Annotated in this window: 52 protein-coding genes (2 of these 52 cut by a window edge); 14 read left to right on the top strand and 38 right to left on the bottom strand. The window is 28.6% G+C overall.

The features are described 5' to 3' along the window. The 6 genes from saoD to nadA form a co-directional block, all read right to left on the bottom strand. Window positions 1-182: the 5' portion of a DsrE-related protein SaoD gene (saoD, locus tag Q3223_RS02540; protein WP_054270968.1), read on the bottom strand. The gene continues 151 nt to the left of window position 1, outside the view; only the first 182 of its 333 coding nucleotides appear in the window; it begins with the start codon at window positions 180-182; the stop codon falls past the left edge of the window. Between the two features lie 758 nt (window positions 183-940). Further along, window positions 941-2230 carry an MFS transporter gene (locus Q3223_RS02535; protein ID WP_407811542.1) on the bottom strand — a complete coding sequence of 430 codons (1290 nt, stop codon included), beginning with the start codon at window positions 2228-2230 and terminating at the stop codon, window positions 941-943. Window positions 2231-2246: 16 nt separating this feature from the next. Continuing rightward, a complete protein-coding gene (locus Q3223_RS02530; protein ID WP_407811541.1) occupies window positions 2247-2882 on the bottom strand; it encodes a TetR/AcrR family transcriptional regulator in 636 nt (211 codons plus the stop codon). A gap of 669 nt (window positions 2883-3551) precedes the next feature. Then, complete coding sequence (gene nadC / locus Q3223_RS02525; RefSeq protein ID WP_167640586.1) at window positions 3552-4388, bottom strand: carboxylating nicotinate-nucleotide diphosphorylase; 837 nt, start codon at window positions 4386-4388, stop codon at window positions 3552-3554. Beyond that, window positions 4369-5670, bottom strand: a complete 1302-nt coding sequence (locus Q3223_RS02520; RefSeq protein WP_074178395.1) for an L-aspartate oxidase — start codon at window positions 5668-5670, stop codon at window positions 4369-4371. The genes nadC and Q3223_RS02520 overlap by 20 nt, the downstream gene beginning before the upstream one ends. A gap of 12 nt (window positions 5671-5682) precedes the next feature. Then, window positions 5683-6597, bottom strand: a complete 915-nt coding sequence (gene nadA / locus Q3223_RS02515) for a quinolinate synthase NadA (RefSeq protein ID WP_054270971.1) — start codon at window positions 6595-6597, stop codon at window positions 5683-5685. A 382-nt stretch (window positions 6598-6979) separates the two neighbouring features. On the opposite strand from nadA, the gene Q3223_RS02510 reads away from it, so the two are divergent. The 3 genes from Q3223_RS02510 (at window position 6980) to Q3223_RS02500 (ending at window position 9454) form a co-directional block, all read left to right on the top strand. After that, window positions 6980-8437, top strand: a complete 1458-nt coding sequence (locus tag Q3223_RS02510) for a carbon starvation protein A (protein WP_074178396.1) — start codon at window positions 6980-6982, stop codon at window positions 8435-8437. A 219-nt stretch (window positions 8438-8656) separates the two neighbouring features. After that, complete coding sequence (locus Q3223_RS02505) at window positions 8657-9085, top strand: hypothetical protein (RefSeq protein ID WP_407811540.1); 429 nt, start codon at window positions 8657-8659, stop codon at window positions 9083-9085. A 60-nt stretch (window positions 9086-9145) separates the two neighbouring features. Next, window positions 9146-9454, top strand: coding sequence for a DUF1540 domain-containing protein (locus Q3223_RS02500; protein WP_021385244.1), 309 nt, complete (start codon window positions 9146-9148; stop codon window positions 9452-9454). A gap of 147 nt (window positions 9455-9601) precedes the next feature. Here the strand turns inward: Q3223_RS02500 and Q3223_RS02495 are convergent, their stop codons facing one another. The 11 genes from Q3223_RS02495 to Q3223_RS02445 all read right to left on the bottom strand — a co-directional run bounded on the left by Q3223_RS02495 (window position 9602) and on the right by Q3223_RS02445 (window position 23663). After that, window positions 9602-10624 carry an AI-2E family transporter gene (locus tag Q3223_RS02495; protein WP_074178397.1) on the bottom strand — a complete coding sequence of 341 codons (1023 nt, stop codon included), beginning with the start codon at window positions 10622-10624 and terminating at the stop codon, window positions 9602-9604. A gap of 172 nt (window positions 10625-10796) precedes the next feature. Next, entirely contained in the window at window positions 10797-11303 is a 507-nt protein-coding gene (locus Q3223_RS02490) for an NUDIX domain-containing protein (RefSeq protein ID WP_054270974.1), read from the bottom strand. Between the two features lie 58 nt (window positions 11304-11361). After that, on the bottom strand, window positions 11362-12063 hold the full coding sequence (locus Q3223_RS02485; protein WP_054270975.1) for a YitT family protein: 702 nt from the start codon (window positions 12061-12063) through the stop codon (window positions 11362-11364). 217 nt (window positions 12064-12280) lie between these two features. Continuing rightward, on the bottom strand, window positions 12281-13351 hold the full coding sequence (gene buk, locus Q3223_RS02480) for a butyrate kinase (protein ID WP_054270976.1): 1071 nt from the start codon (window positions 13349-13351) through the stop codon (window positions 12281-12283). Window positions 13352-13403: 52 nt separating this feature from the next. Further along, window positions 13404-13979: an indolepyruvate oxidoreductase subunit beta gene (locus Q3223_RS02475; RefSeq protein ID WP_054270977.1), complete on the bottom strand. Its 576-nt coding sequence runs from the start codon at window positions 13977-13979 to the stop codon at window positions 13404-13406. Between the two features lies 1 nt (window position 13980). Further along, on the bottom strand, window positions 13981-15768 hold the full coding sequence (gene iorA / locus Q3223_RS02470) for an indolepyruvate ferredoxin oxidoreductase subunit alpha (RefSeq protein WP_054270978.1): 1788 nt from the start codon (window positions 15766-15768) through the stop codon (window positions 13981-13983). Window positions 15769-15828: 60 nt separating this feature from the next. Next, window positions 15829-17088 carry a pyridoxal phosphate-dependent aminotransferase gene (locus Q3223_RS02465; protein ID WP_054277143.1) on the bottom strand — a complete coding sequence of 420 codons (1260 nt, stop codon included), beginning with the start codon at window positions 17086-17088 and terminating at the stop codon, window positions 15829-15831. Between the two features lie 262 nt (window positions 17089-17350). Then, window positions 17351-19351: a sigma 54-interacting transcriptional regulator gene (locus tag Q3223_RS02460; protein ID WP_176702452.1), complete on the bottom strand. Its 2001-nt coding sequence runs from the start codon at window positions 19349-19351 to the stop codon at window positions 17351-17353. Between the two features lie 7 nt (window positions 19352-19358). Further along, window positions 19359-21188 carry a diguanylate cyclase gene (locus Q3223_RS02455; protein ID WP_407811672.1) on the bottom strand — a complete coding sequence of 610 codons (1830 nt, stop codon included), beginning with the start codon at window positions 21186-21188 and terminating at the stop codon, window positions 19359-19361. Between the two features lie 83 nt (window positions 21189-21271). Next, window positions 21272-23050 carry a GGDEF domain-containing protein gene (locus tag Q3223_RS02450; RefSeq protein WP_236733281.1) on the bottom strand — a complete coding sequence of 593 codons (1779 nt, stop codon included), beginning with the start codon at window positions 23048-23050 and terminating at the stop codon, window positions 21272-21274. A 193-nt stretch (window positions 23051-23243) separates the two neighbouring features. Further along, window positions 23244-23663, bottom strand: a complete 420-nt coding sequence (locus Q3223_RS02445; RefSeq protein WP_054270983.1) for a DUF3785 domain-containing protein — start codon at window positions 23661-23663, stop codon at window positions 23244-23246. A 317-nt stretch (window positions 23664-23980) separates the two neighbouring features. On the opposite strand from Q3223_RS02445, the gene Q3223_RS02440 reads away from it, so the two are divergent. Both Q3223_RS02440 and Q3223_RS02435 read left to right on the top strand, forming a co-directional pair. Continuing rightward, window positions 23981-24163: a hypothetical protein gene (locus Q3223_RS02440; RefSeq protein ID WP_021385205.1), complete on the top strand. Its 183-nt coding sequence runs from the start codon at window positions 23981-23983 to the stop codon at window positions 24161-24163. Between the two features lie 335 nt (window positions 24164-24498). Continuing rightward, window positions 24499-25515 carry an alpha-hydroxy-acid oxidizing protein gene (locus Q3223_RS02435; RefSeq protein ID WP_074178404.1) on the top strand — a complete coding sequence of 339 codons (1017 nt, stop codon included), beginning with the start codon at window positions 24499-24501 and terminating at the stop codon, window positions 25513-25515. Window positions 25516-25621: 106 nt separating this feature from the next. Here Q3223_RS02435 and Q3223_RS02430 read toward each other — a convergent pair whose 3' ends face one another. The 3 genes from Q3223_RS02430 to Q3223_RS02420 all read right to left on the bottom strand — a co-directional run bounded on the left by Q3223_RS02430 (window position 25622) and on the right by Q3223_RS02420 (window position 27654). Continuing rightward, window positions 25622-26194 (bottom strand): peptidoglycan-binding protein, encoded by a 573-nt coding sequence (locus Q3223_RS02430; RefSeq protein ID WP_074178405.1) that lies wholly within the window; start codon window positions 26192-26194, stop codon window positions 25622-25624. 64 nt (window positions 26195-26258) lie between these two features. After that, entirely contained in the window at window positions 26259-27287 is a 1029-nt protein-coding gene (locus Q3223_RS02425) for a M56 family metallopeptidase (RefSeq protein ID WP_074178406.1), read from the bottom strand. Continuing rightward, window positions 27280-27654, bottom strand: coding sequence for a BlaI/MecI/CopY family transcriptional regulator (locus Q3223_RS02420; RefSeq protein WP_079770229.1), 375 nt, complete (start codon window positions 27652-27654; stop codon window positions 27280-27282). The genes Q3223_RS02425 and Q3223_RS02420 overlap by 8 nt, the downstream gene beginning before the upstream one ends. 528 nt (window positions 27655-28182) lie before the next feature. Between Q3223_RS02420 and Q3223_RS02415 the strand changes: the two genes are divergently transcribed. After that, the gene (locus tag Q3223_RS02415; RefSeq protein WP_243192675.1) at window positions 28183-28482 is read left to right on the top strand and encodes a hypothetical protein; all 300 of its coding nucleotides are present in this window, start codon (window positions 28183-28185) and stop codon (window positions 28480-28482) included. Between the two features lie 552 nt (window positions 28483-29034). On the opposite strand, the gene Q3223_RS02410 is transcribed toward Q3223_RS02415, so the two are convergent. From Q3223_RS02410 to Q3223_RS02385, 6 genes are all read right to left on the bottom strand, one after another. Next, complete coding sequence (locus tag Q3223_RS02410; protein ID WP_054270989.1) at window positions 29035-30051, bottom strand: biosynthetic peptidoglycan transglycosylase; 1017 nt, start codon at window positions 30049-30051, stop codon at window positions 29035-29037. A 128-nt stretch (window positions 30052-30179) separates the two neighbouring features. After that, window positions 30180-30686 carry a PolC-type DNA polymerase III gene (locus Q3223_RS02405; RefSeq protein WP_074178409.1) on the bottom strand — a complete coding sequence of 169 codons (507 nt, stop codon included), beginning with the start codon at window positions 30684-30686 and terminating at the stop codon, window positions 30180-30182. 157 nt (window positions 30687-30843) lie between these two features. Next, window positions 30844-31518 (bottom strand): hypothetical protein, encoded by a 675-nt coding sequence (locus tag Q3223_RS02400; protein ID WP_284182116.1) that lies wholly within the window; start codon window positions 31516-31518, stop codon window positions 30844-30846. A gap of 287 nt (window positions 31519-31805) precedes the next feature. Beyond that, window positions 31806-32312, bottom strand: a complete 507-nt coding sequence (locus tag Q3223_RS02395; protein ID WP_054277156.1) for a flavin reductase — start codon at window positions 32310-32312, stop codon at window positions 31806-31808. Between the two features lie 353 nt (window positions 32313-32665). Next, entirely contained in the window at window positions 32666-33694 is a 1029-nt protein-coding gene (locus Q3223_RS02390; protein ID WP_054270992.1) for a 3'-5' exonuclease, read from the bottom strand. 47 nt (window positions 33695-33741) lie between these two features. Beyond that, window positions 33742-34602, bottom strand: coding sequence for an ATP-binding protein (locus Q3223_RS02385; RefSeq protein ID WP_021385277.1), 861 nt, complete (start codon window positions 34600-34602; stop codon window positions 33742-33744). Window positions 34603-34870: 268 nt separating this feature from the next. On the opposite strand from Q3223_RS02385, the gene Q3223_RS02380 reads away from it, so the two are divergent. Genes Q3223_RS02380 through Q3223_RS02370 form a run of 3 tightly spaced genes read left to right on the top strand, consistent with a single transcriptional unit; the run spans window position 34871 to window position 35947 of the window. After that, entirely contained in the window at window positions 34871-35080 is a 210-nt protein-coding gene (locus Q3223_RS02380) for a spore coat associated protein CotJA (protein ID WP_054270993.1), read from the top strand. After that, window positions 35080-35346 (top strand): spore coat protein CotJB, encoded by a 267-nt coding sequence (locus tag Q3223_RS02375; protein ID WP_003416729.1) that lies wholly within the window; start codon window positions 35080-35082, stop codon window positions 35344-35346. The genes Q3223_RS02380 and Q3223_RS02375 overlap by 1 nt, the downstream gene beginning before the upstream one ends. A gap of 28 nt (window positions 35347-35374) precedes the next feature. Then, the gene (locus tag Q3223_RS02370; RefSeq protein ID WP_054277158.1) at window positions 35375-35947 is read left to right on the top strand and encodes a manganese catalase family protein; all 573 of its coding nucleotides are present in this window, start codon (window positions 35375-35377) and stop codon (window positions 35945-35947) included. A gap of 240 nt (window positions 35948-36187) precedes the next feature. Here the strand turns inward: Q3223_RS02370 and Q3223_RS02365 are convergent, their stop codons facing one another. Continuing rightward, a complete protein-coding gene (locus Q3223_RS02365; protein WP_054271008.1) occupies window positions 36188-37378 on the bottom strand; it encodes an SH3 domain-containing protein in 1191 nt (396 codons plus the stop codon). Between the two features lie 261 nt (window positions 37379-37639). Continuing rightward, window positions 37640-38071: a dUTP diphosphatase gene (gene dut, locus Q3223_RS02360; RefSeq protein WP_054271009.1), complete on the bottom strand. Its 432-nt coding sequence runs from the start codon at window positions 38069-38071 to the stop codon at window positions 37640-37642. A 112-nt stretch (window positions 38072-38183) separates the two neighbouring features. Here dut and Q3223_RS02355 point away from each other — a divergent pair, with 112 nt between their 5' ends. Then, window positions 38184-40412, top strand: coding sequence for a type IA DNA topoisomerase (locus Q3223_RS02355; RefSeq protein ID WP_231300801.1), 2229 nt, complete (start codon window positions 38184-38186; stop codon window positions 40410-40412). A gap of 111 nt (window positions 40413-40523) precedes the next feature. On the opposite strand, the gene Q3223_RS02350 is transcribed toward Q3223_RS02355, so the two are convergent. Then, window positions 40524-41009, bottom strand: a complete 486-nt coding sequence (locus Q3223_RS02350; RefSeq protein ID WP_054271011.1) for a MarR family winged helix-turn-helix transcriptional regulator — start codon at window positions 41007-41009, stop codon at window positions 40524-40526. Between the two features lie 249 nt (window positions 41010-41258). Here Q3223_RS02350 and Q3223_RS02345 point away from each other — a divergent pair, with 249 nt between their 5' ends. Genes Q3223_RS02345 through Q3223_RS02335 form a run of 3 tightly spaced genes read left to right on the top strand, consistent with a single transcriptional unit; the run spans window position 41259 to window position 46965 of the window. Then, complete coding sequence (locus Q3223_RS02345) at window positions 41259-42482, top strand: efflux RND transporter periplasmic adaptor subunit (protein ID WP_407811539.1); 1224 nt, start codon at window positions 41259-41261, stop codon at window positions 42480-42482. A gap of 4 nt (window positions 42483-42486) precedes the next feature. Beyond that, on the top strand, window positions 42487-45621 hold the full coding sequence (locus Q3223_RS02340; RefSeq protein ID WP_223152825.1) for an efflux RND transporter permease subunit: 3135 nt from the start codon (window positions 42487-42489) through the stop codon (window positions 45619-45621). Window positions 45622-45642: 21 nt separating this feature from the next. Then, window positions 45643-46965: a TolC family protein gene (locus tag Q3223_RS02335; RefSeq protein WP_407811538.1), complete on the top strand. Its 1323-nt coding sequence runs from the start codon at window positions 45643-45645 to the stop codon at window positions 46963-46965. Window positions 46966-47280: 315 nt separating this feature from the next. Here the strand turns inward: Q3223_RS02335 and Q3223_RS02330 are convergent, their stop codons facing one another. Continuing rightward, entirely contained in the window at window positions 47281-48312 is a 1032-nt protein-coding gene (locus Q3223_RS02330) for a proline racemase family protein (RefSeq protein ID WP_407811537.1), read from the bottom strand. Between the two features lie 167 nt (window positions 48313-48479). Between Q3223_RS02330 and Q3223_RS02325 the strand changes: the two genes are divergently transcribed. Beyond that, window positions 48480-49745, top strand: a complete 1266-nt coding sequence (locus Q3223_RS02325; RefSeq protein ID WP_074178414.1) for an ROK family transcriptional regulator — start codon at window positions 48480-48482, stop codon at window positions 49743-49745. A gap of 66 nt (window positions 49746-49811) precedes the next feature. On the opposite strand, the gene Q3223_RS02320 is transcribed toward Q3223_RS02325, so the two are convergent. The 8 genes from Q3223_RS02320 to Q3223_RS02285 all read right to left on the bottom strand — a co-directional run. After that, window positions 49812-50057 (bottom strand): hypothetical protein, encoded by a 246-nt coding sequence (locus Q3223_RS02320; protein ID WP_054271017.1) that lies wholly within the window; start codon window positions 50055-50057, stop codon window positions 49812-49814. 215 nt (window positions 50058-50272) lie between these two features. Beyond that, window positions 50273-52900: a pyruvate, phosphate dikinase gene (gene ppdK / locus Q3223_RS02315; protein WP_054271018.1), complete on the bottom strand. Its 2628-nt coding sequence runs from the start codon at window positions 52898-52900 to the stop codon at window positions 50273-50275. Between the two features lie 60 nt (window positions 52901-52960). Beyond that, a complete protein-coding gene (locus tag Q3223_RS02310; RefSeq protein WP_044213707.1) occupies window positions 52961-53803 on the bottom strand; it encodes a pyruvate, water dikinase regulatory protein in 843 nt (280 codons plus the stop codon). A 6-nt stretch (window positions 53804-53809) separates the two neighbouring features. Then, window positions 53810-54448, bottom strand: coding sequence for a helix-turn-helix transcriptional regulator (locus Q3223_RS02305; protein WP_054271019.1), 639 nt, complete (start codon window positions 54446-54448; stop codon window positions 53810-53812). A gap of 450 nt (window positions 54449-54898) precedes the next feature. Continuing rightward, on the bottom strand, window positions 54899-56191 hold the full coding sequence (locus tag Q3223_RS02300; protein WP_054271020.1) for an NAD(P)H-dependent oxidoreductase: 1293 nt from the start codon (window positions 56189-56191) through the stop codon (window positions 54899-54901). A 37-nt stretch (window positions 56192-56228) separates the two neighbouring features. Next, window positions 56229-56585 (bottom strand): PTS glucitol/sorbitol transporter subunit IIA, encoded by a 357-nt coding sequence (locus tag Q3223_RS02295; protein WP_054271021.1) that lies wholly within the window; start codon window positions 56583-56585, stop codon window positions 56229-56231. 34 nt (window positions 56586-56619) lie between these two features. Continuing rightward, window positions 56620-56979 carry a transcriptional regulator GutM gene (locus Q3223_RS02290; RefSeq protein WP_054277165.1) on the bottom strand — a complete coding sequence of 120 codons (360 nt, stop codon included), beginning with the start codon at window positions 56977-56979 and terminating at the stop codon, window positions 56620-56622. Between the two features lie 48 nt (window positions 56980-57027). Beyond that, window positions 57028-57671, bottom strand: partial view of a BglG family transcription antiterminator gene (locus Q3223_RS02285; protein WP_054271023.1) — the 3' end only. The gene runs 1330 nt beyond the window's last position; the window shows 644 of its 1974 coding nt (coding positions 1331-1974); its start codon lies beyond the right edge, outside the window — the gene reads right to left on this strand; its stop codon occupies window positions 57028-57030.

Genomic DNA, 57671 nt, shown 5'->3' with positions numbered 1-57671 from the left:
TTATGTAATTCACTTAGTTTTTCTCCTATTGGATTCCCTTTAGATAAGAATAATGTATTATCCATAAAGAAAAACATCCCTAGAACATCTACTCCATGAGTTCCTTGTTCTAATTGTGGTATTATCATTTTGTCTAAAATTTTATGTACATTAGTACTATTGAAGATATATGCTACTTTCATTTTTATTCCTCCATCCAATTCTTTCCTAAATTTTATACAAATTTTTACATATACAATTATATTATAAGTTCTTTTGTATTTATATGTAAAATAGATAATAACTATATCATTAAAAGTATATATAGCATTTATCTATATAAATTAAATTATTAATTAAACTTTTTTCTATTTTTATTAAATAAAAAAGCAAAAGTAAGATTGTCAGCTAAACATCAGTGTTTATCAGCAATTCAGTAAACTAAAAGAGCATATTTTACCACTGATTTACCACTTATGAAAGAACCTTGTTAGGACAAAGATTATAGTATAAAGCAACAAAACGAAAAGCATTTATCTACTATCTAGATGAGTGCTTCTCGTTTGTTATATCTTCTCCGTAAATTTATATCCTAATACACCAGATGGTAACAATGTATTGTGGGTTGTCTGGGTCGAGTTCAACTTTCTTTCGTAATTTATGGATAAATCCTATGATATTCTTTGATTCATAGATATGGTTATAAACCTATACATTCTTATAAATCTGTTCTGAATACCTGTACCTTGTTGGAGAACAGGAAGTAAAATAGGTCAAATTCTTTAGCGGTCAGATACAACTCTTGTCCTGTGTTATCTGTAAATGTTCTGGTAAATGAGTCTATGTAAAAATTATATTTCTGTTCTGTAATGCTAACTGGAACATATGATAACTTACGAGATAACCATTCATCTGTAAAATTTATTTTATTTATAACCTTTTAAGTAAGTATAGGTTAAAACTAAGCGATATCTTTGATATTTTTAAAACTGTATTTCGTTATGATAGTTATGATTATCATTATTCCACAAATAAATAATATTGGAATGTAGAAATTAGAGTTAAAAGTTTCTAGTAAATTTCCATATAAAATTTGCCCAACTGGTGTACTACATTGTGCTCCAGCAATGATAATGGACATAACTCTACCTAACATTTCATTTGGTGTTTTCTTTTGAACCTTACTAACTAGAAAGATTTGAAGTATTGATAGCATAGCAGATATTGGAATTGCCCCTAGCATAAAAATTGTGAATGCAGGAAAGTATCCAATTTTCAAGATTGATGGTAAAACTGATACTGCTATAAAAAGGAGCATTCCTCCCATGAACAATACCCAGCGATACACTGCATTAAACTTCAATTTCCTCGCAAATACACCAACCGTCAATGCGCCAACGACAGTAGCAAGATTGATTATCCCCATACCTAGACCATACATTGTTTCTGTACTGACCATCACTAAGCGAAGAATTGTAGGAGCTGCGATTACCAAAAGTGGTGTCACAATAAGATTCATTGCCATTGCAAAAATGACTGATTTAAAGATAAAAGGTTCTTTTATTACATACATAAAGCCACTTTTTAAATCGGATATCGTTGTATGGATGATATGTCCCTTTTTCCTTGTTTTTTCAAATGGAATATCAATAAAAATTTCCATAATTGCAGATAGTATAAATAAGATACTACATACTAATATTAGAATATTGAAATTGATAGTGCTATATAAAAGACTACCTAAAATTGGAGCAGAAACCATCGCCAATGATTGAACAGCAGTTACAATCCCATTACTGCTTTCAATCTTTTTATCTTCAACAAGTAACGGTACACTTGCCGAAACAGTTGGGTTGTACATTGAGCTGATCGCGGAAAGCAGTATCATTACGAAACCAATTACTACAATGGAAGTATTTCCATATAAAAGTAAAAGAAATAAACAAAATACTATCGTTCCACTACAAAAATCATAGATTACCATTAAATTTTTACGATTAAACCTATCTGCTATTGCTCCACCGAATGGTCCTAATAAAAGTGGGATATTAGAAATAGCAAATAAAGTTGCAAACACATCCGCACGACCTGTTATATCTAAAACAAACAATGATAACGCGAATCGTAAAAGAGAAGAACCTAGTATTGATATAATCTGACCTAAGACCATTAGTTTAAAGTTTTTTAATGGTGGAATAATTCTTTTTTCCATAGAATTGCATTGTATACTATCATCAATTATATAATTCATATTTTCCTCCCTCATATCAATAAGCCTGTTTAAATAAGTCTTTGGCTTTCTTTATTCCATCACTATCAATAATTGGTATCTCCATTTTCTTCAAAAGAAGAAATAAAAAGTCAAATCTACTGCATACTTCTGAATAACTACGTTTAAATAATGTTGGGTTTAGTAAAACATCAACAGCAAAGATAAGAATTTCAGCTAACTCTTGGGGATATTCGCATTCATATTCATGGTTTTTAACGCCTTGCTCTATTATTTTACCAAAATAGGGAGCACACACATTGTTAAGGTAGCGTACTTCTTCTAATAGCGCAAATGGTATTTTTTCATTCCAATAACAATCAACCATTTGTTTATGCGTATAATCATCTGCACTATGAGCAATAATTTTCATCATTTTTTCTTTTGATGTAAGCGTCGTATCTGCAACAAGTTTTTCTAAAAAGCTATTCATTTGTGAATAAAAGCCTTCCGTTATACTTCTTAATATGTCTTCTTTACTCTTAAAGTGATGATACATTGCCCCTCTAGATAGCCCAGACAGATTTATAATATCCTGTGTAGAAGTTGCATCATATCCTTTTGATAAAAATAAAGAAAATGCTGATTGAATAATTTTTTCTTTACTATTATTACTTTTTTCTTCTCTATTCATTTTAATCCTCCTCATAAAAACAGATTGTCTGTTTGTTTTATTGTATGCTTAAATTTTTCAAATGTCAAGACTTTGGATTTTAAGTAATAAATATGGCTTACTACTAAATGAATATAGAAGTAAGCATTTATGTTTTCTTATTTTATAACTTTCCAGTTATCACCTTTCTGCAAGGTCAATTCGTACTATGAAATCTGTACAGACTTTGTCTGCTGGTCGATTGATTGTCAAAGACTTGGACTTTGACCATCGGCTTATCAACATAGAGCATCAGTTTTTAAGAAACAAGGAAGTTGGCTACTACATTGAAATACTTAAGGCCAAAAGCGAAATATGTCAAGTGCTTATGAGTGATTAAGTTCGTGAATCATTTCAGAGAGTTCTAACAAATCACAGGAATATCCAGCTGATAGCGTAAGGGATTTACCACACTTCTACCACTTTTGAAAGATAAAACATGAGGATATATACAGAGAAATGTAAAGTATCAACTAATAGAAAAAGCGCTTATATAAGCGTAGAATAAGGTCATGAAGACATATGCGAATTTATAAAAGATAATCGAAATCTTATATTAAGTTTAGATTAATTTTAATATAAATAGACTCCTTAAACTTATCAAGTAAATTTATGGAGTCTATCTTAATTAAATTTATATCAATATCAAATTTATATATTTCTCAGATTTTTCATACTTATATCGAGAGCTTTGACAGAGTGTGTAAGTGCTCCTACAGAAACAACATCAACTCCAATTTTTCCTATAGATTCTATAGTATCTAAATTCACATTTCCAGAAAATTCTACAATTGCTCTTCCATTTATAATATCTATAGCTTGTTTTGCCATTTCTAAGCTCATATTATCCAACATTATTATATCTGCTTTTGCTTCTAAAGCTTCTTTTACCATATCTAAGGTTTCCACTTCTACTTCTATTTTTCTAACAAAAGAAGTGTTTTTTCTAGCTAGTTCAACTGCATTTTTGACACCACCAGCGGCTCCAATGTGATTGTCTTTAAGCAAAATTCCATCAGATAAATTAAATCTATGATTACATCCTCCACCTACTTTTACAGAATATTTATCTAATATTCTAAGATTAGGTATTGTTTTTCTACTATCTAACAACTTTGTATTTGTACCTTCAAGCTTTTCAACATATTTACTAGTAGTAGTGGCTATACCACTCATTCTTTGTAAATAATTTAATGCTACACGTTCTCCTACAAGTAAATTTCTAGTATTCCCAGTTAATACAGCTATCTTTTCACGATTTTCTACTTTATCACCATCATTTTTATATAACTCTACATCTACATTTCCAAGTATCTCAAAAACCCTCTTAAATACACCTAATCCAGCTATTATACCATCTTGCTTACAAATTAAATCTACAGTAGACTTAGAATTTTCATCCACAATAGAATTAGTTGTTATATCTTCACTTGGAACATCTTCTATTAAAGCATCCTGTATCATTCTATCAATAATCAAATAATTCATCGCCAAAATCCTCACTTGTTCTTTCAATTTCTTTTATGACTAATATTTTATTCTCTTTTTTTATCTTTTCTATATCTATGTCCATATCTGGTATATCTATAAATTCAACTTTTATCTCATCCATAACTGAGTTTATACTTTTGGCGGCTCTCTTTGAAAATACAAGCCCTTCAAGTAAAGAATTACTTGCCAGTCTATTTGCTCCATGAACACCTGTGCAACTAATCTCTCCAACTGCATATAAATTTTCCATAGATGTTTTTGAGTCCAAGTCGACATGTATCCCACCCATAAAATAATGTTGTGCAGGTGATACTTTTATATATTCCTTAGTTATATCTGTCCCTCTAGTCAAACATTCATTGTAAATGAAAGAAAATCTGTTAATTAAATATTCGCTACCTAAATGCGTTGCATCTAGATATACATAAGGTGAATTATCTTTTTCCATTTGCTCAAAAATAGCTTTTGAAACTACATCCCTAGGAAGAAGTTCATCGACAAATCTTTCTTTATTTTTATTTAAAAGTTTAGCTCCCTCTCCTCTTAGTGATTCAGATATAAGCATTCTCCTGCCTTCACTATTCTCTTCATAGAAAGCTGTTGGATGTATTTGAATATACTCTAAGTTCTCTATTTTTATATCATTTTTTAAAGCTATAGCAATTCCATCACCTGTAAGGTGTCTTTGGTTGGTAGAGTTTTTGAAAAGTCCACCTATTCCACCTGTAGCCAAAACTACCACTTTTGAAAAAACATGAATTTCTTTTTGAGATTTAAAAATTCTAGCTCCTATACACTTATTACCATCTTTTAATATGTCTAAAAGATACGCATCTTCTATAAGAGTTATATTTTCTCTAGTTTTAGCTTCTTTTAATAAAGTCTTAAAAACAACCTCTCCAGTATTATCTTTGCTATGAACTATTCTATTTACACTATGAGCACCTTCTCTAGTGTAATCTATTTCTCCATTTTCTCTATCTAAAGGCATACCATAATCTACTATTTGTCCTACATTTTCAATAGATTCATCTGCAAGAACTTGGACTGCTTCAACTCTATTTTTATACTGACCAGCTTTCATTGTATCTTCCACAAAAGACTCTATATCATCAATATTTCTAGCAGTTGAAATTCCACCTTGTGCAAGATATGTATTATTGTTTTCAATTGTAGATTTTGATACTACTAATACATTTAAATTTTTATCTAAATTTAATGCACAATATAACCCTGAAATACCACTTCCAACTATTAAAACATCTTGTTCTAAATTCATAAGTCTATCCCTCTATCCTTCTGCTAATCTGTGCATATTAAGCAGTGAATTTAAAGCCTTTTCCATGATTTCATCTTCTACAGTAACTTCATTTTCCATATTTTTAAGTGTACTGTATAAATTTTCTAATGTTGTCTTTTTCATATCAGTACATAGTATTCTTCCTCCAGGGATGTAAAAGTTTTTATTAGGATTCTTTTTCTTTAATTCATGTAATATTCCTTCTTCAGTTGCTATTATAAAATCTTTATTTTCACTATTAGTAGCATATTTTATTATTCCTGATGTACTGCCTACATAATCTCCTAAATCTCTTACTTCCTTTTTACATTCTGGATGTACCAACACTTCTGCATCTTTATACTTATCTTTTAATTCAATTATTTCTTCAGCCTTTATATTATTGTGGTATTTGCAATATCCGTCCCAAAATATAAAGTCTTTATCTGGAAATTTCTCTGCAATATATCCTCCTAAGTTTTTATCTGGAAGAAATATAATTTCTTTATTATCTATGTTTTCTAATATTTTAATTGCACTGGACGATGTAACGGAAACATCACAATGTGCCTTGACTTTAGCTGTAGAGTTTATATAACATACAACCAAAGCATTTGGATACTGTTGTTTTAGTTTTATCACGCCTTCTTCATCTACCATATCTGCCATAGCGCATCCAGCGTTACTTACTGGCATTAATACAGTTTTCTCAGGTGATAATATCTTAGCACTTTCTCCCATAAATCTTACTCCACAAAATACAACCACATCTTCGTTACAATCTCTAGCAATTTCACTTAAGTAATACGAATCACCAACTGCGTCTGCTAATTCTTGTATTTCTGGTGGTTGATAAAAATGGGCAAGTATTATTGCATTTTTTTCTTTCTTTAGCTCTTTGATTTGATATGTTAAATCTTTATCCATAATTGCACCGCTTTCTATATGTACTAGTGTATATACACCTGTAAACTCATTATATCACTTGACTATTCTTTCTTCAAGAATTTTAGACCTCTTAATATTGTTAAGATATAGACATTTACATTATCAATTGATTTATCTTTTTTACTTATATATTTAAACTATTTTTTATGTTTTTTAATTTTTTTGTAAAATATTATCAGAATTTTGTTTATATTCTTTATTGCTATAATATTGAAAATTTTACCAAACACATGTATACTAAGTACATGATTATGTGTATGTATTAATTTCTGAAATTATATTACTTTTAGTATTTTATAGAATTTGTAGGTTATTTCAATACGTATACAGAATCCAAAAATTTTATAAATGAGGTGATATTATGACAACGTTCTTAATTGGATTGGCTATATTACTAATAGGAGGTGCTTTATATGGTGCTTATTGTGAAAAAGTATTTAGCCCAGATGACAGAAAAACACCTGCTCTTGCTCAGAGTGATGGTGTAGACTATGTTCCAATGAAAAAATGGAAGAATAGTCTCATTGAATTGCTTAATATAGCTGGTACAGGACCAATTCTAGGACCTATCCAAGGTATATTGTTTGGCCCAATAGCATTTATACTAATCCCTATTGGTTGTGTATTTGGAGGAGCTTTACATGACTATATGAGTGGAATGATTAGTATAAGAGAAAAAGGAGCACAGATGCCTTCTCTTATCAGTAGATTTTTAGGTAATAAAGTATTTCAAGTCTATAATATATTCCTTTGTCTATTAATGCTTTTAGTTGGTGCAGTTTTTATTTACACACCTGGAGATTTGGTTGTTACACAAATCTTAAATATGAAGTCAACTATAAACAATCCAGTTGTATGGATAGTTTATGGAATTATTTTTGTATATTATTTATGTGCAACACTCTTCCCAATTGATAAGATTATAGGAAAAATATATCCAATATTTGGGGCAATACTACTTTTATCTGCTGCTGGTGTTGGAATCGGAATATTTACACAAGGTTATGATTTAGCTAATCTAAGTCTTGCAAATTGGAAAGGTATTCATCCTGATGGAATTCCTCTTATCCCTACATTCTTCGTTACAGTTGCTTGTGGTATAGTTTCTGGGTTCCACTCAACTCAAGCCACTCTTATAGCAAGATCAGTTTCAAATGAAAAAGAAGGAAAAACTACTTTTTATAATATGATGATTTTAGAAGGTTTAATTGCAATGATTTGGGCTGCAGCTGCTATGGGTATTTACAATAAAGGTATACCTAAGGAATTGATAGGCTCTCCTGATGTAATAGGCTTAGTTGCAAGAGATTTACTTGGTTCTATTGGTGGAATCATAGCTATAATAGGTGTTATCATTTTACCAATAACTTCTGGAGATACAGCTTTAAGATCTCTAAGATTAATGCTTGCTGATTATTTTCATTATGACCAAAAGGAAAAGAAACATCGTGTTATACTATCAATCTGTATATTTATCCCTGTCATAGCCATCCTCATATTTGCAAAACTCAGTGCTTCTGGATTTAATATATTATGGAGATATTTCTCATGGAGTAATCAAACCATCGCTATATTTGCATTTGCGATGATTACAGTCTATCTTATAATAAAAGAAAAAAATTATATTATAAGCTTAATTCCAGGTATGTTTTATTCTTTTATCATATTTAGCTATATATTCAATGCTCAAATTGGATTTAATCTAAGTATAAACATATCCTATATTTTAGCTGCTATATTTACTGTATTATACGCTGTTTTAACTGTATACTATGGTAGAAAGTTAAAAAACAAAGCAGATGTGAAACTAGCTGACTAAAATCAACCAGAGTTACACTTAATTAAACTTTTAATATAAAAATCATAAAAAGAGGCTATCTCAAATTAGAGATTGTCTCTTTTTTATTTAACACATAAATAACTAGGTATTTACTCTTTATTGGAATATTTATCCTGAATTTCTAATATAAATAAATAAAAGTTTTAAAACAATCTACACATTTATATACTTAAAATAAATTTTTTTGGAGGAATACTTATGAATAATAAATTACATGAACTTGAAAAAAATCTACCAGAGACATCTTGTTCTTTTTGTACACATCTTTTATTCAAGGGGCCCAGCCTAGACTATAGATATGATATTAGATGTGTTATTTCGGATACTAAACCTGACTTTAGAGGATGTTGTGAATATTTTGAACCAGAATATACAGAATTAGATACAGGAGATTTAGATAATCTATACATAAACTTTCTTGAAACATGCCTCAAGGTGAACTACAGTGATTACATCAATTCTATGTACTGGAAGTTATTTAGAGAAAGGACTTTACTAGAAAATAATTTCAAATGTTCTATATGTGGTTCAACTGAAAATACAGATGTATATCATGTCAATAGAAATTTAGGAAGAGAAACTTCAAAAGATGTAATTGTTAAATGTGATAAATGTAATTGTAAATAGGTGTATAAAATTTAAATAACTTCACATAATAAGTTTAAATAAAACTTAGGAGGTTATTTTATGAAAAATAATAATTTAAATTGCGATGCCACTAATTGTGCTTATAATACTAGTGGATACTGTTATGCTGGGAGCATAAAAGTAGATGGAATGCAAGCAACTACTACAGGAAACACTTATTGTGCTTCTTTTGAAGACAAATATACTTCTGGAATAACTAGTCGTTCTAATGATACTAATCAAGTTGATACAGACAATATCCATTGTGAAGCTGTAAAATGTAAATACAATAAAAATGAACTTTGTAAAGCTGAAAAAGTTCATATAAATTCAGGAAATGCAAGTTGTGAAACTTTTGAAATGAAATAAATTTCTTGTTATTAATTCTATAGTATTTATAAAAATCAAAATGGAACCTATAAAACAGACTTCTTTTATTAATGTTGTCCATTTATAGGTTCTTTTTTAAATCAAATTATGAGTCGCATTCATAAAATAAATTATTATTGTAATATATTATCTAGAAGTAAATTTAACACCTAAAATATCCATAAGGAACATGAATATTGGAACTCCAATTAATAATCCCCACACACCCAAATAATGCTCTCCTACAAGTAAAATAATAAACACAAAACAAACTGGAAGTTTTGTTCTATTTGACATCAGTTTAGGATTCAATATGTATGTTTCTACTGCATGTACTATACAAATCATTGCCAAAACTCCAAGTACTTTTGTTATCCCACCTATATTAAAGGCTATTACAGTTAGTGGAATTAATGATACTATAACTCCTGCCACTGGAATAAGACCTAACACGAAAATCATAAATCCTAAAGCCCATATTTGAGGGAATCCCATAAAACCTAAAAAAATCATGGAAACAACAGAGTTTATAAATGCAATCATTACTTGTACTTTCATTACTTCACCAAAATTTTTCACAAAACTCTTTCCGAAAAATACAAGGGAATTATAAATGAAAGAAATCTTACTATCTGCAAGTTTATTTCCAAATTTCTTGATATCATTTTTTTCAAGTAAAAGAAGCAAACTCAGTAAGAAACCTAACAATATATTTACTCCAAAGCTTCCAACCTTTGTTGCTGTTGATGCTATAAGTAGCCCTGCCTGTGAAATATATTTATTAAAATCTAACTTTGAAACAACAGGATAAAGTTTTGGACCTAGAGATTGAGCAAATTGATTTACATCAAAATCACTAAAAATCCTACTTAATTCCGTAAGTTGGACTATAATTATTGGTACAACTGCATAACTAATCAATACCAGTAATATAGCAAATAGTAAGTATAACACTACAATTATCAACGAATCTGGAATAATTCTAGAGGAAATTTTATTAATTCGTTTTCTTATGGCTACAAGTAAGTTATAAAAAATAAAAGTCATTATAAATGTTAAAAGCACCATATTTAACATGTACCAGAACGTAATTAAAATAATTACTACAACAGATATAGAAACAATTTTATATTTTGAGCCATCATGTGTCAATTCTTTGTTATCTTTCACAGTTTAAACCCTCCCCAAATTTTTATGACTTTACAGTGTCACTCTTTTTTATTCTAATTCTAAAAATAATCAAAAAGCTTTCAAAACAACTTATTAATTCTTCATAAAACAATATTAAAATTTAGAGAAGATAATTCTATACAATTATGTTTATACTAAAATCTGCTCCATATTATAAGTTTAAATTATTATTATCTATATCATATAGTAATTCATATATTTCTGGATATTCAAAAAATAAACCATCCTTTATCAATTGTCTTATTCTGTCTGTACTTACCCACTTTATATCACTTACTTCTTCTTCTTGCAAAATAGCTTTTGATATATCATACTCCTTCTTAACAAAGTATACATCCCAAAGAGTATCACCATGAATCATACTTCTAAAAACTTTCATTTCATCTTTAGATATATCTATCCCTATTTCTTCCTTTGCTTCACGAATTGCACCTTCCAAACTATCTTCTCCAGAAACAATACATCCAGTTGTCATTCCCCACATATTTGGTAATGTCTTTTTACTTTTAGACCTTTTCTGAATTAAAATCTGAGAGTTACTATTTACAATCCATACTTCAACTGCTAAATGGTAATAACCTTCTTCAATAGAATTACCTCTTTCTATAACTTTTCCTGTTTTAATTCCATCAGTATTATATAAATCCCATAATTCCATTTCCAAATCTCCTTACCTTTACATAAATTAAACAAAATACAAATATATTTTGGTATACTTAATTTTGCTCATTTTTTATTGCAATACTTGATTTACACTTATGTTCATCTCTTTTCTTTTCTTTCCATTCTTTTATATCATCTATAATAAATCTATGTTTAAGCGACTTCGTGTCAAAATTAAACATCCTAAACACTATTTGTAATACATATCCTAGTCCTAATGCACTTACAAGTGTACCAATACCTACAGAACCTCCTAATAACCAACCAACAACTAGAGCTAGTATTTCAAGAATTGTCCTAACAAGGCGTACTGATTTATTAGTTCTCTTTTGAAGAGCAATCATAAGACCATCTCTTGGTCCACTGCCTAGACAAACCCCTAAATATAGAAAACTTGCTATAGCTGCTAAAATAATTCCTATAACAACCATAAATACACCTACATAAGTGTTACTTGCATGAGGTATTACTTCAGAGAATATTACTAAATCAATAAATATTCCTATGAATGTCATGTTAAGTAGTGTTCCCCATCCTATGTTTTCACCAAAAACTGCATCCAATATAACGATTATAACCCCTACCATTATAGATGCCTGACCTATAGTTATACCTAATTTTATAGATAAACCTTGATGAAGCACATCCCAAGGCATAAGCCCAACATGCGCATTAATCATCAATACAGAAGAAATTGCAAATATAAAGAAACCTGAAAACAATCTTATCATACTTTTTAAATTTATTTTTCCCATCAAAAATCACTCCTCATAATAATAATAACAATAAATACCAATAAAATATATATATAAATACAAAATTTTACATAACTCTTCATTAATTTAATATAAAATTTCAATTATAAAAAAAGTGGCAATTCATATTTTATACACTTTCACTTATATTCTAAGCTTTCGTGTATAAAAATGGATATACCACTTTTTAATATATAAACATTTTTAGTTGTTCTTATTAATTTTCACTATAAATTCTAGCTTCTTCTTCTCCATTTAGTACTCTTAAAGTTCCAAAAGCAAGCGATTCTAACTCATTTTCTCCTGCCATAATTTCTACTGGTGCAATAAATTCCACTTTCTTTTTAACCATTGAAGTAAACATTTCAGAATATGCAATTCCACCTGTTATAATTATAGCATCTACTTTTCCATCCACTACAGTTGCTAATTCTCCAATACCTTTTGCCAATTGATAAGCCATTGCTTCATAAATAATTTTTGCTTCTTTATTTCCTTCTGCTATCATCTTCTCAACTTCTCTAGCATCTACAGTGTTTAGATATGAAACGATACCACCTTTACCTCTTATCTTTTTAGTCATTTCTCTTTCTGAGTACTTTCCTGAATAACAAGCTGCCACTAATTTTGTAGCAGGTACTCTTCCTGACCTTTCTGGAGAAAATGGCCCTTCATCATCAGATAACATATCAACCATTCTTCCATTTTCATGAAGATAAATACTTACTCCTCCACCAATATGAGCTACTATTAGATTTAAACTCTTATAATCTTTCCCATTATCTTTAGCATATTTTAAAGCCATAGCTCTAGTATTTAATGCATGCCCTGTACTTGCTCTATCCATTCCACAAAGTCCAGATACTCTGGCTACATCTATAAGCTCATCTACTGCAACAGAATCATAAATATATGAGTTTATTCCAAGTGGCTCTGATATTGCGTGTGCCACAACAGCTCCTAAATTTGAAGCATGTTCAAGCACTGGTCTATGTCTAAGTACATCAATCATTTCTTCATTTACTAAATATGCTCCTGATTTTACTGGTGGTAAAACCCCACCTCTTCCTACTATTGCACTAAGAGATTTCAAATCTATATTATTTTCTTCAAGAATATTCAAAACAGCTTCTTTACGCATTTCAAATTGGTCTTGTATTGTATTATATTTTGCAATCTCTTGAGCTGGATGGTCTATTGTCTTCACAAGAATTTGTTCTTCTCCATCATATACTGCTATTTTTGTAGAAGTAGAACCTGGATTTATGGCTAATATTCTGTAAGTCATAATTTTCTTCCTTTCACCTTAATTTCTATAGTTTATTTATATATATTATAAACTATTTGTTAACCATTTCCATACCTTCATGGAAAGCTTTTATATTTAATTCAACAAATTTTGGTTTAACATTTTCACTTATAATTTTTTCCCAATCGATAGACTCTAATTCCATAGATTTAACTAGACAACCTAATAAAATAACATTCATTATTTTTGAATTTCCTAGTTCTTCAGCTTTATCAGCAGCGTTTATAACTTTTGCATTTAATCTATTTAGTTCTTCATCTATATCACCTTCTAGATATTCAGCTCCTCCGATTAAGACAGTCATAGAATCTATTCTATAATTGTTTACTAAAGCTTTTCCTTCTGGTTTTAAATAATTAAACCATCTTAAAGCTTCCATTTTTTCAAAAGATACTAATATGTCTGCTCCACCAATTTCTATAACTGGAGAATGCACACAATCTCCATATCTAACTTGTGAGGAAACAGAACCTCCTCTTTGACTCATTCCATGTATTTCACTCATTTTTACATCGTATCCAGCTTCCATCAATCCCATAGTTAATAATTTACTAGCAAGTATAGTTCCTTGACCTCCTACACCTACCAAAAGTATACTCTTAGTCATATTATTTTTCCTCCTTAACTATTGCTTGTTTTGGACAAACTTGTGAACATACTCCACATCCTACACACTGATTTCTATCTATATTTGATAATTTATTTTCTTTATCAAATGATAGGGCTGGACATCCAGTTTTCAAACATAATTTACATCCAATACACTTATCATGGTCAACTTTACACTTAGTCTTAAATGGGTTATTAAATTCTTCTATATCTTCTTTAGAGAATTTTTTAAGTACACATGGCCATCTTGTAATTATTACTGATGGTTCATCTTCTATAGCTAAGGCCCAATCTAATGCTTCATTTACTTCTTTTAGATTGTTAGGGTCTATAACTCTTACATGTTCTATTCCACAAGCTTTAACTAATCCTTCTATATCAACATCTTTAGTTTTAGCACCTTGTAAAGTATATCCTGAACCTGGGTTTTCTTGGTGACCTGTCATTCCAGTTATTCTATTGTCTAATATAACTGATATAGAGTTCCCTCTATTGTAAACTACGTCTAAAAGACCATTTATTCCTGTATGGAAGAAAGTTGAGTCTCCAAGTACACCTACTAATCTTTTTTCATTTCCTTCTTTCATATTAAGAACTTTTTGAGCTCCATGTGCAGTTCCAAAAGCAGAACCCATACAAACAACATAATCTATTCCATTATATGGAGGAGCAAATCCAAGAGTATAACATCCTATATCTCCACCAACTATTAAATTTTTTCTCTTTCCAAGTTCATAGAAGAATCCTCTATGTGGACATCCTGCACAGAAACTTGGTGGTCTTGGTGTTACTAATTCAGATTTGTATTCTATAGTATCATTTGTTTTTCCAAATATAGCTTTTCTTAAAACATCTGGTGTCATTTCACCATATGGAGGCATTACATCTTTTCCAATACAGTCTATTCCATATGCTTTTATTTGTTCTTCTATAAATGGGTCATTTTCTTCTATTACATATATTTTGTCAACTTTATCTGCAAATTCTTTTATTTTTTCATAAGGTAATGGATTTGTAAATCCTAACTTCATATATGATGCATTTTCTCCAAATACTTCTTTAGCAAAATTGCAACACATACCTGAAGCTATAACACCTATTTTTGTATCATTTATTTCATAATAGTTCAAGTCAGTTTCATTTGAGAATTTTTTAAGAATTTCCATTCTTTCCTCAACAACACCTCTTCTTATTTGAGCGTTTGCTGGAACTGTTACCATTTTTTTAGCATTTTTAGTGTATTCTTTAATTTCAACTTCTTCTCTATCATAGCATTCCACTAAACCTTTTGAATGACAGAGTCTTGTTGTAACTCTATATAAAACTGGTGTATCGTATTTTTCACTAACTTCAAACGCTTCTTTTATCATATCTTTAGCTTCTTGGCTAGTTGATGGTTCAAATAAAGGTATCTTTGCAAATTTTGCATACATCCTATTGTCTTGCTCATTTTGAGATGAATGCATTCCCGGTTCATCTGCTGTAATAAGTACCATACCACCATTTACGCCTGTATATGCATAAGTAAATATTGGGTCAGCTGCAACATTCACACCAACATGTTTCATAGAAGCCATAGTTCTTGCTCCTGCAATTGAACCCCCTATAGCAGCCTCAAGTGCTACCTTTTCGTTTGGAGCCCATTCTGCAACTATTGCATCTTTATATGTTGCTATATTTTCTAATATTTCTGTACTTGGAGTACCTGGATATGCGGATGCATATTTAACACCAGCCTCATAGGCTCCACGTGCAATTGCTTCATTACCTGTCATCAATTGTTTCATATAAAATTCCCTCCATCTACAATTATTAAATTCATAGTCCACCCAATTTGTTCAATGAAATTAATTATTTATTTTTACTTCTAAACTTTCAAGTGCTTCTTTTATAATACTTGGTGCTTTCTTACATTTTTCTTCTGAAACTGCACAAACTGCAAATCTTAATCCCATTTTTAATGGAACTGCAAATAGATTATGTTTAGTCAATTCTTCACATACTTCTTTTGGATTATCACATGGTATACTTACAAAGAATCCTGCTATATATGGAAGAATTTCTAAGCCTACTCTTTCAGCTTCTTTTACAAATACATCTGCTCTTCTAGTTAGCATTTTTTTGTATATGTCTTTTTCATCTTCATATTCTTTAAATTTTTTAGGGTCATTTACAATGTTAGATAATACTGCCATAGCGCTTCTATTACAATTTGACCAGTTTGCTCTACATGAATGAACACATGAATAATGGAACTCTTCAGCTACATCTTCACTTGAAGATATACAAATTATAGCTCCCATTCTCATACCATAAGCTGTAAATCCTTTTGACATACTGAATCCAACCAATACGAGAACGTTTTCAGGTAGATTTGAAAATTTCTTAAAAAACTTTCTACATACATCATCATCACCTGCAAAGTCAATATATGCTGAATCTACGAAAAATATTATCTTTTTATCTTTATCTTCTGCAATTTCTTTTGATAAATCTAATATTTTATCCCATTCATCATCTGCAACACTATATCCAGTTGGATTGTGAGCTGGTGTATTTATAATTGTAAAAACTCTATCTTGTTTTTGTGCTATATTTACAAAATTTTCTTTGAATGACTCAAAATTAAATCTTCTATTTTCATCAAACAATTGGTAGTTTACTACTTTTCTATTGGCTTCTTCAGCTATACTTACATATGGACTCCAAAACCAATCAGATGTTAAAACCTCATCACCTTCATTAGTATAATTCCATACAGCCAATTTTATTGCACCACTTCCTCCTGGTGAAGCTAATACTCTTATATGTCCTTCTGGTAAGTAATCTCTGAAAAATATTTTTTTTACTGCTTCTAAGTAATCTGGCTGACCTTCAAGGGCCGCATATGCACCTATTTCACAGTTATCTAATGCCTTATATTCTTCATATACAGTTTTCATTGTTATTAATTTTCCTGAATCATCCATTAGAGCGCCTATTGTTGCATTTATTACATTATCCATACCTAAAGCCTTCTCTGCTGCTTGAGCTCTACCAGATATGCTAAATATAACATCATTTTCTTTTGGCCACATCGCATGCTTACCAACCATACTTTGACTCATACCATCACCCCTAAAATTGTATTTACTCTCACATTATATATTAAGCAATTAGCATGCCAACAAATTTTACTTTATGTAAAACTACTTTTGTTTAGAATTCTGATTTTTTTCATTATTAAATTAAGTGTTTTAGTTATTCTTCTTATAAATATATATGCTTGTCTAAAAAAATAAAAAAATGCAAAAAAATAACGTTAATTTTTTTTAACACTTGTTTTAAAAAATTAACATTACTTTTAAAATATTTTATATGTATCTGTATTTATATATTTTTATTATACTTTTTCCATAAAGATGTACGACTTATCCCGAGAACTTGTGCCACTTCATTTTTAGAGAGTCCTTGGGCAAAAAGCATGCTTATTATTTTTTCTTCAACATACTTATTTACCTCTTTTATATCTATACACACCTTACCATCGTTTATATTACTTATATCTATAACTTCATCTTGAACTTCTACACTGGCTGTCATTTCAGAATTAAAGTTGTCTATTTCAGAACTAGGTGCTACCTTTTGAGTTTTAAAATCTCGTTCTTTTCTCAATTTAATTTTTCCTGTTACAACATATTTCTGGGCTATTGTTTTTAATTCCCTAACATTTCCAGGCCAACTGTAATTGTACAGTTTATCAATTTCATCTTTAGTTAAAACAAAATTTTCATCTATGCTATTTATTCCATTAAGACCATCGTCCTTTAATACTTCATTTACAAAGTTATTAAATAGTGGTATTATATCCTCTCTCCTATCTCTTAGAGGAGGAATATTTATCTCCAAACTACTTAATCTATAAAACAAGTCAGCTCTAAATGTTCCCATAACTATTTTTTCAGTTAATGATTCATTTGTTGCTGCTATGATTCTTATATCTAAAGGTATTATATAGTCAGAACCAATTCTCATTATTTGGCGTTCTTCTATTACTCTTAATAGTTTTGTCTGAATATTAAAAGATAAACTATTTATTTCATCTAAAAAAAGTGTTCCTCCATGTGCAAGCTCAAATAGACCTCTTTTTCCACCTTTTCTGGCACCAGTAAATGCACCTTCTTCATATCCAAAAAGTTCACTTTCAAGCAAATTCTCTGCTATAGTAGCACAGTTTATTGCAACGAAAGGTCTGTCTTTCCTTCTACTTATATTGTGTATACTATGAGCTATAATTTCTTTACCAGACCCACTTTCTCCATATAGTAGAGTTGTATAATCACTTTTTCCAATTTTTTTAGCTTCTTCAATAAATTCTTTAGTTAATTTATCTTTAAATAAAAAATCATCAAAAGTATATCTAGCATAAAGACCTTTTTGATTTAAATCAAATCTTATTTTTCTTTCTAAGTTTTGTAGTTTAGTTATATCTTGTATTATTCCCAAAACTCCATAAGTGCTATTATCTACTTTTATTAATGTAGTTCTAGTATTAACAATTAAATTATTTATATTTCTTATCTTTCTATCTTCTACATCATTTTTTTCATGTAAACAGTCTAACATCCACTCCATTTTTGGGAATACATCTAATATATATTTATTGAGTGCACATCTTCTTTCTACTTTAAGCATGTTTTTTGCACTTTCATTGTACAAAATTATACTACCATTACTATCTATCGCGATTACTCCATCTTTTATACCATCAAGTATATTTCTTAAAACTTCATTATTAAATTTTTCTTCACCTAATGTATCTAATAATTTCTTACAATACTCAACAGCTTCTCTTATAGATTCATCACTAGCAGTTGCAAATACACTATCAATGCCATATTGTCTTGCAAAAGAACAAGCTAGACCTCCACCTACTATTACAACTTCGTCTTTTTGGTCTATATATTTTACGACTTTACTTCTTATCTCATATTTAGATTCAAACCATTCCTCAGTTATCTCAGTACTTATTACATTTCTCCAGCCAACATAATCAAAAGAAACTTCATTATCTCCAAGAATCAATACCACTTTTTTAGAATATCTCTTTGCTATTTCTATTGCTCTTAAGAGGTCAGTCGATTTCATATTCATAGGTATAACAGGTACACTTACTGTATCTATTACTAAACTATAACCTCCACCTCTACCAATTATAGCTTGGGCACCTTTTTCAACAAGTATACGTCCTTGATTTTCCATTAAGTCTAAATTGAGTATGTCAATTATTATAGTTCCATTTTCTACATCTTCTTTATATAATTCTTCTATTCTTTCTTTTAATTCAATATCAGAGGCTATAATTCCTATTTTTTTTCGCAACAAAATCACCTCAATTTTAAATTATAATGTATTGATTTCTACCTGCTTTTTTTGATTTATATAGGTTTTTATCTGCATCTTCAATTAATACTTCAGCATCTTTTCTGCTACGGCACCTTTTTATACTTACTCCAGCACTTATAGTTATATAGTTTTTTACTTTAGAATACATATGTTCAATACCTTCAAATTCTAGAAGTTTAAAAACTCTTTTAATATATAATTCTATATTATCAATTTCTTCAATATCTACTGATTTTATAGAATCTACTAATATTAAAATTTCTTCGCCTCCGTATCTAATTATGTGTTCAGTAATGTCTATAAATACATTTCTTATAATATCAGTTACCTTTGTTATAACTTTATCTCCTGCTAGATGACCATAGTTATCATTATAACTCTTAAAATAATCTATATCTACCAATATCGCTACCATATTTTTTTCTCTAGTTCCATTAAATGAATCTAATTGTTCTTCTAAATATCTTCTATTATATAATTGAGTAAGTCCATCTTTTAATATATCATTTTCTAATTTTTTATTATTATCTACGAGTGCTTTTAAACTTTCTTGTTTTCTCCTAAGTTCATATTGTTTATGAATTCCTTGAGATGTTTTATAGGAATTATTTTTTTCCCATTTATCAGAATACCAATCCATACTTTTATAGTATTCTATCGCTAGTTTAAAATCCTTTTTTAGTTCATATCCATTTGCTATTAGACCATAAAATATAGACATTTTCTTAGGATTTAATGAACTTTTTTTAACCAAGTTTAAGCCTTTTAGATAACAGCTTATACCTTCATCTATATTACCAAATTTTATATATAAATCTCCATACAATTTATATATATAGTCTAGCTTAGAATTATATATAAAAACATCTCCAAAACTTTTATATATGTTTTTTGATAAAATCAAATAGGCATTTACCTTTTCAAAATTATAATCACTTTTCTTTAACTCAATTTCAGCTGAATATAAAAATATAAATGAGTATAAATAATCCTTATACACACCTTCAACAGCTTTCATCAACTTTATAGCTTTTACTAGAACATCTTCTGCTTCTTTATTCATATCTTCCTTTAAATAGGCCCATATAAGGTCTATTTTTATGGCTACTCTTTCAGTTAGTGATATTGAATTATTATTGTGTGCAACATCTAGCACATTTTTTATGTATTTTATGGCTTCTATATTATTTCCACTTTCTAAATAACACAAGCTTATTATACATTTACAAAAAGCTTCTATAGAATACAAGTTATTTTCTTGAGCCAACCTTAGGCATTCAATTAGATACTCCATACTCTTTATAAAGTTATTAAACAAATAAAGATAAACTCTTCCAAATATATAATTTGCTCTACTTACAAGGACTTTATTTTTTAAATTTTTAAAAAAAGATACTTCCTCTACTAAAGATATTACATCCGTTTTAGTCTTATATAATGCACTTATTTCTACACATAAACTCATATTAAACAAGACTAATAGCTCATTTAAGTGGTTTTGTTTTATGCTTTTTTTTGCTAAAAAATAAAAGTTATTTGCCTTATCATATTTTCTTATAGAAATAGCTGATAGTGTAAGATAAATATAAATCTTAGATATTATCTCTGCATTCTCTTTTGAGGGCAATTTTTTAATGTCTTTTAATGAATCCAGTAGATATTTGTATGATGCTTCTCTATCTTTTTTTATATAGTTTATGAGACTAATTAAATATAAAACATAAACTCTATTCTTAACTTCTATTTTTGTATTTAAAAGTTCTTTGTGATAATCCAAGATGTAGTTTAAATCTGTCAAATTCAGATAGAATTTAGTCAACATATCATATTCTATCTTTTTTATATTTCTCTTTAAATCTTCTATTGAACACCCTTTCAAATGAATCACCAATCCTATTTAAATAGTTAAAAATTTTTAAAATCATGATAATGCAAACATCGATTTCTACCACTTTGTTTGGCTTTATACAAGGCTTTATCCGCATTTCCAATTATCTCACTTATATCTATACTACTATTTTTACATGTATCAATACCAATACTAATTGTCAAATTATTGTTTAAAAATTTTTTTACACTTCTACATAACTTTCTTCCAAAGATTTTACTTTTTTTATAATCTTTACATATAGATAGTATCAAAAATTCTTCTCCACCATACCTTATTATAAGCATATCTTTTTTTAGATATTTTTTTATTATTGTTGTTATGTTTTTAAGAGCAATATCTCCATTATAATGTCCATAGGTATCATTATAGTTTTTAAAGTAGTCTACATCTATCATGAATGCAGTACTGTATTCGCTGACTTCTTGTCCTTCTAAAAAATTATTTAGAAAAACTCTATTATACGCACTTGTCAAATGGTCAATATATTTTTTCTTATCTAAATCAGTCTTTATTTTTCTCATGTTATTTATTTCTTTTTCAACATATTCGTACCTATAATTTAAAGAATCTATATAATTTCTATTTCTAGCTTTTACATACATCATTTTTAACTCATAATACATTTTAAAGTATTTCATACTCATTTCATAATCTTGAATCATTTCAAAACACATATATATATTCTTATATGCTAGTCTTACATAATTATAATTTTTAGCATTTTTAGATTTCTCAAATAGTTTTTTACTTGTATCTAATGCACTATTATAATCTCCAAAACAATAATATATCTTTACTTGATTATAAACTACTTCCAAATCATACAGTATATATTCTTCTTCACTTTTTATAATACTTAAGATATCTTTAGCTCTATCTAAATAACAGATTGACTGTTCAAATGAATTTTCATTACTTTTTGCATAATACATAGCTAAATTTATAAATAATCCAAACTTCTCAGTTTCTTTTAAATTATTATTTTTAATTTTTTCTAAGTACACTTCAGATTTTGCTAAATTATTTATCGCTTCAGGATAGTTTTTAGTTTTTATTAATATCTTAGTTATATTATTTGACGCTCTATATTTTTGTATTGTATCTACATTTATATATTTTTTATTACTTATTACTTCATTAAAACAGTCTATCGAGCCTTCATAATTTTCAAATGAACACTCACATTCACCTATTTTTATATTACATAATGAAGATACATCCATATCCTTTAATAAATCTGCATATTTTCTTGCCTGTAAAAAATTTACTTTAGCTACTATAGCATCATCTAAAAACAAAAAATATATTTTACCAACAATAAAAAAATATATTTTTTTACAATTAAAATCGTTAATTTCTTTTACCTTTATATATAAATCTTCTATTTCTTTAATTATTATAGAAGATTCTATGCATTTACTTGCCTTAATGTAAATCAGTTGTGATTTGAAAATAATTTCTTCAACCGAACAATTATTATCGTTACAAATAACATTAAATTTATCTATATGTAAATTTGCCTTATTTATATTTTCATTTTTTAAACTTAAAATAGCTATTTGTGAATAAAACCTCGCTAGAAATTTATAATCTTTAGGTAAGTATTTATCAATATATTTATAGGAAATCAAAATATACTCTTTCATTTTTTCACTAATCCCTTGAACACCATATAATAAAGCCAGCAAAAAATTTGATTTTAATAACATCAAACTATTTTGTTCAGTTTTATAGCAATCGATTGAATTCTTTACTACATCAATGTTATTTTCAATAAAATCATTATTATTCAATAATCTTTCATTCAAGGTTAACCTAAACATTAAATCTAAAATTGTATCATCTATCTCTTCCAAACATTTAATATATATTGTAACTCACCTCCGACTTACATTATCTCATAAAATTAGTAATTTTCCATACTATTTGATAAAAAAGTCAGTGTCTCAATTTAGAAATTTCTCCTAAATTAAGACATATTTTACATTAAACCATACAATTTTCTACCTGAACTATATAATCCTGACAATTTTCGCAAATTATCACGCTCACAATATAACTATTATCAACTTTATTTGCTCTTGATAATTTATTAAAAGATAACCCCTTATAGTCACTAGATATGTTACTTATTACATATTTTCCATCTTTACTGAAAATATAAAAATGATATTCTAAGAAAGGAAAGAACTTTTTCTTTTCTTTCACTCCTTCCAAACATAATGGACATGCTTCTTGATAATATTCTATGTCAAAATCAACCTCTTCTGTTTCATTAAGTATATCAATTATTTTTGAAACAGTTATTCCTTGAATTGGATTTTCTTCATCATTTATTAAAGCACTACAATTCTCTTCTTTTAACAAATATTCCTTATCATCATATATAAACTTGTATAAACTCATATTATATCCTCCTTATAATTATTAATCTCCAAGTTATTCTACCACTTAAATAACCTTAATAAAAGTAATTGTTTATAATATCTCCAATTAATTAAATCTTGTATACATATATCGTCATACATTTACATTAATCAATTGTCTCAAAATCCAAGTTTACGCTTTAAATATCCAGTTTTTCAAAACCTATTGTCAAAACTTACTTTAGCTATTAATATAAGGATATAAATATAGAACTGCATAGATGTGACACGCTCAAATATTTTATATGATACGATTTAGTATCTAAATTTATATATTGTATATAGGGGGAGATATATATGTATAAAGATAAAAGTGATGAATGTATACACTTAATGACTGCCTACATTGATAGCATAAGTGGATATTATTCATTTATTGACACACAGTTAGATGATTTTATGGTTAGATATGGAGAAAATATTGTTGATTCAAATTTACACAGTATAATGATGTTGCTCTGTAAATGGGGATTAGCATAGCATTTTGAGAAACTTTTTTGTATATTGTATTCTATATTATATATTCATTAATAAAAAAAGGATTGACATAAATTTAAGGACTATAGATAGATTTTCAAAAAAATCTATCTATAGTCCTTTTAAAGTTTCTCAAAATGTATACTTGAACAAGTGATATTTATTTTTCTATAATTAACTTAGCTCATATGCTATACTTTAAGTATCTACAACAATAAAAAATATCTAATATGTATTATCTAGTTTAACTCATCATAATATCATTTCTACACTTACAATTAAGATATTTTCAATATAGTACTACTCAATTTTAATATTATGAAAAGGAGAGTTTTTATATGAATTATAATGAATTGTTAAAATCAGCTAGAGAGAACTTTAATGGAACATGTAAAGTCTGTAAAATTTGTAATGGATTAGCTTGTGCTGGAAATGTTCCTGGCATGGGAGGCAAAGGAAGTGGTTCATCTTTTATTGAAAATAGAAAGAGTCTAGAAAAAATAAAGATAAATATGAGAGTAATACATAGTGTTTCAAACCCAGATACTTCTATAGAATTATTTGGTAGAAAAATGAGTTCTCCTATATTTGCTGCACCTGTATCAGGTACTATATTAAATATGGGTGGTAAAGTTTCTGAAAAAGAATACATAGAACCTGTCGTTAGAGGCTGTTCCAATTCTGGAATTTATGCTATGGTTGGTGATACCAATGTGGATACTTTTTTATTGAATAATTTAGATGTATTAAAAGATAATGATGGAAATGGAATTGTATTTATAAAGCCTTGGAAAAATTCAAAGATAATAGAAAAAATTAGATTATCTGAAGAAGCAGGTGCTTTTGCGGTTGGTGTAGACCTTGATGCTTGTGGATTGATTAATAATCAACTTCAAGAGAATCCTTTTTCTCCTAAGACGATTAGTGAGATTAGAGAATTGGTTGAATCTACTAGATTACCTTTTATTATAAAAGGAATTATGACTGTGGATGATGCTTTGATGGCTGTAGAGTCTGGAGCCAGTGCTATTATTGTTTCAAACCATGGAGGAAGAGTACTTGATTATACTCCTGGTACTTGTGAGGTACTTCCAGATATAGCTAAGGCTGTAAAAGGAAAGATAACAATACTTGCTGATGGTGGTGTTAGGACTGGTGTTGATGTAGTTAAGATGCTTGGTTTGGGTGCTGATGCTGTTTTGATGGGAAGACCTTTTGTTACTGCTTCTTTTGGTGGTGGTCTTGATGGTGTTGAGTTTTTTATAGAGAAGGTTAGGAATGAGTTATGTGAGACTATGATTTTGACTGGTTGTCAAGAGATTAAGGATATTGATGGCAGGGTTATATGGAAGTGATTTATGTTTAATATGAATTATTAATACTACTTTATATAAGTTAAAAATTTAATAAAAAAATAATAAACTTATAAATTTATAAGTTTATTATTTTTTTTATTTATATTTATGGAAGTCTTTTTGCTGCTGCTTCCCAAGTTTGTTTTCCTACAACTCCATCTTGTGGTAAGCCTAGCTTCCCTTGTAATTTTTTCACTGCATTATATGTGTCATTTCCAAATTGACTATCGTACTTCAGACTAGTTCCAGCTAAATTATTACATAAAACCTGAACTAGATGCACAGCATTACCACTTTGTGTATGATTATATCCTACTGTAACATTATTTATATTTACAGAATAATTTTTACCACTACCCACAACTCTAAAAACACCATCATTATACTGGACATCGAATAAATCTCTAGCTTCTTTATATTTCTCTAAATCATAACCACTCATAACTTCATCTGGTACAAAAATTTTATGAGTTGGAGAAGGTTTTATATTAAGTTCCTCGCAACTCTTCTCATAATCTTTCTTAAACTCTTCTGGTGCATTTTGATATGTAAAATCATACCCTGATACTGTAAATGATTTTTCAACAGATTCTTCGTTTGATGAATTTGCAAATACAGTACCACTAAATGCAAAAGCCATACAACACATAATTACTAAAGTCTTTGTCAATTTTTTCAATTTTTTACTCCTCCTAAATATGTTTATTTTAAATAATATTATTTACTTTTCAATTTATTTTGTATTAATACATAAATGCGCGACCTAACACATTATCACCTTTAAGGTCAACACCTGTATTATCAAGAATTCCTCTTGTTCTTAGATTTTTAAAATTATCAAGACTTATTTCTTCAAAGTTAAAATAAGTTATTGAAGATATACAAACCAAAACTAATGCTATAATAATACCATTTCTACCCTTCTTCTTAACAATACTCTCAAGTCTCTTTTCTAAATTTGTCTTATTAAATTCAGTTGTCAAAATCCCACTATTATAATTCTTACTCAATTTAATTGACTTTATAAGCGCTAATGCATACTCCTTCTTATCCTTTAAAGAACAATCAGACAAAACACTTTCATCACAACATAATTCACAATCTAGATTTACTTTATTACTCATTATATAAACAAGTGGATTAAACCAATATATTATTTTGACAGACAACACTGCAAACTTTATCAAAATATCCTTGTTCTTAAAATGCATTAATTCATGTTTTAAAATCCAAGTCAACTCATCCTTACTATAAGGATAATCTGGCAAGAATATATATGACTTAAATAATCCCATACCTGCTGGACTTATCAATTCATCAGAACCTCTTAACTCAATTTTCTTTTTTATATTTAATTCTTTCAACAAATTTTTATAGATACAGTTTACATCATTATCTTCAATATCATAAGATACATCAACAACAAGATTTTTAAATTTTGTATACTTTACAAAGGTATAAACTGCAATGACTATGGTTACAAGTATCCATAAATAAGATAAATACAGCATAATATTATTTCCCATAGAAATGTCAGTAACTCCATTACCTATTACATTTCTCTTAGGCTCTTTTACTTCATACATTATTGTATAATTAAATAGAAAAAGTAGCATTCTAAAAACTATTATCAACCAAATATAATAATTGAATCTCTTACTAAACTTCTTAAACACATATCTTTTCAAAAATAATAATAGACAAATACCAAGACTACATATAATAGTTGTCTGTATAAGATTGTCAAAGATATACAACATATAATTATTCATCCTTTAAATTATCAAAATAACTTTCTAAAAAATCCAGCTTATCTCTGCCTAAATTTTCATCCTCATGTAATGCTGAAATTAAACTTGTAAAAGAATCATCATGTATATTGCTTAGGAAATCCTTTGTCTCAAAGCTTAAATATTCTTTATGTTTTACCACTATTGTGTAATGTGTATATCTGTCTATTTTTTGAGCATCTAAGAATCCTCTTTTTACTAGCCTTGATAAAAGTGTCAGTGTTGTGGTTTGTTTCCAGCCATATTCTTGTTCCATTGCTTCAATAACATCTTTTGATGTCACTGTAGCATCTACTCTCCAAATAAATTTCATTACTTTTAGTTCTGCTTGTGGTATTTTTTTTATCATTATTTACACCTCCCCCAAAACTCCCGCTAACATAATTCTACAACACGTGAATTTTTTAGTCAAACAATTTATGAAAAAAATGTGAATTTTTGTATTTTTTGTTAATTTTCTAATTTTTATACCATATTAAAAGTTAGATTTAGAAATATACTTTTCTAAATATTTTACTTTTTATATGTTTAATTACAATAATGTATAGTAATTTTTTTATACTAAATTTTTTTCATAATAATGTCTATATTTGCACACAAAGGATATTATAATACTTTTTTTTAAAATAGACTATACTAATCAGCAAATAAATTTTAATAATTTCTTTACTGTCCCTTTATTACACACGTATATTTGTTTTATATTGATTATTTTCAAATAAAAAATATATCTAGATTTTGAAATTCTTATAATAATTACCATTTTTAAATATCAATTTATTTATGAACCTTAATAATTGAAAGTATAATACTATTAAAAAATTTAGCTTTTGCAAAATATGATATAATTTTAAATAAACAAAACTGGAGGTTGATAGTGATTATAAAAGTGAGCTTTGGTGGAGATTACAACCCTGATTACATAGAAGTCCCTAGTGACATTAATTTGAAAAAATACGAAATTAGAGATAAATTCTATAATTGGATTGATAATACAGAAGAAGAACATCCTTTCTGGGAATATGAAAATGGAATTAGAATTGGATTAAATTATAGAGGAAATGCAATTGTTTATTGGTTAAATAATTATATTCTAAAAGATGCTAAGTGTAAGTCAAAGTTAATTGAAAGTTTTTCTAACAAAAGTCTAGATTATGATTTAATGATAAAGTTATAGAATATAATATATAATTTAACTTTTCAAATATGTATACTTAAATTAATTACATACCTTATTGAGTAAATTTATTTGGAGTTATATCTTTTTAAAGCTATAAAAGTTAAAAAGATATAGTAAAAAACCCTTAAAATACTTTGATTTATTATTTTAAGAGCTTTTATTATATTATAAATTTTTATTTTCTATCTATAAAATCTAATTATTTATAAAGTGTTTTAAATTTATAACTTTTTTGCTACCTCATAATATAAACATAAATTTCCACTAGTTTAATAGTTGTCCATATTAATACTTAATTTATTTATTACTTTTTAACTCTTTTAATATTACACAATTCCTTTGAAATTTCTTCAAATCTACTCTCATCCTCAATAACAAATATCTTCACTAGAATACCTCGTAAAATTTAAAACAATACTACATTCTGCATTTTATACAATAAAACAATTGCCACCAAATTACAAATTTGGTGGCAATATGGTGGCAAAACAGCTTTTTATTATATATCACTAGACTGAAAACACTAAAATCACTAGATTTTATATTTTCTTAATCAATTTCCGACTTAAAAGGAGTGTCATCAGCTTTAGCTATTCTATATTCCTTATCAGTTATATAACCAAGCTCATGCATCTTATACAATACAATTAATTGTCTCTTTTTAGCCTCTCCATGGTCAATATACCTTGCAGGATTATTTGTCATACCAGCCAACATAGCACATTCAGATAAATTTAACTCACTAACTTTTTTACCAAAATACACTTCAGCTCCCTTTGCAGCTCCATATGCATTTTTACCTAAATACATATTATTTAAATAAGCTTCAAGAATTTCATCCTTACTCATAATCTTATTCATCTGCTTAGCATTATACATATCCCTTATTTTTCGTTTCATAGTTTTATCATCACTAGTAAGCAGATTTTTTGAAACTTGCATATCTATAGTACTTCCACCTTGTGTTGTATCTGTAAATACATTATTGAGTACTGACCTAGTTAAAGAAATAACATCTACTCCTTTATGCTTATAAAATCTCTCATCTTCTATAGAAACTATTGCATGCTTTAAGTCATTTGGCATTTGCTTTATGCTTACAACTTCACTACTTATATATTTAGACCTAATTAATTTTTTAGTGACTTCAGGTGACCCTTTTATAGCCGAAACTGTAAATATTGCACCTGCTACTGAAAGTATAATCAGAGCAACTAGCATAATAGATAACAATGCTCTAGCTATCTTAATCCTTTTTTGTTTTTTTCTTTTTTTACTTTTTAGCTTTTTCTCTCTTTGCTTATAATCAACTCTTCTTCTTTCTCTTTGATTGTAATCTGTATTTAAAGGTCTTACATTATCTCTTGTAAAACTATCTCTTTCTCTTTTTATAAGATTCTGTGAATCTACTTTTTCACTCATTCTTTTACTAGAGCTTGTCTTAGAAGTTTTATTTTTTTTATTTGTTGAAGTATAAGAATGTTTAGATTTTTTATTACTATCTTTACTATTATTTACTTTTTTACGTCTTATTTTATTATTATCATCATCATCGTAATAACCCATTTTAGTCTCCCTTCTTTATACTAAGGTACATTATACATTGTTCTACAAAATAAATCAAAGAACAAAATTGTAAGTTTAAGGGTCAATTTTATAAAGGATATTTTCACTAATTTTCTCTATATTTAAGATTAATATTCATCTTTTATTTTCAAAAATAGTTTTGCAGTTGCTAAAGTGTCACTGTCAGCTCTATGAGCATTTATATTCTCTATATTGTAATAAGCACAAGCTGTTTCAAGCTTCTTATTTTTTCCTTTATAACTTTTACATTTTTTTAATAATTCTAGTGTACATATATAATTGTTTATTGGTTCTAAATCTAATATTCTAAGATAGTAATTTAAAAACTTTAAATCAAACTTTGCATTGTGTGCAATTATAGTTCTATTTCCTATGTATTTTCTAAATCTAGGTAAAACCAATTCTAGAGGCTCTTCATTTTCTACCATTTCATTGCTTATATGTGTCAATTCTGTTATAAATGAAGAAATTATACCTTTAGGTTTTATCAATCTTGAGTAGTTTTTTACAATTTCGTCATTTTTTATTTCTGTTATTCCTATTTCTATTATTTCACAACCTTTATATGGATCTAAGCCTGTAGTTTCTAAATCCACAACTACATATTCATTCATATCTCTTCTCCTTATTATCAAATGGATATATTTATATTCTATATTTATGTAATAGACTAATCAATACTTAATTTTATACCATATAGAAAGATTTTACAAATTACAACATATATATATTATTTTTCCATTATAAATAAAGATTATTTTTTTATAATCGCTAGATTTTCACTTTATTATTATTTAATCTATTTCGATAAATATTATTTATCTCCTTATTGTTTAAATCTTTAAGGTCTAAATTTTTACATTGTTCATCATCTTCCCATATTCCTGCCTGTTTATTTCCATCATTTTTATATAATATACCTTTACCATTTTTCTTATTATCTAAAAAATATCCCTTATAAATATCATTATTTGGATATGTCAATTTTCCCAAACCATTTTTTAATCCATATTTAAATTCTCCTGTATATATTGAGCCATCTCTATAAGTATACTTTCCTATTCCATGCATCTTATCATCTTTCCATAATCCTTCATATCTTTCATTACTTGAAAAAACATATATTCCAAATCCATTTTTCTTTCCATCAACAAACTCACCTTTATACAGGTCTCCATTGTCATATTTGAATACTTTTTCTTCTTTTAATTTTTTATTACTATTGTTGCTCTTAGTTTTGTTGATATTATTAATTTTTATATGTACATCTTCTCTTCTCGTTTCAATCAAATCTCTATCATACCTAAATCCTTTTTTCAATTTATTTTTCTGATTAACTTTTTTCTTATTAATAAATACTCTTGTTAGTTGAATAAATATAAATGCAGACGATAAACATATAAATACACATAGTATCGTTCTAAAATAACTAGTTATACTTTCCATAATAAATCACCCTTTAAAAATTTATTTAAAATACCTAATACAATATATATTTTTATTAAGTGATATTTATACTTTTATAATAATATATTGAATAAAATTAATATTAAAGTTATTTGTGTTAAAATAAGGTCACTATAAAATTAATAAATTGAGCTTCTAATTAACATAAAACTATTTATAAAGCATATTTAACTATTTCAAATAAACTTTTTTATCTAGATAACTGATTTTCTATGAGCAAATAAAAAAATGAACCCTATCAAATAGAGTTCATTTTTTTAATATATTTATTCTTTTACAAGAACTTTTATAATTTCTGAAATATACATAGTGTGATAATCCTTATTTGGATACCACTTTTTATCATTTTCTTTAGCATCGAAATTCTCTGGTGGCATAGTATCATGATACAATTTCTTACATACCATAATCATATTAGCTTCTTCAAAAGCTACAGTATCATCTACAAAATATGGTGTAAGTCCTGCTTTTTCTACTTTATTTATATCTCTACCAGAAATAGTTCCACAGATATTTAAAGCCTCTCTATAAGTTTCATCAAAAAATGCAATTGTAAATGTATCATTATTATCTACAAATTCCTTTGTATATCTCTGTGGTCTTATGTAAGTTGTAACAACGTTTTTACTCCAGTATACTCCGACACCACCCCAGCTAGCAGTCATTGTGTTAAATTTTTCTGAATCACCAGCTGTTATTAGCAACCATTCTTTACCAATCTTAGTAAATGGATTAAACTGTAATTCCTCAATTTTCACTTCTTTAAAGCTCATGACTTCATCCTACCCTTCATCTTTTAATATATAAACTAATAGTTAAATTTTTGAATATATCTACTCTTATAATACTTTTTTTAATTGTCTTACATATTCATGTAAATTATAATACAACAAATCAATTACTTTCGCAAGAAATAGTTTCTATATTTTATAACAGTAAAATATCACTAAAATATATTAATTATAAAACAGATACTATATTTCTTAAACTAAAAAAATGTAGAAAGTATACATCCTTTCCACATTTTTTATTATTTTATATATTTTTATATCAATTTAGTTCTATCTAACTTTAATCTTATAAAAAATTATCATAGTCATCAAATTTTATTATATTATATAATTTCCTATACCTTGTTAACAGCATCTAAATTATTATCTTTATTGATATATATTTTTTCATTATATAAATCTTCATCAAACATTTTTATTATATTTTCTACTTCATACTTATACTCATCTTCATGCACTCTATAAAGCATTAAATCTTCTAGCAAATCTTTCATATCAAAATATACATCTTCTAATAAGTAAAAATAACCTTCTTCTATATCTTTCAGTTTATCTATAGTATCCAATTTCTTGCTTATATCTTTCATAACCTCTAAATTTTGTATATTTATATTTATGATTGTTAATAAGTACATTCTCACAGTTTTTATTATTTCGATAGAAAAATCTACAATATTATAATTTCCTTCTTTATTATACAGAGACTCCTTAAATTTATTAAAACAAGTATCTAAGTCACAATTTATGTCGTTAAATGGTGGTCTTATTATATCTCGTATTATCAAAAGATTTTGTATATCAATATTATTTGTTATTGCTTCATCCAAAACAAATAAATTATATGCGTCATTTAATGGGTCATGAGCATCTCCACTAAATTCTAAATTTGCAAATTCAAGTAAGTTTTTTAATGATATGTAGTTCATACATCTCATACCACAATTTATATATTTTTCTTTTATATCTATAAATAAATCCCTAATATTATTTACAAATCTTGGATGATTATTCTTCTTAGAACTTCTCATATCAGTATTATTAAAACATGTCAAATCTAAATTGCCAAAAGTATATATTCCTTCAATTTCAGAAAATATGCCTAACCATTTTTTAAACTTTCTCATGACCTCTTCATAACTTGGTGCATTCTTCAATTCTTCTGAAGATATATGTGTTAATTCCTGTATATGAGGATACAATTCTTCATTACTTACTGGCTTTATTAAAGATTTAAATTTATCAATATTTTTTGTCTTTTCATCATACATAACTGCTCCAATTGCAATTATATCAGAATTTAATACTGCCCTCTTTGATTTAGAATTTGGCATATTCATTTCAAAGTCTACATATACTCTTTTCAATATAAACACCCTTTCCAATTGTTTATAGTGATTCTTTTTAATTATTTTTATTCAAAATCTTCTAAGAAAGAATGTTTCTCCCCATTTTGTTGCCAACCAAGTATTGAATCAAGATTTACATTTTCTGCTGCCTTAAATATAGATTTCTCTACATTTTTAAAATTTGGCTCTAAACTTTTTATTAAGTCTTTTATTTCATATCTCTTGTTTCCTGTTTTTTTAGCTGCAACCATACATGCACAATTTAGTGGCCATATACCACTATTTTGAATAAATCTTATAATATGCTCTTCTCTTATATAATAAAGTGGTCTTATGATTTTTATACCTTCAAAATTAGTAGAATTAAGTTTAGGAAGCATTGTTTTAAAATTACCAGCACACAATAAATTAAGCATTGTTGTCTCTATTACATCATCATAATGATGACCTAATGCAAGCTTATTACATCCTAACTCTTCTGCCTTTGAATATAATGCTCCTCTTCTCATTCTTGCACACATATAACATGGATAATCTTTTGCTATTTCATCTGCTATTTCAAATATTCTTGAATCAAATAAATGTATTGGTATATTTAGGTACTCACAATTATCTATAAGTAATTGTCTTATATTTGCATGATATCCAGGGTCCATAGCAATAAACTCAACATCGAAATTAACTTGTCCATGTCTTTTTAACTCCTGAAACATTTTAGCCATAAGAATACTGTCTTTTCCACCAGAAATTGCTACAGCTATCTTATCCCCTTCTTCAACTAATTTGTAATCTCTTATTGCTTTCATAAACTTTGACCATAAATTTTTTCTATATTTTTTTATTATACTTTTTTCTATATCTCTTACTGGAAGTCTTTCCTCAAAAGGAACTATAATTTCACAGCCTTTTCCTGATAGCTCACTCATTTAATCACCTCATATATTTATGTTAATAATATTTTACAAAAAAGTCTACCTTCATCTATAAAATACTATAATTTTCACTTTAATTTCAACAAATAATTTATAATTTTCAATAACACATAAACTTATAATAACATAAATAACCTCTTTCTTTTATTATCTTTTTTATTTTTCTCATTTAATATTTTATTATGAGTAACGATTTTTAAATGACTGAATATTATACACTAGATAGACTTACCTATCTATTCACAACAAGGAGGTTTTCAACTTGGAAAATAAGACTAGAGATATCAAAAAAAATTGTGGTCCATCTTTGGCTAGACCATACATTAATAATCAAATTTTCACAGAAATGTACTGCCTTTCTGATGCATTAAAATTTGGAACTATATTCCCAGAACTAAACTTATTAGAATCTGAAATGTACAACAAAGAATTATATGCTAAGCCAAAAAAATTTAGAGGAGGTAGAAGATAATGAAAGATTCATCTAGAGCTGAACTTATGAGAAAAATTCAGGAGACATCTTTTGCATGTGTTGATATGAACTTATATTTAGACAATCATCCTGATGATAAAAATGCTATCAACACTTACAATTCATTATGTAACCAATTTGCGCAAGCTAGATATGCTTACGAAAATAAATACGGTCCTTTAACTAACTTTGGGTACGCTCCAAGTAGATGCCCTTGGCAATGGGCTGACCAACCTTGGCCTTGGGACAGAGAATTTAATTATTAGACATCAAGTATTGGAGGATTGAAAATTCATGTGGATATATCAGAAAACTATACAACACCCAGTTAATATAAAAACTTGCGACCCTAGAATGGCTAAATTTCTTATAACTCAATTTGGGGGACCAAATGGAGAACTTGCTGCATCTTTAAGATATTTAAGCCAAAGATATACAATGCCTACTGGCAATATGCGTGCACTTTTAACAGACATTGGTACAGAAGAATTAGCTCACGTTGAGCTTATATGTACTATGGTTTATCAGTTGACTTCTGATGCAAGTCCAGAAGAATTAAAAGCTGCAGGTCTTGGTTCAAACTATGCACAAAATGGATATGGAATTTATCCAACAGATTCAAATGGTGTTCCATTTGATGTAAGACCTATAGCCGTTATGTCAAATCCTGTAACTGATTTACATGAAAATATGGCTGCTGAACAAAAAGCACTTGCGACTTATTATCAACTTATAAATCTAACAGATGATGTTGATGTTATAGATGTACTAAAATTCTTAGGTCAAAGAGAAATAATTCACTATCAAAGATTTGGTGAAGCTTTAATGGATGCTTACGACTTAGAAGAAAACCAAAAAATGTTCTAAAATTTTTATTTATATAAACTAATATTATTTGATAATTTATAATTTACTGTTGTTATTAAAATTTACAAAATAACATAAATCCAGTTTATTTTCTATAAATTGAAGAAGGTAAAGAAAAAAGCAGGTACTAATTAAATAGTAATATAGAATGTAATCTATAACACTATTAATATTGTACCTGCTTTTTTATTATAAGCAATAAAGAAAAATCTATTGATTAAGTTCTATAATAAAAAATTATTATAAAACTCTTCTTGCGTTTACATATCTACTTGAATAGTAACTACTATTTATATTAGATATTGTTACCTTTTTCGATGAACCTGAAGATGCATGTATCATATCTCCATTTCCCATGTATATTCCAACGTGACTTACAGAACCATTATTTGACCCTTGTGTATCAAAGAATATTAAGTCTCCACTTCTAAGGTCTCCTCTGTTTACATATGTTCCATACTTACTTTGGTCTCTAGATACTCTTGGTATGCTAACACCTGCTGATTTTTTCATAACGTATTGTGTGAATCCTGAACAGTCAAAACTATTTGGACCTTCCGCTCCCCATACATATGGTTTTCCAAGTAGTGTCTTTGCAAAACTTATTACACTATCAGCTCCCTGACTTGGAGTGTTAGTTGAATCAGATGGAGTTGAAGTATCAACAGAACCTTTTTCAGCAAGATATTGACTTGATACATATCCTGTTTGATTGTCATGATTTACCTTTGTCCATCCTCCATCTTCAGAAATACTTCCAACTTCAGTTCCATAGCTTAATGTTGCTACTTTAGAATGACCTGTACCTGGCCCCGTTCTAAGGTTTAATGATTTTGCTGTTACAACCTTTGTGTCCTTTACAAGGTCATTTGAACTACTTCCAGAATTTCCATTCGTAGATTCATTTACACTAGTTCCTAAATATTTGCTTGAAACATAACCCACTCTACCATTAGAACTTATTTTTGACCATCCATTTGACTCAGATATGTATCCAACTTCAGTTCCGTATCCTAACGTAGATATTTTAGAACTACTTGTACTTGGTCCTGTTCTAAAATTTAATCCTTTGGCTGTAACAACTTTTGTTGACTTAACTGAAGCATCACTACTTTCATTACTATTCCCAAGGTTATTTATTCCTACATAATTTGCATGTACATAACCTGTGTTTCCATTATATTTAACTTTTGCCCAAGAACCATCTTTTCCTACATACTCAACTTTATCACCTTTGTAAAGTTTTCCCATTGATTCATGGTTTGTACTTGGTCCTTTTCTAAAATTTACTGCATTCCCTGTTATTGTTCTACTTTCTATACTTACACTCTCTACTCCAGATTCATCGGCATATGCTAAGTTCCCCATTGTAGGCATTATTATCGCAGTTGCCATTATACTGGCTGCTATTCTCTTTTGATTAAAATTCATAACCTTCCACTCATCTCCTCTTTTCTAGTAACTTTATTTAATTTTTAAATATAAAAGAAATAATTGACACTCTATTAAAATATCAATTATTTCTTTTATATTAATATTATTACAAATTTGTAACTATTTGTCTATAGCAATATTTATTTACCACAAATTACCATAAATTAATTTTAATTATTAACAGCCTGTAATTCAGCAATATAGCCATCTTTTACCTTTTTAAAAGATGGCTATATTTTTTAACTTTTTTGTAACTTTTTAAAAACCTGTTGAACCAAATCCACCTTTTCCTCTTTCAGAATCACTTAATTCTTTCACTTCTTCTATGTTAATATCATAGATAGGTTTCACTATCATTTGAGCAATTTTCATATGTTTCTCAACTTTAAAATCATTTTTCCCATGATTTATTAATATAATTTTAAGCTCTCCTCTATATCCTTCATCAATAGTTCCTGGTGTGTTTAACACAGTAATAGAATGTTTTAAAGCAAGTCCACTTCTAGGTCTTACCTGTGCTTCTGTCATAGCAGGAAGCTCTATACATATACCAGTTTTAATAAGTTTAGTCTCCCCAGAAGGTATTACAACCTCTTCTATAGAATACAAATCCATACCAGCATCACCCTTGTGAGCAAAATTAGGTATTATAGCATCATCATTTAATTTTTTTACTTTCAAATTATACATTTTATATCTCCTTTCAACTTTCTATAAATATTATAACTTAAATTTCGACCTCTTGAAGTTTTTTATTTTTTTGTGGTAATATAATTATTAGTGTTTTAAAGGAGGATTTTTTATGAAACTTGTACTTGCTGAGAAACCATCTGTTGCAAAAACTATAGCATCCTTTCTAGGTGCAAAGACTAGACAAGATGGTTACTTTGAAGGAAATGATTATATAATTACTTATGCAGTTGGGCACTTAGTATCATTATATGATATGAAGGATTATGATAAAGATAAATATTCTGGTTCTTGGAAAATGAATAATTTTCCATTTGTTCCTGAAGATAAGTTTAAATTTAAGATTGATAGTTCTAAAACCAAACAATTTAATACTGTAAAAAAGCTCTTGAATAGAAAAGATGTAGAATACGTAATAAATGCTACTGATAATGACCGAGAAGGAGAACTCATAGCATTTCTGATATTTTTACTTGCAAACAATAAAAAACCAGTAAAAAGAATCTTAGTAAATGAATGGACACCAGAAGACATTACAAGGGGTATAAAAAACTTAAAAGATGAAGATGAAATGAGAAATCTTCAAGCGGCTGGATATACAAGACTTATCACTGATTGGTTGATTGGAATAAATTTCACTTCTGTTGCTACATTGAAATATGGAAATGGAAAATTATTAAATATAGGTAGAGTAATTCTTCCAACAGTTAAATTAGTCTATGATAGAGATATGGAAATACTAAATTTTGTTCCTAAAACTTATTACGAAATCGAAGGTCATTTTAAAGCTGAAGCTGGTGAGTATAAAGGTAAGTATGTTAAGGGCAAAGAAAGTAAATTTGATACACTTGAAGATGCAAATAAAATTATAGCTTCAATTACATCTGAAACAGGTAAAATACTAGATAAAAAAGTTACTATGTCAAAAGAATATGCACCCAAACTTTTTAGTTTGACATCACTTCAAGGATATATAACTTCTAAGTATTCTAATTTTACATCTGACAAGGTTTTAAATGTCTGTCAATCTCTTTATGAAGGTAATGGTAAGGGTGGATATATAACTTATCCTAGAACTGATTCTATTTTTTTAGAAGAAAGCTTAACTTCAAAGGTATCTCAAACCTTAGACAAATTAAAGGTTGGTCTTGAATATGAAAATAAAATTAAATTTTCCAAGACTAAAAGAGTCTTTGATTCTTCTAAAGTAGATTCACATAGTGCTATAATCCCTACTTATATAATTCCAAAAAGCTTATCTAAAGATGAACAACTAGTTTATGATGCTATAAAAGATAGGTTTATAGCAAACTTTATGCCTCCTGCTGAATATGAGAATACAGAAATTAAGACAGAAGTAGATAATTGTACTTTCCTAACAAAAGGTAAAGTACTTAAATCAAAAGGATATCTTGAAGTATATAATAAGGAAGAAAAAAACGATTTACTTCCACTTGTAAATAAAAATGATAGTGTAGATGTCTTAGAAGTAAAACCATTAACTAAACAGACTACTCCTCCTAAACCATATACTGAAGACACTCTTCTAAAAGCCATGAAAAATTGTGGTAAAAACGTGCCTGAAGAAGATACAACAGTGTTATCAGGATATTCTATAGGGACATCAGCCACACGTGCTGATGTATTGAAGAAAATAAGCCAAGTTGGATATGTAAATAAAAAAGGAAAATCTTACTCTATAACAGACCTTGGAAAAAACTTAGTTGAAATTTTCCCTGTTAAAGACTTATTTGATGTAGACTATACTGGAAAACTTGAAAAAAGTTTGAGTGATATTCAAAAAGGAAAATACACTAGAAAAGAATATCTTACTAATATCATTAATTTTATATATCAAAATGTCAATATTATAAAACACGATACTTCAAAAAACATAAACACAGAAGCATATATTTTTGATTCAAAAACTAAAAAATTTACTAAAACAAAAGAAAAAAAGCAGAAAAAAGGTATAGCTAATTCCACAAAGGAAATTGCTGTGTCAAAAGATTCTGATGACAAAAATGAAAGTAAAAATAATGATGATAATCCATCTCTTGGTAAATGTCCTGTTTGTCAGGGTGATGTGCTTGAATTCGATAAAGGGTTTGCTTGTAAAAATCATAAAGAATGTAAATTTGTTATTTGGAAAAATGATAAGTACTTAAGTCTTTATAAAAAGAAAGTTAATAAAACAATGGTCAAAAACATTTTAAAAAAAGGTGAAACCAAGGTAAAGTCTTTAACTGCTAAAAATGGGAATAAGTTTGATGCCACATTAAAATACAATAAGAATCCAGATAATGGTTATTTTAGTTGGAAAATAGAGTTTGATAATTAAATAATACTCATAAAACAATAAATGTCAGTAGTATAATATATAATATTATGCTACTGACATTTATTGTTTTAAAAAATTTTTCTTTTTTAATTATGACTTTCACAACTACATCTAACCTAATTTTTTTACTATTTCTGATAGCTTCAGTGTATGTTCATCCAATAAAGCTAACTCTTCTTCAGAAAGATTTGATAGTTTCTTTACTAAAGACTCTTTAAGTATAGCTTTTACTGCATCAAACAATTTAAATGCCTTATCCGTTAATTCCACCCTAAGAATTCTTCTATCTTTTGGGTCAGGAAATTTATTCACTAAATCATGTTCTACCAATCTATCAATAATTGGTGTCATATTTGATTTTAATATTCCTAAATTAGAAGCTATTTGAGAAATTGATGATGAGTTCGATGTCATAAGATAAAGAATTACCTTCGCATGCGATGGAGCCATTGGACATTCTTCAAAATACGCTTTCATTATATCCGAGTTATTTTGAAATTTTTTTAACAAATCACTTTCTTTAAATATATTATTTTCAAGTACAAATAAGAAATCTAAGAAAGAGTCTGCTATTTTAAGTATATTATTGTTATCCATCTTTGTAACATCCCTTCAACAAATAATGTAATAAAACATTCGTTATTTATATAGTATAAATTATAAACTATTAATAAATTTAAAACAAGAAAAAGTTATTGACTCATAATAATTATAAATTTATAATCAAATTAGAGAATTATAAATTGCCAATAAAGGGAAGTTTTTTTATTAGCCTAAAACTAAACTTAAAATAAGACACTTTAAATTCTACAACAAGCTAGTGTGCAATATATAATAGGAGGAGATATGAAAAGATATTTAATAGTTTTCTTAATGTGTAGTTCACTGTTTTTAGTTGGATGTGGAAAAACAGAAGAACCTGAACCTGAGAAACCAATAGCAGTTTCTGTTCAAAAAGCAGTAGGAGGAGAAATTGAAAACACAAATGCTTTTTCAGGAACTACAAAGGTTAAAGATGAAACAGCTGTTACTGCACAGACTGTTGGCACAGTTCAAGAAGTTTATGTAAAACTTGGGCAAAATGTAAGAAAAGGAGATGAATTATTGAGTATAAGCAGTCCAGATCTAGAAAATAGTGTAAAACAAAGTAAAGCAGCATTAGATTTGGCTAAAGCAAGTTATTCAAGTGCAACTGGTGGTTCATTAGAATCACAAGTAAATCAAGCAAAGACAGCTCTTGATAATGCAAAGATTCAATATGATGAATCTCAAAGAAATTATGACAATAATAAGGTTCTTTATGAGCAGGAAGTAATTAGTTTAGACCAATTTAAAAAAATAGAATTTGCTTTAGAACAATCAAAACAACAACTAGATTCTGCTCAAAAATCATACGATACAGCAACTTCAAAGAGTATACCTCAAGCTAAAGTTCTTGCTAAAAAACAACTTGACCAAGCTCAAGTGTCATATAATTTGGCAATGAGTAACTTAGATAAATTAACATTAACAGCTCCAGTAGATGGTACAATAACGGCTAAAAACTTTGATGCAAAAGAAATGATAACACAATCACAGCCAGCTTTTACTATTTCCAACCCTAACATATTAGAAGTTGACTTAAATGTAGCCGAATCAGACATAGGTAAATTTAAGAAGGATGGAAACGTAGAAGTTATAATTGAAGACCATAGAATTTTAGGAAAAGTAGATTATGTACCTTCAGTAGTTGACCCACAGACATCTTTATATCCTGTTAAAGTGCTTGTTAATAATACAAACAATAAATTTAAAGCAGGAATGTCTGCTCAAGTAAATTTAAGTGTTGAAAAAGAAAATGGTGCTGTTACAGTACCTAAAAAGGCAATATTCGAAGAAAAAGGAAAGAAATATGTATACATAGCAAAGAAGGATAATATAGCAAAGAAAAAATTAGTTCAAACTGGAATTGTAACAGAGGATAAAATAGAAATCAAAAGTGGTGTAAGCGAAAAAGATACAGTGGTTATTGGGGGTATAAGTCTTATTTCTGATGGAACTAAGATATTTCCTGTAGAAAAGGAGAAATAGTACTATGAATTTTATACAAACTTCTGTTAAGCGTCCTCTCACAATCATAATGGTCTTCTTAGTATTAATAGTTTTTGGTGGTATTGGATATAAGAAAATGTCAATAAATCTAATGCCTGATATAGAAATACCTGTTGTAATGGTTATGACTACTTGGACAGGTGCTGGTCCTCAAGACGTTGATGAACAAATTAGTCAAAAAGTTGATGAAAGTTTATCAGCTGTTTCAAACGTAAATACTACCATATCAAGTTCACAAGAAAGTGTTTCTATGGTAGTTGCTCAATTCGAGTTTGGGACTAATTTAGATGAAATAATGAACGATGTTAGGTCTAAAGTTGATGCATTACAGACTAGTCTTCCAGAGGATGCAGCTAAACCAACAGTTCTAAAATTAGATATGAATGCACAAGCCATAGGTCAGCTTGTTATATCTGGAGGAAATGAAAATAGTTCACAGGCATTGAGAAAATATGCTGAGGATGTGATTCAACCTAAAATAGAGTCTATAGATGGTGTAACTTCAGCAGACCTTAAAGGTGGAGAAAAAGCACAGGTCAATGTAATAGCTGACCCAGCTGTTCTTTCAAATTATGGAGTTAGTTTATCAACTATAAAGGGTATCTTATCATCTAGTAATAAAACATATCCTTATGGGTCAATTACTCAAGGTGAAGATAAAATAGTTTTAAGAGCAATTGATAAACTTGAATCTTTAGATGATATAAAACAGCTTCAAATTCCTGTAAAAGGTGGAAATACAGTTAGATTAGATAACCTTTGTAGTGTAGATTATGGATATGCAGACAAAGACAGTATTTATAGATATAATGGAAAAGACAGTTTGGTAATAGATATTTCTAAACAACAAGATGCCAATACTGTAAAAGTTATGCAAAATGCATATAAATATGTAGATGAATTAAATAAAGAAAATCCTCAATTTAAAATTAAAATTGCTAACGATACAAGTGAGTACATAAGTGAATCAATAAATAGTGTAATGAGCAACTTGCTTATAAGTGCTGTTATTGCCTTTGTGGTAATCTTTGCTTTCTTAAAAAGTGTAAGAGCTTCACTAGTTGTTGCCATAGCAATCCCAATTTCTATAATAGGTGCTATAGCAGTTCTATACTTTACAGGAGAAAGTTTAAACCTTATCACTGCAAGTTCCTTGGTAATTTCAGTTGGTATGGTTGTCGATAATGCTACAGTTGTAATTGAAAATATATTTAAATATAGGAAAAGTGGTCGCATGAGTATTGATGATTGTGCTATTGAGGGTACAAGAACTGTAACCAATGCCATACTTGCATCAACATTGACTACTATAGCAATATTTTTACCTATTATGTTTACAGAAGGTATAGCTAAAATAACCTTTGGAGCATTAGGTAAAACACTTATAGCTTCTCTAGCCTTCTCTTTCATAGGCGCAATTACTCTTGTTCCTAGTGTATTCGCAAAATTAAGTAGAGGTAAGAATAGCGAAAAAATGAAAGAAAAAGATAGCCCTATATTTGATAAAGTAAGTGAAGGGTATAAAAAATTACTAAGTGTATGCTTAAGACACCAACGCTTAGTAGTAATAGCAAGTTTACTTATTTTTATAGCTTCTCTATTTGGAATGAGCTTTATAGGTATGGACTTTATGCCTGCTGCAGACAAAGGGGCATTGGCAATTTCTATAGAACTTCCAAAGGGTCTTAGTCTAGAATCTAATGATTACTATGTATCTATGACTGAGAAAAAAGTTTCAGATATCCCAGAAGTTAAAACTTTAATAACAACTTTAACATCAGATTCAAATAATAATACAGCAAATATAGCAATTGAATTAGAATCTCAAAAAAATAGAAAGAGAACTACTGATGAGATAGAAAAAGAAATAATTGATAGAGTTGCCACTGTCCCAGACTGTAAAATAAATGTAAGTCAAAATAGTAGTGTCATGGGTGGAAGTACAGGGGCAGACTTTACATTAGAAATGAAAGGCCCTGATTTAGATGTATTAAAAATATTAGGAAAAGAAGCCGAAAAACAATTCAGCTCCATAAAAGGATTTAGAAATGTTAAGACTTCTCTTACAGATACAACTCAAGAAGCTCAATTTACCATAGACAAACATAAAGCTCAAGAGTATGGTGTAAATACTGCCGAAATTGCAGGATTACTACGTACAGCAATAAATGGTGATTCAGTCACTACTGCTACTATTGATGACTATAAAGTGGATGTAAATTTAAAATTTAAAGCAGACAGTATTGACAATCTGGAAGATATAAAACAATTAAAAGTAAACTCTGCAACTGGAAAAGAAGTTCCTCTTGGTGCTTTTTCAGATATAAAAATGGCAGATGGTCTACAATCTATATCTAGGACTGATGGAGATTTCTCTGTAAATATAACTGCTACACTTGATAATGTAGATGCTGGTACTGCTACTAAACTAGCACTAGAAAAAACTAACAAGATGGTAATTCCTAAAGATTACTCTATTGGTGTTGGTGGAGAAACAGAGATGATGAACGAATCTATGGCAAGTCTTGGATTCTCAATGGTTATAGCCATAGCATTAGTTTATATGGTAATGGTAGCTCAGTTTGAATCATTTAGTAAACCATTTATAATCATGTTCTGTGTTCCATTTGCATTTGTTGGAGTTGTACTTTCTCTCCTAGTCAGTGGGCAAAGTTTGAGTACTGTAGGTATGTTAGGTATAATCTTACTTATAGGTATAGTTGTTAACAACGGTATAGTTCTTATTGACTACATAGAACAACTTAGAAAAACAAATCGTAACAATGATTTAATTGGATTGGTCTCTATTGGTTGTGCAGCAAGATTAAGACCAGTTCTAATGACAACAGCAACAACAATTTTAGGTATGTTACCAACAGCACTATCTCTTGGTGAAGGTGGAGAAACAATGCAACCACTAGCAATAGTTATAATGGGAGGTCTGACTGTATCTACACTTATAACTTTGGTACTTATACCTACCATATACTTGATATTTGATAAGTGGGAAGATAAGTTTTCAGACAAAATGCCTAAGATATTTGGTAAAATAACAGATAAAATAGGTGATATAAAAAGAAAGATAATAAAGAAACCAAAATTGAAAGCTAAAGTTTAAATAGAATGGAGGGTGATTGTATTGAATAAGAAAGTTAGTAAAATAGTTGCAATCGGATGTGGTGTTGGTATAATAATAGCTAATCTAATGCCAGTTTATGCAAATGATAATACTTCTTCTATAAATAAAGTTGATAACTCTATCATGAATGACTCAACTAAAAGAACATCTGAAAAGGAAATTTTGACTGCTAGAGAAGCTGTCAGTGCAGCGCTTAAAAATAGTGAAAAATTAAAGATGAAATCAGAAGAAATAAAAATGTTAAAAGAAAAGTTAGAAGTACAAGATGAGTTTGATAGTTTTACTGGAAGTGATAATGCATTTCCATACGACCAAATTGGACTTCTTAAAAATCAAAGTGAGCAAGCTAAGGGATTTATGGAAGACCAAATAGCCAATGATATTACTAATAAATACAATGATTTAGTCTCAAGAGAAAATGAATTGGATAAAATAAAAAACAATCTTGAGATAAAAACTAAAGAAATTAAAGATATGAAATTAAAAAAAGAGTTGGGTTTAGTAACATCATTAGAAACTGAGTCAGCTGAACTTGAACTTCAAACGCTACAAAATACTCAAAAATCTAAGCTTCAAGAATTAAAAAATAATCAAGACTATTTTAAATTGTTAACTAATATAGATTTAAATAATTATCAATTGGATAAAGAATATAGATTTGAATCTTTTAGAGTTGGTGGCTCAGTCGATTCATATATGGAAGGTAAGGTTAATGAATACTTAAAGTATGACCAATTGATTTTAGAACGTACTGAAGAAAGTTTTAATGATAAGGATGAGAATAAAGCAGATTTACCAGATAGACCTAATCTTACAAGACCAGTTGCACCTACAAAACCAGAACAAAATGGTTTACCTGATGATGAATATAAGGTTCTTATGGATAAGTATAAAAAAGATTATGAGCAATATGAAAAAGAAGTTGAGGTATACAATCTTGAAAGACAGACTTATGCTGCTGGGCTTACTACATATGCAAATTATCTTCAACAAAAATACAATACTGAAAATGGTCTAGTAACATTAGAAGACAGTAAAAAAGCTCTAAAAAAAGGCTTAATTGACAGTTATGCTCAATTACTTGCTTTAGAAGATACAATTGAAATTACTAAAAAGCAACTTGAATTATCAGAAAAACAAGTAAAAAATACTAAATTAAGATATGATTTAGGATTAATTACTCTAACTGATTATAAAAAACAAGTAGTAAGTAATGAAGATGCTAAAAATAGCTATGACACGCTTATTGTAAACTATAACTCACTAAAAAATGGTATAGAAAAGCCTTGGATACTTAGTACTGGAAATAATACTGGTAAATAGAAAGTATTAAATAACTTTCACAAAGTTGTTTAATAAAAATATATAGAAAATTGATTTATTATTAAATAAAAGACTGTAGATATATTTATATAGAAACAAATATATCTACAGTCTTCTTAGTATACAATTTATAAATTTATTTTATATAAATCTACTTAATTCTATATATTCAATATTTCAATTTCATATCAAATAATTTTCATTTTAAATCATTATAACTTTTCTAAGTTCCATATGACATAGTCCTTTTACCTAGAGCTTATATCTATGTAAGTCTTTATTATAATAAAATAATTGACAGTTAGAAAAATAAAACTATTTTGAAACCTGGAATCCATATTTTAAAGGGTCATCATTGTCAATAATATAAGTAGATACTCCTGTTATATAAGCACTTCCTGTAATTTTAGGTATTACTGCAGAATAATCTCCAGCCTTTGCTTCTTCCTTAATTACACCCGTAAATGTAGTACCAATAAAGCTTTCATATACAAAAGGCTCTCCAATACCAATTTTACCTCTTTTATAAAGAGTCGCCAGTTTAGCGCTAGTACCAGTTCCACATGGAGAACGGTCTGCCATATAATCACCAAATATTACAACATTTCTCATGTCACATCCAGGTGTTGAAGTAGGACAATACAATTCAGCAAGGTCAACAGAAGTAATATCACATTCAGGATGTTGTATTTCGTTTTCTTGGTTAGCATGTTCAATTAATTTCATACCAAAATCAGTTAGAAATGGAATATTTTCAGGTGTTACATCCATACCAAATTGTGTAACATCACACAATGCGAAGAAACTTCCTCCAAATGAAATATCATATGTAATCTCTTTTCCATCAATATTAGTTGTTAAGTTTTCCTTATACAAAAATGCAGGTACATTTGTTAGTGTTACATTTACAACTTTACCATCTTTTACTTCTGCTTTTGTACGTATTAGACCAGCAGGTGCATCTAAAACAACTTCTGTATATGGTTCTTTTGCTTCTACAAGTCTAGCTTCTATAATCGCAGTAACTGTTCCAATAGTTCCATGCCCACACATATTCAAATATCCACCAGTATCCATATATATAACTCCATAATCTGCTTCTGAATGGATTGGCTCAGTAACAATAGAGCCAAACATATCATGATGTCCACGAGGCTCAAACATTAATGCCTTACGATACTGGTCACAATTCTCTTCCAAATATTTTTTCTTTTCAATCATTGTATTTCCTGGCAATTTTGGAAATCCAGATAATACAACACGTGTAAATTCTCCAACTGTATGTGTATCAATAGCAGTAAAACATTTTTCGTAAATACTAAGATTTACATTTGGTTTTAGTTCCATTTTGGAAACCCCCTTAATATTATGTAATATAGTTATGTAACTTTATTTTATAACTTTATTTTTAAATTGTCAACTCAGAGAACTGGAAAAGATTAAGAAAATATGATATCGTATATTTAAACAAAAGTAACGACTAATGGAATATAACAAGAAAGGAAATGTAATCTATGGGAAATAGAGAGAAACAGTTGAAAAATGCTTCAATGCCATCAGACTTAAAATATTTAAATCGGAAACGAATACTTGATATCATCAGAAATACAACAGAAGTATCAGTCAATGATATTAGTGAAGCGACCAAAATCAGTCGTCCTACAGTGAAAAAAGCTATTCAGAGTTTTGAAGAAATAGGGCTTTTGGTCTCAGCAGGTAAAGGCAGTTCTACAAATATTGGTGGAAAACGCCCAGAATTATATTCGTTTTCTTGTAATAAAAGGATATTGTGTATCTCTCTTGAAGAGAGCTATATTCATTTTGCACTTTTGACTATGAAAAATGAATGTGTCTTAGAAATAGAAATTCCTGCTACTTACAACAATACATTAGACACATTTCAGAAAGAATTAGCAATTCATATTGAAGATATTCTAGTAAATGCAGAAATCTCTCATGATGAATTATATGGCATAAGCTTTGCAATCGCTGGATTCGTAGACCAAAAATATGGTATTGTCAGATTTTTTATGATGGCTCCACATTGGGGAAGAAATATCAATATAAAAGAATGGCTTGAGAAATTGTATCCAAAACAGGAGATTATAGTAGAAAACCTAGTTAGAATGGCTGGAAATGCGCTTCTTCTTGAGGAAGAATTTCGTAATAAAAGAACAGTTGTCATGTATGCAGAGGCAGGAATTTCTTCATGCTACATTGATAATGTTGTACTTACTGGTAGAAATGCTCTTATTGGAGAAATCGGACATATGACTGTTGATTACAGTGATGAAGAGATTTGTTCCTGTGGAAGTAAGGGATGCTTTGAACGTATGGTTAGTGCTGAAAGAATTCGCCATAGGTTAAAGAAAAATTCAATGAAACTTTTAAAGTCTTCTATAAATCAGTGGATAGAATCTAAAGATTTAATTCGACATGTGTTTGAAGAAGCAGACAATGGAGATGAACTGTCAATGATAGAGGTTGGTTATCTGGCAGAAATGTTCTCATTAATGTTGAAAAATGTAGCAATCAATTTTGACCCAGAAATTGTAGTCCTCCTTGGACAATATGCTTATGCAGGAGACTATTTTAAGATTAAATTGAAAGAAGAGCGAAAAAAAGCTCGATTCTTCCCAGAAGAAACTGCATCTGTAATATATTATGATATACGACCATTAAGAGAACTCCAAAAAGCTGGTGGATATCAGGTATTAACACAAAAATTCTTTGAAAATCCCATATTTTATAAAGGTAATATTAAGGAAAATGAAGATTAATCAAAAGCTTATGATTTTATAGAGCCATCCAAAATGGATGGCTCAAAAGTTTAACTCTGAATTTAATTATCTTTTATCAAATGTCTCATCTATTTTACATCTTACCATGTTAACAAATTCAGAAATATTATATCCTTTCAGTTTACATCCACATTTAGGACAATAATCTAGTCTCCTAGATACCAAAGCCCTACAACTAGGCTCTGGGCATCTCATTTTTAGACTTTCCTCTGCTACTTTAAATCCACATCGTGGGCATATACTACCTGGACGTGATGATACTTCCTTTCCACATTTAGGACACTTTGTCAACTTTATCCCCTCCAGTAAACTCAATTTAATTATTAGTTAAAATTTCTCTCTACAATAATATATGCAATACAATTAAATACGTTTCACCTTAAGTTATATAAGTTATTTTTTTATAATAAAATAAAAATCCCCTATACTTAACTTACAAATAATTTATTTGATACATTAAATATATAGGGGATATTACTTTAATTATATAATTTTACAGTATATTACTATCTAGGATTTTTTATAGATGCCTGAGCTGCTGCAAGTCTAGCAATTGGCACTCTAAATGGTGAACAAGATACATAGTTAAGTCCTACATTATAACAGAACTCTACTGAAGATGGTTCTCCACCATGCTCTCCACATATTCCTAGTTTTAATTCTGGTTTAACTTCTCTACCTAACTTAGCTCCCATCTTAACTAATTTACCAACACCATTTTGGTCTAGTACTTGGAATGGGTCTTTTTCTAATATTTCTTCATCTACATATTGACCTAAGAATTTACCAGCATCATCTCTTGAATATCCAAATGCCATTTGAGTTAAGTCATTAGTACCAAAGCTGAAGAAGTCTGCCTCTTGTGCTATTTCATCAGCAGTTAAACAAGCTCTAGGTATTTCTATCATAGTACCTACAGTATAAGGAACTTCTACACCTTCTTCTTTTATTATAGCATCAACAGTATCTACTATCATTTTTCTTATTATCTTTAACTCATTTACTTCTCCAACTAATGGAACCATTATCTCTGGAGAAACTTTAACACCTGCTCTTATTGCCTCTATAGCTCCTTGTATTATAGCTTTAGATTGCATTACACATATTTCAGGATAAGTTATTGCAAGTCTACAACCTCTGTGTCCAAGCATTGGGTTAAATTCATCTAAATCAACTATTCTCTTCTTAATATCACTTACTTTTATACCCATAGATTTTGCAAGCTCTTCTATAGTCTCATCATCATGAGGTAAGAATTCATGTAGTGGTGGGTCTAGCAATCTTATATTAACTGGTTTTCCATCCATAACTTTAAATAATTCTACAAAATCTTCTCTTTGCATTGGTAATATTTTTTCAAGTGCTTTTTCTCTTTGCTCTACTGTATTAGATAATATCATTTCTCTAACTGCTGGTAATCTATCTTCATCAAAGAACATATGCTCAGTTCTACATAGACCTATACCTTCAGCACCAAACTCTATAGCTGCACGAGCATCTCTAGGATTATCTGCATTAGTTCTAACCATCATACACTTGTGTTTGTCTACCCACTTCATTAATTTCTCAAAGTTACCAGTTAAAGCTACTTCTGTTTTCTTAACATCTCCTAAGTAAACATTTCCTGTAGAACCATCTATAGAAATATATTCTCCTTCTTTTATAACTACATCATCAAGTGCTCTTATTTCTTTGTTAAATTCATCAACTTTTATTTCTCCACATCCAGCAACACAACATTTACCCATACCTCTAGCAACAACTGCTGCATGTGATGTCATTCCTCCTCTAGCTGTAAGGATTCCTTCAGCCTTAACCATACCTTCTATATCTTCTGGAGATGTCTCTAGTCTAACTAAAACTACTTTTTCTCCTTTTTCACTTGCTTTTACTACATCATCAGCATTGAAATAAACTTTACCACTTGCTGCACCTGGTGATGCTGGTAAACCTTTTGCTATAACTTTAGCTTCTTTTAATGCCTTATCTTCAAATTTTGGATGTAATAATTGGTCTAATTGATTAGGCTCAATTCTCATTATAGCTTCTTTTTCGTCTATTATTCCATCTTCAACTAAATCAACTGCTACAGCTATTGCTGCTGCTGCTGTTCTCTTACCATTTCTAGTTTGTAATATATATAATCTTTCATTTTCTATAGTAAACTCTATATCTTGCATATCTTTATAGTGACCTTCAAGTATATGAGTAATTTTTACGAATTCATCAAATACAGCTGGCATTACATCAGCAAGAGTTGATATATTTTGAGGAGTTCTTATACCTGCAACAACGTCTTCACCTTGTGCATTCATTAGGAATTCACCAAATAATTTATTTTCTCCTGTAGCTGGATTTCTAGTAAATGCAACACCTGTACCACTAGTTTCTCCCATGTTACCAAATACCATTGATTGGATGTTTACTGCTGTTCCTAAGTTATGAGCTATATCATTCAATTTACGGTATACGATTGCACGAGGGTTATTCCATGATCTAAATACAGCCTCTATAGCAAGCATTAATTGCTCTTTTGGGTCTTGTGGGAAATCACTTTTAATTTCTTTTTTGTATATTGCTTTAAACTCTTTTACTATTTCTTTTAAATCATCAGTTGTAAGCTCTGTGTCAACTGTATATCCTTTTGCTTCTTTTACTCTATCTAATACATTCTCAAATTTATATTTTGGAACTTCCATAGCAACATCAGAAAACATTTGTATGAATCTTCTGTAACTATCATATGCAAATCTTTCATTTTGTGTAGCTTCTGCTAGACCAACAACACTATTATCATTAAGACCTAGGTTAAGAATTGTATCCATCATTCCTGGCATAGAGAATACTGCACCAGAACGAACTGATACTAATAATGGATTCTTATTGCATCCTAATGTTTTATTTAAGTCTTTTTCTAAAGTAGCTAAATGATTTTCTATTTCTTTTATTATCTCTGCTCTTATACTTTCATTGTTAACATAATAGTCATTACATGCTTCTGTTGTTATAGTGAATCCAGGAGGGACAGGTAAGCCTATCTTAGTCATTTCTGCTAAATTGGCACCTTTACCTCCTAGTAAAGATTTCATGTCTTTGCTTCCTTCACCAAAACTATAAACATACTTAGTTTCCATTGTTAAATCCCCCATTAATCTTTTTATTTTAATTTATATCATTTTTATTAATAGACATTATTAAATTTCTATTTCTTTGTATATCTTTAGACCATTTTCTTTCATTATATCTAAGATTATACCTGCTGTTTCTTCTATTGCCTTATTTGAAACATTTATTACTGGGCATCCTATTTTTTTCATTATTTCTTCTGAATAATCTAATTCCTGAAGTATTCTTTCTAGATTAGCATAGTTGGCTTTACTAGATAGACCTAAAGCTTTTAATCTTTGAGTTCTTATTTCATTAAGCTTTTCAGGTGAATTAGTAAGACCTATTATCTTCTTAGTATTTATCTCAAATACCTCTTTAGGAATTGGTATTTCTGGAACTAATGGAACATTAGCTACTTTTATATTTTTATTAGCCAAATACATACTCAAAGGAGTTTTAGATGTTCTTGAGATTCCCACTAAAATTATGTCTGCTTGAAGAACACCTCTAGGGTCTTTTCCATCATCATATTTTACTGCAAACTCTATAGCTTCAACTCTCTTAAAATAAGATTCATCTAATTTTCTAATTATACCAGCTTCTCTTTTAGGTTTTCTTCCTGTTCTCTTGCTTATTTCTCTTAAGATATCTGTCATAAGGTCTATACAACTAAGACCTTCTCTCTCACAATATCTTTCAACAATACTGCATAACTCTTCATCAACTAATGTATATACAATCAAAGCGTTTTCAGCTTTCGCATTCTCCAATGTTTCAAGTAGTACTCCTTTATTAATCATGTATGGGAATCGTTTTATTTCATAAGTTTCATTTACATAAAACTGAGACATACATGCTTTTGCAACTTGTTGTGCAGTCTCCCCTACTGAATCTGATACTGCATATATAATTAGGTTTTTCACCAGCATACCTCCTTAATTGTCAACTATTTCTAAGAATAGCTTAGTTATGTTGGTTTTTGATATTCTCCCAACAACTCTCATATGATTTTTGTCTTCTCCCTTATATTCAACAATTGGAATCGAATCTACTTCATGTTCTATTATTTTTCTTGAAGCTAATAAAACACTTGCTCCTTTAGTTAAAGTAACTACATTTGGAGTTCTTGTCATTATCATGCCTATTGGCATCTTATTTATATCAGAACCTCCTATTGTTGCTTTTAGCAAGTCTTTTCTGGAGACAACTCCACATAACTCTTCATTTTCATCTATAATAACTATACTCCCTACATCAGATAAAAACATAGTGACTATTACATCATATATACTTTCGTCCTTCTTAGCTAGTACAGGCATGCTCATTATATCTTCTACTGATTTTTCTTTTATACTTTTACCAATTAAATTAATTTCACTAACTCCTGAATAAAAATATCCAACTTTTGGTCTTGCGTCTAGTATTCCTGTCATTGTCAATATAGCTAAATCAGATCTAAGTGTAGCACGAGTCACATTCAAGCTGGAGGCAATACTTTCACTCGTTATTGGTTCATTTTCCTTAACTATATCTATAATTTTTAGTTGTCTTTCATTAAGCTGAATAATAATCACCTTCTTTCATTGTGCTATACTTTTTATCTTTTCGCATCTTATATAGTATATTATATAACTATATATACCATTCTGTAAACAGATTTTTTATTGAATACGATATATTTTTTTACTAAGTCCTCTTGCTTAAAGATATTTATTATATATTAATGGGGGATATTTCTTTAATTAATAGAACTATATTAGTATTACAGTTAATATTATAATACATAATTGGTCATTTTAATTCATTTTATATTAAAATTTTTAATTATATTATTTAAAATATGAATATAAAGTTGCAAAATTAATTTGAATTAAATATACTATTGAGATTTTCAATTATAAATGACCTATAATATATTTACATACGAAATATCCTACCAAAAATATACATAAATTTAAAAGGGCTGATTTAAAAATAACCATCACCCCTTTTGAATAGTATCTATATTATATTATAACCAAATCTTACCCAAATATTTTTTCTTGTAATTGTCTTAAATGATATAAAGTAGTATCTTTTTCTATCTCAACCATATCATAAGTTATAACTTCACCTTTTTTAATATCTTTAACTACCTTAGTCTTTTTGCTAACTAGACCAATAGGAACAGCATTCATAGCTTTTGCAACATCGTACTTTTCTATAGTACCATAGCATGTATATGCACCATATCCATCCATATACTCACCTTTTTTCAAATCTTTCTTAGCTATAGTCATAACTTCTGCAACTAGTCCATTTTTAGGTACTATTGTAGCCTTATGTTCTAAAACTGCCATAGCTGCTGATAAAGGAGTCTCTAAGCTACACAAATGATATGGTCTATATAATATGTAATTAGGTCCATCACCCATACTTAAATATTTTAATTCATCATTAACAGCTTTTAATTTATGAGCAACCACTACGAATACTCCAGGTGCTATACCATTTACAAAATCAACTACACCATAATTATCTAATACTCCACCTTCACTTTTTAATGCATACTTTTTAGGTACTTCATTCACTGTAGCTTCAATACCATGACCACCTCTTACATCAGGTACAAATCCAGTTGCATTACACATTAAAGCCATTTCTACCATTGTTTTAGTTCCTTCTTTAAAAGAAGCTATCATATGAGGTGAAGCTCCTTTTCTTTCTGCTTCTTCTCTAACAGTATCAGGGTTACAATCTAAATCTAATTTATTATTTTTACCTTTTCCTATAACTCTAACTTCAAATCCCATTGCATCTGCAAAATCGAACAATTCCATTACAGCTCCTGGCTCATCCCCTGCAGAACCTGTAAAGATTACTCCAGCATCATCTGCTAATTTTTTAAGTATTGGTCCAACAACACAATCAGTCTCAGCATTTAACATTACTATGTGTTTTTTATTTAAGATAGCATTTAGTGCTATTTCTGCTCCAATTGCAATACCACCAGTTGCATCTATAACTACATCTATTGACTTAGTCTTACAAGCTACAAGAAAATCATTACAAGTCAATACTTTTCCTTCTTGTAGTTTTAGTTCTGCATCATTTTCATTTGTTACATTATCTATAACTGCTTCATCTATTCCTGCATCAGTAAATGCCTTATGAGCTAATTCTAAATTTATATCTACAACAATAGAAGCCTCAATACCTTTCATATTCGCCATTTGGCTTACCATTCCATTTCCCATATGACCAGCACCTATAAGAGCTACTTTTATTTTCTTACCTTCTTCTTCCAACTTTGCAAGTTTTCTGTTTAAATCTAACATATCCATTCCTCCTGTTATAATAATTTTATTTTTCAAATTAAGAAATAGTTATTAAATCTCCAATAGTTACATTTGGATTTCCTATTTCTACATGTATTTCTCCTGGTAAATTTACTTCACATTCCCCATCAAATTTGATTGTACAATGACCAATTTCTCTAAGAGTCTTTTGAGCAATGTCTCCAACTGAAACTATACAATAATCTCTATTTCCTATTGTAAGTGTGTCTCCTATTTCAACATCACTTTTTAATGTTGATATTGAATGAATTACAGATATATCCTTTAAGTCTTCATCATTGATGGTTTCATCATATATGATAAGACAATTACTTTCATCCATTAACTCTTTAACTAAACTGCCTATCCCACTTATCTTAACTTCATATTTCATGACATTCCTCCTGATAATTTATATTTATATTAAGTTAATTAAAAGAAACATTTATTTTTTCTTTTATAAATTTTATAGCTTGTACAATACTTTCTTCATCTTTAAATCTTTGCTCTGCACTATATATGTCTAATCCTTCTATTTCTTCAATCTCTTTAAACTTAGCCATTACTGTGCGTCCTTTCAAAATTTCCCCAAACCTTATAAAACCATCTGAATCTGAAGATATAATAGCTATACTTCCTTTAGAAAAATAACTTTTCTTTTTTCCTGTAGATACTATCTCCCCTTTTGTTTTAGCTCTATTTAAAGTTTTAAAATATAATTTATTCTGTTTCATTATAAATATAGTATTTAGAACATAAACAACAAATAAAATTACAAGTAGTTTCATATTTATACACCTTCCACAAATCACATTATTTTTTAATTCTGTACGATTCTACATAAGATTTTTGAGTAACACTTTTTTAAATTCTAAAAAACTTCTACATTTACTTATCTTATTTGTTAACTTTACATCTTGTCCTATCTTTAAAACTTCTTCATAAATTTTTACCAACAAGTCTGAATCCATTTGATTCTCACATGGAAACATGGTCATAAGTATTATTTTTATACTTCTATTTGCATATTGTATTGGTTCTTCTAAAATCCCAATTGCCATTAGAAATTTATCTGACTTTTCATTTACAGAATGGGGAAATAATAGACCTTTATCAAAAACTGTAGGAGATTTTTCTTCTCTATTAATTATGTTTTCTCTAAACTTATCATCAATACATCCTAAATCCATAAGATTGTCCATCATTTTTTCCAAAGACCCAAGTATCGTCTTTTCATTCAATATCATAAATTTATCTTCATCCAACAAATTATTTATTAATAAATTTGTAGAATTAGTGGTATCAATATTTCCTTCTCTTAAACACAATACTGTTTTTAATTGTTCTCTTAGTTTATTTTCATCAAATATTGTATTTATTTTCAACACTATTGTTCCTATATTTGATGTGTCTAAATCAATAGTTGTAAAAACTATATCGTATTCATCTAAGTTAATATTTCTCAAATTAAAACTTGAAA

The sequence above is a fragment of the Clostridioides sp. GD02367 genome (assembly GCF_045900275.1).
Lineage (GTDB): Bacteria > Bacillota > Clostridia > Peptostreptococcales > Peptostreptococcaceae > Clostridioides > Clostridioides difficile_A.
The sequence above is the reverse complement of the archived record's forward strand: the minus strand, read 5'-3'. Positions and strand labels throughout refer to the sequence as shown.

Excerpts from the sequence above, each read along its gene's own strand:
- Q3223_RS02535 (WP_407811542.1), bottom strand. The coding sequence starts at position 2,230 with ATGAATTATATAATTGATGATAGTATACAATGCAATTCTATGGAAAAA.
- Q3223_RS02530 (WP_407811541.1), bottom strand. The coding sequence starts at position 2,882 with ATGAATAGAGAAGAAAAAAGTAATAATAGTAAAGAAAAAATTATTCAA.
- nadC (WP_167640586.1), bottom strand. The coding sequence starts at position 4,388 with ATGAATTATTTGATTATTGATAGAATGATACAGGATGCTTTAATAGAA.
- Q3223_RS02520 (WP_074178395.1), bottom strand. The coding sequence starts at position 5,670 with ATGAATTTAGAACAAGATGTTTTAATAGTTGGAAGTGGTATTTCAGGG.
- nadA (WP_054270971.1), bottom strand. The coding sequence starts at position 6,597 with ATGGATAAAGATTTAACATATCAAATCAAAGAGCTAAAGAAAGAAAAA.
- Q3223_RS02510 (WP_074178396.1), top strand. The coding sequence starts at position 6,980 with ATGACAACGTTCTTAATTGGATTGGCTATATTACTAATAGGAGGTGCT.
- Q3223_RS02505 (WP_407811540.1), top strand. The coding sequence starts at position 8,657 with ATGAATAATAAATTACATGAACTTGAAAAAAATCTACCAGAGACATCT.
- Q3223_RS02500 (WP_021385244.1), top strand. The coding sequence starts at position 9,146 with ATGAAAAATAATAATTTAAATTGCGATGCCACTAATTGTGCTTATAAT.
- Q3223_RS02490 (WP_054270974.1), bottom strand. The coding sequence starts at position 11,303 with ATGGAATTATGGGATTTATATAATACTGATGGAATTAAAACAGGAAAA.
- Q3223_RS02485 (WP_054270975.1), bottom strand. The coding sequence starts at position 12,063 with ATGGGAAAAATAAATTTAAAAAGTATGATAAGATTGTTTTCAGGTTTC.
- buk (WP_054270976.1), bottom strand. The coding sequence starts at position 13,351 with ATGACTTACAGAATATTAGCCATAAATCCAGGTTCTACTTCTACAAAA.
- Q3223_RS02475 (WP_054270977.1), bottom strand. The coding sequence starts at position 13,979 with ATGACTAAGAGTATACTTTTGGTAGGTGTAGGAGGTCAAGGAACTATA.
- iorA (WP_054270978.1), bottom strand. The coding sequence starts at position 15,768 with ATGAAACAATTGATGACAGGTAATGAAGCAATTGCACGTGGAGCCTAT.
- Q3223_RS02465 (WP_054277143.1), bottom strand. The coding sequence starts at position 17,088 with ATGAGTCAAAGTATGGTTGGTAAGCATGCGATGTGGCCAAAAGAAAAT.
- Q3223_RS02455 (WP_407811672.1), bottom strand. The coding sequence starts at position 21,188 with ATGTTGACTAAATTCTATCTGAATTTGACAGATTTAAACTACATCTTG.
- Q3223_RS02445 (WP_054270983.1), bottom strand. The coding sequence starts at position 23,663 with ATGAGTTTATACAAGTTTATATATGATGATAAGGAATATTTGTTAAAA.
- Q3223_RS02440 (WP_021385205.1), top strand. The coding sequence starts at position 23,981 with ATGTATAAAGATAAAAGTGATGAATGTATACACTTAATGACTGCCTAC.
- Q3223_RS02435 (WP_074178404.1), top strand. The coding sequence starts at position 24,499 with ATGAATTATAATGAATTGTTAAAATCAGCTAGAGAGAACTTTAATGGA.
- Q3223_RS02425 (WP_074178406.1), bottom strand. The coding sequence starts at position 27,287 with ATGAATAATTATATGTTGTATATCTTTGACAATCTTATACAGACAACT.
- Q3223_RS02420 (WP_079770229.1), bottom strand. The coding sequence starts at position 27,654 with ATGATAAAAAAAATACCACAAGCAGAACTAAAAGTAATGAAATTTATT.
- Q3223_RS02410 (WP_054270989.1), bottom strand. The coding sequence starts at position 30,051 with ATGGGTTATTACGATGATGATGATAATAATAAAATAAGACGTAAAAAA.
- Q3223_RS02405 (WP_074178409.1), bottom strand. The coding sequence starts at position 30,686 with ATGAATGAATATGTAGTTGTGGATTTAGAAACTACAGGCTTAGATCCA.
- Q3223_RS02400 (WP_284182116.1), bottom strand. The coding sequence starts at position 31,518 with ATGGAAAGTATAACTAGTTATTTTAGAACGATACTATGTGTATTTATA.
- Q3223_RS02395 (WP_054277156.1), bottom strand. The coding sequence starts at position 32,312 with ATGAGCTTTAAAGAAGTGAAAATTGAGGAATTACAGTTTAATCCATTT.
- Q3223_RS02385 (WP_021385277.1), bottom strand. The coding sequence starts at position 34,602 with ATGAGTGAGCTATCAGGAAAAGGCTGTGAAATTATAGTTCCTTTTGAG.
- Q3223_RS02375 (WP_003416729.1), top strand. The coding sequence starts at position 35,080 with ATGAAAGATTCATCTAGAGCTGAACTTATGAGAAAAATTCAGGAGACA.
- Q3223_RS02370 (WP_054277158.1), top strand. The coding sequence starts at position 35,375 with ATGTGGATATATCAGAAAACTATACAACACCCAGTTAATATAAAAACT.
- Q3223_RS02365 (WP_054271008.1), bottom strand. The coding sequence starts at position 37,378 with ATGAATTTTAATCAAAAGAGAATAGCAGCCAGTATAATGGCAACTGCG.
- dut (WP_054271009.1), bottom strand. The coding sequence starts at position 38,071 with ATGTATAATTTGAAAGTAAAAAAATTAAATGATGATGCTATAATACCT.
- Q3223_RS02355 (WP_231300801.1), top strand. The coding sequence starts at position 38,184 with ATGAAACTTGTACTTGCTGAGAAACCATCTGTTGCAAAAACTATAGCA.
- Q3223_RS02350 (WP_054271011.1), bottom strand. The coding sequence starts at position 41,009 with ATGGATAACAATAATATACTTAAAATAGCAGACTCTTTCTTAGATTTC.
- Q3223_RS02345 (WP_407811539.1), top strand. The coding sequence starts at position 41,259 with ATGAAAAGATATTTAATAGTTTTCTTAATGTGTAGTTCACTGTTTTTA.
- Q3223_RS02340 (WP_223152825.1), top strand. The coding sequence starts at position 42,487 with ATGAATTTTATACAAACTTCTGTTAAGCGTCCTCTCACAATCATAATG.
- Q3223_RS02330 (WP_407811537.1), bottom strand. The coding sequence starts at position 48,312 with ATGGAACTAAAACCAAATGTAAATCTTAGTATTTACGAAAAATGTTTT.
- Q3223_RS02325 (WP_074178414.1), top strand. The coding sequence starts at position 48,480 with ATGGGAAATAGAGAGAAACAGTTGAAAAATGCTTCAATGCCATCAGAC.
- ppdK (WP_054271018.1), bottom strand. The coding sequence starts at position 52,900 with ATGGAAACTAAGTATGTTTATAGTTTTGGTGAAGGAAGCAAAGACATG.
- Q3223_RS02310 (WP_044213707.1), bottom strand. The coding sequence starts at position 53,803 with ATGCTGGTGAAAAACCTAATTATATATGCAGTATCAGATTCAGTAGGG.
- Q3223_RS02300 (WP_054271020.1), bottom strand. The coding sequence starts at position 56,191 with ATGTTAGATTTAAACAGAAAACTTGCAAAGTTGGAAGAAGAAGGTAAG.
- Q3223_RS02295 (WP_054271021.1), bottom strand. The coding sequence starts at position 56,585 with ATGAAATATGAAGTTAAGATAAGTGGGATAGGCAGTTTAGTTAAAGAG.
- Q3223_RS02290 (WP_054277165.1), bottom strand. The coding sequence starts at position 56,979 with ATGAAACTACTTGTAATTTTATTTGTTGTTTATGTTCTAAATACTATA.